Consider the following 57,671-nt stretch of genomic DNA (forward strand, 5'->3'; position numbering starts at 1 on the left):
TCTTTGTTACATGTTATATCCGGGTTCCCAAAAGTTTAAAACTTTTGAGCTATTTGTTTGGATTCCTGAAAATCTTTCAGGTCTCCTTAAGTTCACTCGTTATTCAGTTTTCAAGGTGCAAATATTGATTTGTTGTTGTCGTTCATTTTTTGAGAGCGACCTGTTTATCTTACAACAGATGCTTGTTTGTTGTCAAGCATTTTCTTTTGTACAATTGTCGTCCGTTTCAGTGGCGACTTGAATAATATATCACATGCAAGAGCTTAATTGCAAGCATTTTTTTAATCTTTTTTTCTATATGATAATATACTTTGTTATCACACATTTTTTATTTTACTTATTTAATCTCATCTCTAGATAAGCTACTCCCTGATACATTATCGTTGCAAAAATGGCAATAATAAATAAGCTGCCCATTACTAATGTGAAATTAAATACTTGAAATCCATAAATAATCAAATAACCCAGTCCTTGCTGAGAGACTAAGAACTCTCCAACGATAGATCCGATCCATGCTAATCCTACGTTTACCTTTAATGTTGATACTATGGTAGGAATGGAAGCCGGTAAAATGACCTTCAAAAATGTTTCACTTTTGCTAGCACCAAAAATCTGCACCACTTTTATATAATTTGAATCAATTTCCTTAAAACTATTTAAAACTACTAAAGTTGTAATGATAACGGTGATAGCAAGCGTCATTGCAATGATCGATAAGTACCCTGGTCCTAATCCTACAATAAAAAGTGGACCTAAAGCTATTTTGGGCATACTATTCAATACAACTAAAAAGGGATCTAGCACTTTTTCAAGAATTTTAGAGCTCCAAATTAAAATTGCTAACAAGGTGCCACATAAAGTTCCTAAAAAGAACCCTATCACTGTTTCAATTAATGTTGTACTTATATGAGGTAGTAAAGTTCCATCTATTAACTTCAAATATAATAGATTTAATATTTTACTAGGATAACTAAAAAGCAACACATCTACCCATTTTAATCGCCCGGCAACTTCCCATAAACTAAAAAATGATAACAAAATAAACATTTGTATGACTATAATCATCCGCTTTTCTTTTTTTTGTTTTATGGAAAAATTATTTTGAATCATATTTACAAGTGAACTTGGATCAGAATTCTTCTGTATCAAAGCGATCACCCTTTATCCCCTATATTTTCTAACTCATGCCAAATTTCATTAAATAACCTTCTAAAGTCTTCTTCTTCTCTAGTTTGAAAAGGTAGCATATTTCTAAGTACATCTGGTATTTTAATAATGTTGTGAACCCTTCCTGGTTTTCGATTTAAAATTACAACTCTATCACTCATCGCTACAGCTTCAGAAATATCATGTGTCACTAATACAGCGGTTTTATTATGCGTTTTTAAGGTTTCAAAAACTAAATCTTCTAGTTTTAATTTGGTTTGATAATCTAGAGCTGAGAATGGTTCGTCTAACAATAAGATATCTGGACGAGTTGCTAATGTTCTTACTAGTGCGACTCTTTGTCTCATTCCACCAGATAACTGATCAGGATATAAATGAAAGGTATCTGACAACCCCATTTCATTTAATAAATACATCGTATGAGATTTAGTTTCAGAGTTTAATTTTTTCATGATATCTAAACCAACTAGAGCATTGTTTAATATCGTCCTCCAAGGAAACAAATAATCATGTTGAAGCATGTAACCTACTCTATTTGAAGGACCTGATATTTTTTGATTAAAAATTGACACGCTGCCCTGAGAAGGTTTAATTAAACCTGCCAAAATGGATAAAATCGTTGTTTTCCCACAACCACTAGGACCCACAAAACTTACAAACTCCCCTGGTTCAATTGATAGGTCAATATTTTCAATTGCTAAAAGTGCCTGTTGTTCAGAAACATACACATGTGAGACATCAGTTAAATTTACAGCGTGTTTCATTCTTCTCATCCCTCTATTACTCTTGATTGTCAATTGCATTTTTAGCAAAAGAATTATTAACTAAAATTTGATGTGATGCTCTATCTTCAAGTTCCCCAGCTTCTATCATGACATCTAATAAGTTATTCCATTCATCTTCATCTACAATTGGATCTGTAGCATATGATCCTTGAACCCTATAACGATCAATGACTAATTCAATGATTTCCTCATCTATATCTTCAAAATATGGGGAGATTGCAGTTCTAATTTGTTCTATACTACTATTTTCCACCCACTTTTGAGCCCTATGAATTGCGTTCGTATATTTTTGTATTGCATCCTTGTTGTTTTTAATAAAACTATTCTTACTCATATAAACCGTATAAGGTAAATGTCCACTTTCGATACCAAAAGAAGCAACGACATATCCGATTCCTTCTTGTTCAAAAACGGTGGCAGTTGGTTCAAATAATTGAACAAAATCACCTGTTCCAGATGCAAATGCAGAAGCGATGTTAGCGAATTCAATGTTTTGAATTAACTCCATGTCATTGTGAGGATCTATACCTTGTTTCTTGAGGGTGAATTCTCCTGCCATTTGAGGCATACCACCTATGCGTTGCCCTAAAAATGTATTCCCTTTAAGTAATTCCCAATCAAAGGAAGTGATCTCTTTCCTAGAAACTAAAAAGCTCCCATCCGTTTGCGTTAACTGGGCAAAATTTATCACAGGGTCATCTGCACCTTGTTGATATACATATATCGAGGTTTCAGAACCTACAAGAGCAATGTCTATCCCACCAGCAAGCAGAGTTGTCATCGTTTTATCTCCACCCCATGTTGTTGCAAGTTCAACTTCAAGTCCTTCCTCTTCAAAAAAACCTTGTGAAAGTGCAACATATTGAGGCGCATAAAAAATAGACCTTGTCACTTCTCCAACTCGCAGAGTAGTTACTTCCTTATCTTCTTTACTACATGCAGTTAATATCGTTAAAAAAAACAACGAAAAAATAATCATAAAAACAATCAACTTTTTGCTCACAAAATCACCTTCCATCAACACTATAAAGCATCTTATGCACTCGCCCAGAAAAAGGTTAAAGGTAAAGAAAAAAATGTGATTTTAAATAGAGGATGTGTTATGATAGTTTTCATATCTAAAAAAGTCAGAATTTTTATTCTTTTAAATGGAATTATTTATATAAAGGAAAAGTTAGGAGGAGAGGAAATGAATCAATCCGTTTTATTTGATCTTGATGATACTTTAATTCACTGTAATAAGTACTATAAAGAAGTACTGGATACGTTTATCAAATTGCTTAATGAATGGTTTAGTGAACATGGCATAACAAATCAACAAATCAAAGCAAAACAATTAGAAATTGACATTCATTTGGTTGAAACTCATGGTTTCTCGGCAGAGCATTTCCCTCTATCATTAGTTAAAACCTATGAGTTTTTCAGTAAGCTTACTCTAAGAAAGTTGGACGAAACTAGAATGGGGTTACTTAAAGAATTGGGAGAAACCGTATATAGTCAAGATGTAGAAGCATATCCGAATATGTATGAAACATTAGAGAAGTTAAGAAAAAGTGGACATCACCTTCATCTATATACTGGTGGTGAAGACGCAATTCAATATAAAAAAATTAATCATTTAGGTTTAGAGGATTTTTTTGCAGATCGTATCTATATAACAAAACATAAAACAGTACATGCACTGAAAGAAATAGTAGACAAACAACAATTCAGCGTAAATGAAACTTGGATGATAGGTAATTCTTTAAGAACCGATGTTAAACCTAGTTTACAAATTGGGCTCAACACGATTCATATCCCTTGTGAAACTGAATGGAAATATAACATTGTTGAATTAAATATCAAGCCCAAAAATATATTCTACACATTAGATAGTTTAGATGAAGTTCCCGATTCCATCGATCAAGGAATCAAAAATAAATTGATTTAGGATAACTGTAAGATAATTCAAATAAAATATAAACTCACTTTTTCAATGTATCAAATTTCACTCTTTATATACTTTTTATAGTAATGACTTAATGTTATTAATGGAAATATATGATTGTAACTATGATAATAAATATATGATAAATCTGGAAATCCGGCACCAGTTGGATAATCCAGGTTTTTTTTGTTTACTACTATAAATTGAATCCCTCGTTTCATTTCTTTTGTAGGCTGATCCTCTATAGCAATTAAAGCGTCCATTACCCAAGCTGACTGAGTTGTTATACTAAAACTAAGTCTCACATACTTTTTCAAAATGTTACTTGAACACGATTCCCCCCATCCCCCATCATTATTTTGGATTGAATACAACCAACGTTTTGCCTTTTGTATGACTGGGTCTTCAACTTCTACTCCAACAGCTAATAATCCTGTTACAGCAGCCCAAGTACCATAAATGTAACAAATACCCCATTTTCCGTTCCATGATCCATCAGATTCTTGATTTCTTTTTAACCAATTTATGGCTGATTTTACTTGTGGATGATCTTTTTTTAATTTTGCATAATTCCCAAGTAACTCTAGAGTTCTTCCAGTTAAATCTGCACTGGAAGCGTCCAATGCCCCATCTTCCACATGATCAACCGGCAATATAGTAAATATTTTTTTATCTACATTTTTCTCAAATGCAGCCCATCCGCCGTCATCATTTTGCATAGAAAGAATCCAATTTAAACCACGATTCCAAGCTTGAAGAATTTTTTTATCATGTTTTGTTGTTTCATACATCGCTCTTAATACAGCAGTTGTATCATCAATGTCTGGATTTTTCGTATTTCCCTCAGTAAATCCCCAACCTCCAGATTTTCCATCTGGATTATGAATCGCCCAATCACTCTTTATACGTTGTTGTTGACCCTCTAAGTAATGGATTGAGCTTTTTATACTAGAATCTTCAAAAGCAACTCCTGCTTCTTGCAAGCTATAGGATATTAGCGCAGTATCCCAAATTTGAGAAGGTGAATTTTCCACATGTTTTAGACCATTGAAATCACATGTATATGTTTTTAATGAGTTAATTGCATTGTTTATCATTGAATGTGACTGATTATAACCAAGTGCTAAGAAGCTATAAATCATTAAACAAGTAGCACTCGTATAATTGTATAAAGTACCATCTGACTCTAATCTTTGTAACATAAACTTTTTAGTTTTTTTATAAGCTCTATTTTTAAGCAGACAAGAAATATTATATTGCTTTTTAACCTCTTCTTCGATGTAATTTCTAAAAGAGATGACGTCTTCGTGTTCAGTTGGAGACCTTTGTATATCAACGGAAGTCGAAGAAGGCATTAAATGAGATATATCTGGCGTATATTCCGTTTGTATAGAATAATTTAAATTACCTGCAATCATTATTGGTGCAAAATGTACTCTTGCATAACAGCTTAAATCAAAAAAATTCAATGGAAATTTTGTTGGAAGTAATATGAAAGTGATTGGGATTGGAAAAGGTTTTGGCCAAGGATATTGCCCATTTACTGCTAGTAATGCTTTAACCAGAAAATGAGTATTCCTCAATCCGCCCATAGAGAGGATTTGCTTTTCTGCTTTTTTCATATTTGGATCGGTTTTCTTAAAGTAACCTGAAAAAAGCAAAGCATTGTAAGCTGAAACAGAAGCAGTAATATTTCCTGGGGTTTCATCTTTATAATGCTTCCATGCTCCGTTACTTTCTTGTTTATCTACTATATATTCAGTCACTGCACGTATAAACTTTTCGTCTTGATGCTGGATTGCTCGCATGGTCATAATCATAAATGCATCAAACATCACACCATCTTGAAAACAGTAATGCCATGCGCCATTTGGAGATTGCTTTTCCTTTAAGCTTTCTGTACGACTTTTTATTTCTTGAATGATTTTACTTTCTGTAATCAAAGTTGATCATTCCTTTTTAAGTGGGTTAATAATATGTATTAATCCACTTAAAAAGCTATTCATTTCTTCACTAATTCATTTTAATAAATCTGGTTTATAACGTTTGGCTAACAAGCGATGTGCTTGTTCTATTTCGATATCTTGAACTAACAATTCCTCTACACTTTTCTGACCAATCACCAGTCTTTCACCAGAAGGGGAAATTAATGATGATGTACTTTTCTGATTTTCAATCGCATAATTAACACTCGCATAAAAAATATTATTTTCAAGACTCCTGCATGCCATGGCTTTATCAACAAATTCAGGATTGTGTTCGTTGCCAGTAAACCGAGGATGAAACACGATGCTCGCTCCACGCACAGCTGCCCACCTCACTGTTTCTGGATATCTCAGACCCTCATGACAAATGGAAATTCCAAATTTAACATGATTAATCTCAAATAGATGTCTTCCATCACCTGGGACATAACCAAAAAAATCTTCATCTGGATCAATTTGATTTTTTGTTTGATAACCTAAAACTTTACCTTTTTGATCTATTACAAATGCAACTAAATGAAGACCAAGATCGTCTTTCCATTCCATTGGTAATATGATGGATATTTTAAACTCTTTTGCTAACTCAGAAACTTCTTCTATAGCAGATGATTGAAATTCGTGGTCATATTCAGCAACTTCATACCCTACTCCTCGCAAACCAGGAATAATAGATTCTGGAAAACAAACAAGTTCACATTGATTAAGGTGTGCTTGTTTTATCATTTGTTTCACAATTTCTAATCCTTCAATTGCAGACTGGGGAAATCTTGTTTGAGCTAATCCGATTCTCATGGTATACCTCCTATTATTCACCTATAAAATTTAGTTTTCTATAGTAATGTATTATACTAGATTTACCAAAAATCTACATTGTTGAATTACAAAAGACATCAAATAATCAGATTCTATAAAATACTCGTGTTTTACAAAGCTATACTCATGGTATAGGATAATATATAAATGTCTAATCACCCCAAAAAATACTGATTATGTTTTTGTTCAATTAAATAAATATATCTTCTTAATTGGATACAAAGAAAGGAGCAGCACAAATGGGCTTAGTAAAAAAACTTCTCATTAAAAATGGTTTTCATGCATCCATTATCAACGCACCAGAATCATTCTCTCTGCCTGCTGATGAACTCCCATCAGATGTAGAGATTTCGAATCACCTTGATGGTGAATTTGATTTTATATTGTTATTTGCACACAATCAGAAGGAATTAAAAGAATATACACCAGAAATAATCTCTCAATTAAAGAAAGATGCTTTATTTTGGGTTGCTTATCCCAAAAAAAGCTCTAAGATTAATTCTGATATCACACGTGACACGGGTTGGGAAAGTTTAAAAGAATTAGGATACCAAGGTGTTTCCCTTATTTCTATAGATCAAACCTGGTCTGCTTTTAGATTACGGAATAAAGGGTAAGAAATTAAATCCTTAGAAATACGTGCTCTAGGTGTTTGTTTGATTGTAGCATCCCAATTATATTATTTAACGTCTTCCTATAAAACATTACCATTTTCTTTTCTATATACCGTACTTTCTAATTAACCAATAACAAGAAAAAAAGATCGACTCTATAGGTCGATCTATTTGACGTTCAAAAATAAATTGGATACTATTACTTTCTCACTTATTATCTTATAGTCCCTTATGCTAGTAAATCATCGCTTCTACCTTCCTAATAATGCTAGAACTATAATTATTGGAATAGCGGTTAAACAAAGGGCCACACCTATAGAGAGATAGAGCATTAATTTCCTTTTGTATGGGTCATCTTTAACATGTATATAACCACCAATCATAAATAATGGTACACCCAAAATACCAGGTAGAGCAAGAATCTCAATAATATCTATATAGATTGAGAATAATTCCAACTCTGATGTGAATCTGAAAACACCCGAAAAAAATGCGGAAGACGAAATTAAGAATAAACTTAATAGCATAGTTTTATTATATTTATGAGTATTTTTCAAACAAAAAATTACGATTCCTATAGCACTACCCCATGAAACAAGTAGATATATCGGTAAAGGCATACTATTAACTGGTATCATTCACACATCGCTCCTCATTAACCCAAAAATCTACGTTTAAGCCAACAACTACCTAGACCTATAATCGTTGCTGTTCCTACCCCTCCATTAATGACCAATAAGAAGGAAAAGAGACCGATCCAAATAGAAGATCTCTAAAATAGTTGATTGATTAGTCAATGATAATATCTCATTTATTATCATTATCCCAAAACTGATCACAACAAACCCATTAACGCTAGAACAATAATTATTGCAAGAACAAAGAAACCAAAAATCACCAATCCTGAGCCAAATATTACTAACTTCTTTCTGTACGGGTCATCCTTCGCTTGAATATAACTACCAATCAAAAGAAGTGGTGAACCCAATATTATCCCAAGTAGGGGAAGAATTTCAATGATACCTATATACTTTTGGAATAATTCCAACTCTGACGAGAGTCTGAACAGACCAGCAAAGAATGCGGAAAACGAAACTAATAATATACCTAGCAACATAAATTTATTGTATTTATGAATATTGCTCAAACAAAGAATTAATGATCCGGCAGCGCTACCCCATGCAATAAGTAAATATACAGGTAGGGAGAAACTATCAACTGGTATCATTTACACATCACCCCTATTTAACCAAAAAATCTACGTTTAAGACAACCAACACCTATGTTTGTAAACGTTTCTACTTCTACACCAAGACCATACTCTATAAGATCAGTTAAACTAGTAATGGAATGTAACTTGGGCTACTTAATTGAAAGTTATTCGTAATAGAAATCCCTTATTTCCTATCGTTGAGGATAACAAAGTATACTCGATTAAATTTCCTTTTTCTTCTCTAACATAAAATACTGAACTATATTCAATAAAGTGGAGTAGATCGAAGAATATTTTTTTCACTTCAGAAAGACAATTTTTTTTTAATTTAATATGACTTATTATTATATTTTCTTCTAAACTTATTAAAGATTCCTTTATATTAAGTTGTCTATTCAAGTAATCTTGAATTTCTGTAGTTAGACCAGTATCTATAGAACAATCCATTTGTTTGGCTAAATCGTATATAGTATTTTGATCCATTCTTTCAACCCTCTTTTCGAGACTTTATTATCTTTTTATGTAAGTAGTTTCCATGATGATCAATGGAATAGACTGTTTCTACAATTCCTTCATGATTTAATATAACTTTATTTCCTTTATGATCAGTAAATTCTAGATATTCACCACCTAAAATATCCTTTTTCATAATCCTGCTATTTTTATTATTCATTAATATTTTTCTAATTCTGTCTATAGTAAACCCTCGTTCTTCAGCACGTTTAGCCCCGTGGTATGTAAATGTAACATGAGTGGGATGCATTGGTAATATTTTTAGATAAATAATAGCTGCAATGATGAAAAGAACAATAAGGACTATTGATTGATCAATTATAAAAATATAAATTCCTGTCGAAACTAATATAGAATTGCCTAATCTCCAATTCCAAAGAAATTTTTTAAACAAAAAGACAAAGACACCATACCCAAAACTGATACATAAGAAAATCTCTCCTAAAGTTTTATATATCTCTGTAAGATATAAAGAAAAAATGAATAGTAAAACAACGCTTGATAAAACTAATAATTTATTTATAAGCTTCTTCATTCACTACACTCCATATTAACTATTACGATATATCAAATTACAGAATCGAATAAAATGTGATATTTCATTCACAAATAAGTAAACTTTGCATTAATTGCACGTTGCTCAATCTCATTAAATAGATCTTTCCCCCAAAGAAAATTAAATAGAACAATACGACTCTTTACATCATTATTACGTATAAGTTGAATTTCTTCTTTTCTTGATTTTATTTCTATAAATTGGGTGATTTCTTCCCATCTCCATTTCATTGTTGGCTCTTTAAATCTATTATCATAGTAGATGAAGTAATCTTCATTCAATTCTATTTTTTGTGCTTTTTTTAAAAATATATAAGTCATTAAAATAAAAATGAAAAGCAAAGAAAATGCTAAAATATATTCCCACCAAACAGTGGCACTAAATAATATGATTATGGAAATTATCAAAAATCCAAATAAGAAAAAATATACAGATTTCTTTGATTGGTAATAAATCTTCTTTTTCATGTAATTCATCCTTTTTATTACTGGGAAATTCGATATTATTTATTCATGTTATCTGATTAAGGTATCTTCTCATTAGGAAAAGTTTTTATGTATTAATAAAGAAAAGGAGAAATAACACCCCTTTTCTTACCAATCTCTCCATTCTTCTGTTATGTCTCCATCACATTCTAATCCAGCTATTCGAGCTCCTTTATCTATAAATTCATACAGTTCTTCTCTTTCCATTGTTTCAATAAAATAATCATATTCTTCATCTAAATCGTTTAATTTTAGTACTACTTTTTTGACACAATTCATTATTTCTTTTTCTTTTGAGTTGCTGTTTATTCGTTTTAAACAATCAATATAAGCATCTAAAGTTTCATTAACTGCATTTAAAATCTCTTCAGTAAAAATGTCGTCATCTTCATCCATTCTTTCTTTCCATATTAATGACGGTTTTGTTTTTAAAAATTGCTCCCATTGATCTTGCATAATAGTTACCTCACTCTCTGAAATAATTCCAATGATGATATGATCTTTAAAATTCCCACAAAAAATGAACTAGACGACAATAATAATATACCTAACAACATAGTTTTATTATATTTATGAGCATTTTTCAAAAAATAAGTTGATACTCCTATAGCACTACCCCATGCAACCAATAAATATAGAGGTAGAGGCATACTATCAAATAAGAAACTCATAGGTACATTGCTCCTTGGTTGACAACAATCCTAATATAATTGTTATAAATAGAAATTATCTTTAGTTGAAATTTTTGAAAAAAATTTGAATGTCAGTTATATCTAATTCGAGTTCGCAGTCAATCACTGTTTTTGCTATATGTAAAAACACATCTTCAACCTTTATATTAATACCGTTTTACTCTACAGGAAACGTAGAAAACTATACCACCAGCACTAATCACTAACTCTCGTTTTCCATTAATTAGTTGTGCACTAAATTCAAAAGTTAATTCTGTGTATACATTTCATGATACTACCGTGCCTTTCGAAAGGAAACGCCCAATTTAAGGAAAAGAGATCGACTATATTAATTTTATTATCTAGGATTTGTTAGACTATTATAAATATCATGTAAATACTCTTTATCTGGGTCGTTTAACTTTTCTTTAATACCTTCACGTGTATAAGTTAAGTTCAATTCCCCTTTTTCATCATTATCTTCAATTGCCCGAACACCATCTAAAGTTGCCAAAAAACCAAATATAGCCTCATCTATCGCTTCTTGTATAACTTCCTCTAAAATATTTTGATCATTAGCAGGTAATTGGTTATACCATTTTGATTGTAAGACATGTTTTTGTCTTGCTTTCTTCCGGGTGGTTTATTCAACTTTAAAATCACATCTTCAACCGCTGCATCTCTTACATACGTTTTAATTCGATCAATAAATAATTCGTTATTCACTCATATAACCTCTTTAAGTAAGAGTTAGGATACATCTGTTTATTTAACTCTAATTAACCCAATTATCAACTAAATATTGCTATCTTTCTCTTCCATGAATTCTAGAAAGAGATCTTGAAGTTCTCCTTCAATATCTTTTGAATCGAGAAGTAACTTAGGCTCTAAAGAACAATCTTTTAAAGATGCAAATCCATCAATTACACCTAGCATGTTTGAAATAGTATTCAATTATCCTCATTAAAATATCTTTGTTTTCCTCTGTTAGGTTATTAAAGAAATCAATTGCTGCTGTCCAGTATTCATAGTGGGATTCTTTAGTAACTCCATTCGTTGTTGCTGTATCTCTTCTACCTAAAGCATCATAGTTATAGGCTCTGTTGCCTACAGATAATAAACGATTCTTCTCAGTATTGAAATTATATTGTTTCGTTACTCCATTTTCAATAACTAGAGTACGGTTTCCTAATTCATCATATTGATACTCGATTGTATTAACAGAATACCAATAACAACAACCTATGAAAATCGTTTACTACAGCCATGCAGCATTCATATCATCCCATATCTTAACGATGTTTTACCATTTCATCGAAATCATAACGCAATTTATCAAGCTCTTCACCTGTATGTTCATTTCTTACTTCAATCACTTGACCTTCGTTATTATGAACAAAATTAATTAATATTATCTGGGTTTAAATTCTAAACAAAAGACCCGAATTTCAGACTTTTATAATGTCCAAAATTCGGGTTACATTTCACATGTTCACTCCTATGCGGCTAATTGTTTTTAGTGTAATTTTTGTAACACTTATCTATCAACTTCAACTATTTATGATTTAAACTTCTCACCTATTGTTCCATTAATTACTACTCCCATCATATATAAGAATAAGGAAAGTAATACAAAACTATAGTTTCCTCCTTGAGTAGTAAAAAACATAACATTCATTAAAATTGCAAAAAGTATTAATAATATAATATAAATCACTAGTATTTTTGTAGAGTTATTTCTATATCTCTCTTTTCTCTTTCTTATAATACTAAGAGTATAATTCACCTGAGGTAGGATAAAAACCGTTATAAAATGGAAAAGAGAATACTTTTGATCCAATGCATATTCAAAAAATAAATATCCACTCAAAAACCACAGGGGTCCAGTCATTAAATTTAATAAAAAAACTTTAAATAATAGTTTCAATTTCTACCCTCTTTTTTATTCAATTGTTGACAGTATAGGAATTGTTGTTGGTAGTATCATAAATTCTATAAGATCTTCTTTTATTTCACTAACTTTATTCCCAAATATATCTGCCACTCTTGAATTAAAGGAAATCTGAGCTAATGTATATTCTTGATTAGTCTGTATAGCATTAGCTACAATATGTGTTGACCATCCATAACGAGCATCTGAATTAGCAGCTCCTAAGCTTATAAGATGATTTATTCCTTCACCAAGCTTCTTATTCTGAGTCGAGCTTCTCACTTTCTTTGTAGCAATAAATACTGCAAAATATGCTAATGTAGCTCCAGCATATTTTACGTTTGGGTTCTGTTCTAATTGACGAATAGATTCATCTCGATTATTATAGGTGTCTAAAAAATCCTGCCATAATTCTTCACTTGGAGTCATCTGGCTATTACTAGTATACATTGAATCAAAATGTTTAATAATATTACCATTATCATCAATATCAACTGGAACCATCCCTGAATAATCTGCATACATCACTGGATTATTCGCAGCATAAGTATAAGCATTCAATGATAATACTGGATCTTTAGAAAGAAAACGGCCAATTTCAGGATCATAATAACGTGCTTTTAAATAATACTTATCGATATCAGACTCGTAATAATATCCAGTATATCTGAATGGGTTAAGATTAGCTACTTCGTTATCGATTAATGATGTTACATTTCCAAAAGCATCATATTCATATTGTGCTACTGTATTTCCATTTTCATCCGTCATGCGTATGACATTTCCGTGTTTATCATAATGATACCAATACTGTTCATTTTGATAACTCATAAAGATGGGTGCATCTCCTCCACCATAAGTGAAACGGTATACTTTTCCATCGCTTTGCGTTACATATGAAATACGACCTCCATCATAATGGAATTCTTTAGTAATCCCATTGTTTGTTGCTGTATCTCTTCTACCCAACGCATCATAAGTATATTGAGCTATCGTAGTAGTACCTTGTTTTACTTCTTGTAACATTTGATCGTCACCCCATACGTACGTATAGGTTCCATCATCAATGATATTTCCGTTAGCATCATAGTTATAAGCTCTGTTGCCTACAGATAATAAACGATTCTTTTCAGTATTGTAATTGTATTGTTTTGTTACTCCATTTTCAATAACTAGAGTACGGTTTCCTAATTCATCATATTGATACTCGATGGTTGTATCATCAGAATATTCCTCTAATAATAACTGACCCATGGAATCATAAGTGTACTCTATCCATGCAGCATTCATATCGTCCCATATCTTAACGACATTACCATTTGCATCGAAATCATAACGGAATTTATCTAGAACTTCACCTGCATGTTCATTTCTTATTTCAGTAACTTGACCTTCGTTATTATGAACGAAATACATTCCTGTATCATTACTATTATACGTTTTTACTAATTGATTTCCTTCATTAAATAAATACCAAGCATTTCGATTTGTTGAAACATCATGGAATTGTTTTAATTGACCAGAACTATCATAAGTGTATTCATTGTTCCAAGTTGTAGCTCCATAAGTGACTGCTACATTTGTACGTTGTCCTAAATCATTATAGGTATTTGTAATATAGTTACTTCCATTTGGTTCAATTAACTTTGTTAACCGATTCATAACATCAAATTCAGCTGAAAATCGAGATGAATCTGTACCAAAACCAACTAAATTATGATTAACATCATACTCATAGTTAAATTGCTTAGACGAATTTCCGCTAGCATTGTTAAAAGATAAATCCGTTAACCTTCCTGCATTGTCATAACCCATTTGGGTAGATTGACCACTTGGAAGAAATATTTTTGCTAAACGGGCTGAAGTATCATAATTGTAAGTCAATGCATTTTGAGAAGTTGTTCCATTTATAGTTACATCTTCTTCCATTCTTGCAAGCTGATTTAACTCATTATATTGGAAAGACAACCATGTGTTAAAATTCGGATCTGTAATGGATGTTATATTCCCATTGTTATCATATTGATAAGAAATTGATTTTTCAACAATATTGTTATTAAGCGCTCCTTGATACGAGAAATTCTGTATTGTTTTCTGATCGTTCATATTATATTCAAAAGAAGTTCTGTTTCCTAATGCATCTGTAATGTCCAAAATATTACCCGTTGTTGATTCTGGAGTCATGCTTACCTGATTTCCATTAGGAGAAGTGACTTTGTTTACATAATTACCTGAATTATCATATTGTACTTGTGTTCTAAACTCGCCCTCTTGCAATCTAATATTATCAAAATAAGCTACTCCACTACCTGCTCGCATTTGTACTCCTACAGCAAGTTTCTCAGTACCTCTAGGTAAGTTAGAAGAATCTACAGTTAAGGAAACTCTTTTCCAATCTGTTGAGTCTGTTATTTCATTTGAAGCAACTTGTCCTATCCAAGTTCCTGATTGATCATAAGCATGTACAAGTAATACGGCAGAAGAACTTACATCTACGGTTTTAATGTAACCAACTGCAGTATAAGTTTTGCTTGAATCAAATGGTACTAATTCACCTGTTCTCGTTGCACTTTCCCAACTTGTAGGATTAACCATTTTTAATGAGTGACTTCCTGTATACACATTTCCGTTTGAAGTATTTAGATCTACCCATTGTCCTGTTAAATTGCCATTTCCAGATGAACGATACCAACCATCAGGCCAGCCACTATTGTCATAATCATATTCAAATGATGAATTATCTACATAATTATATTTAGATATCGTTGAAGAAGGCACATCCACTACTGTGAATTTCACATCATCGAACCAAGCTTTAGCATCCATTGGCATATGATTAAATGTTGGAATTACAGCAACATATTCAAAATCTTTTTCAGCTTCGATGACCCTTGAAATTTCCTGCCAATCTAGCTTATTTCTATCAAATGTAACCCCTAACCAATTATAAGTTCCATCTGTATATTTAAACTCTAGTTGTAATCCCCAAAATCCACCAGTAGATGGAACATTCTCAGGTTTACTATATCCAGATAAATTAAATTTCGTTCCTTTTGGTCCAGATAAATATAGAGTTTGTTTAACATATTTGTAATCGTTTGGAGTGCCTGATATTTTTTCAGAAGCAACCCCATGAATTTTTTCAGAGTAATCGATATTAATTCCTTCAGTGTCTACGCTAGGATACCATTCATCAGCTAAAGAAGTTTGATCGATGTCGTTATCAAAACTTTGATTCGTTACTAAAATATTACCTGAACGTCCAGAACCTGTTTCAAACATTAAATTGTCAAACCAAGCTTCCCCTGTTCCTTGAATGCCCACTTGAATTGTTGCTTTAAATGCATCATTAGGAGCGACGATCCCAGTAGATTTCCGTTGCCAATCTGTTCCCCATGAGCCTGCTTTACTAACAGATAAGTTAGACACATCAGAAATTTTTGTACCATCACTTCGATACCATGAAACTAACATCTCTGTTGATGTATTGCCTCCTAATTTCATGCTGGCACTTAAGCTGTAGGTCATTTCTGGTGTGACTTCCATTGAATATTCCATTTGACCATATAATCCACTTGTACTGTTGGATTTCATATGAAGTGATTGGTAACCGTCATCTTGTTGATCCGTACTAATTTCGAAAGCTTCACCACTTTGTAAACTTCTTGTAGTATCCCAACCTTGTGGCGTACTGCCGTATTCAAGCCCACTATTATATACCAAGTTATTGGCTAAGCTCATTGCTTCTGAGACGCTAACCATATTTCCATTATTCTCATAATCCATCATCACAGTTTTTCCTGTTGGATCAGTAATGTCCGTAGGGTTATTATTGTTATCGTAACTAATACCTTCAACATTATTTAACGGATCCTTTGTGGAAATTACATTGTTATCGATATCATAGTTTTGATTAATCGTATTCCCATCAGGTGTAGTTATGTTTAATGGTAACCCATTATTTCCATAAGTGATTTTGGTCGTTTGATCATTTGGTCTTATAATTTCATACAAAAAGTTTTTTGCATCCCACTTATAAACTGTTGTAGCAGTATCTGTATCATTTAATTTAACATCCTCCTGTACAACATGACCATTATCATTCGAATGATATACGGTTCTTTCTCCATTCATACCTTCCACTGTTACTAAACGAGGAGAAACACTTGTATCGTAAGTGTATGTGTTTGTAATGGATGCTCCATTTAGTGTTCTGGTTACATCCATGATGCGATCATACTCATCATAATTATAACTTGTTACATTGCCTTCAGCATCTGTTACTGACGCTAATAAAGAAGTTCCTGGTTTATACGTGTAAGAGCTAGTAATAGTTTCAGAACCATCTGTAACCGTAACAGATTCTAATAAATGTGAACTATTGTATGCATATTGAGCCCTTCTGCCTTTAGGATCAATTACATAATCAACTTTTCCATCTCCAACTTTAAAATGAACAGTTGTTACTCTACCTGAGGCATCGGTGATACGTAATTCATTTGCATTTTTGTCTTCTGTAAAGGTTGTTACATTCCCCTTTGCATCTTCTATTTGGAGAAGATCTCCTGTAAATCTACTAAAATAATAAGTGGTTTGATCCGTAGTAGTTAGTAAAAAGTCATCTGAAATTGGATCTACACTTAATGACGCGGTTGTACCTGCTGGTGGTGAATATTCAGTCACATCCGTTCTTTCATATACCTTACGTACACCCGTTCTATCCTGCACCGTTACAGAACCGTATAAATCCCACACTCTCATATCTAATACAGAATGCCAATTGGAGCCAAATAATGAAGTAGGGACTCTTGAGTCTTCACGACTATTATAAGTTCTGCCTACAACTACATCAAAACCAAGTCCTGATGTTGCTAAATCTATTGCAGATAAAGATAAATTTCCTTTATACGGCATGACACCATCACCCGTATAGGTCCAATAATGATTCACACCTACTGGATCTATAATATATTCAATGGTCATATTTGGATGATAAGGTGCATCACTATGATTACTTGAAGTAAAACCTACTGCTTCTGCAGAATCCGGATTCGTAACCAATGCAATACCATTATTTGCTTCATATCCTTCATACCAATCTTTTAAAAAGCTAGTTAAATCAAAATTTGACCAGCCTGAGGAAGAAACATCAAATGATTGAACTACTGAACCTTTTTGAGGTCGATTGTTCCAATCTACACCACCTTCATGCCACCACTCACTAATGGAATATACATCCACTGTTGTTGAGGTTGTTTTTGGCAAATAATTATATAATGAACCTTCTGCTTGAATGACTTTTGCTCCGTCAGGTAATGAAGGTAGCGCAAAACGAATGTAAGCTTCCGCTGTTCCTCCTTCAAATGATCCTGCATATACATGATCGTAATACTTATAGTTTGTTGTTGGTGTTGCACTATTTACATACGTATCATCAAATGGTTTATAGGAGACATCAATTGTTGGATCTATAACGATAGGAAATTTTCTCTTATTGTCTTGAATCCAACTCGGATCAGCCTCAATATTAAGGAAGACTTTGCCATCTTCTTCACGAATTTCCTGAGTTACAGCATCAGAGTAATCTTTGTTTTTCTTAGCATCAAACATAAATGGCTTTGGTATGATAAATGCAAATTCAGATGTATCTGCATATTGAAATTCTATTGAACCATCTTCCAATGCTGTATAGTTAAGATTATCTAATAATAACTCAAATGAATAAGAGGTAGGAGCATCACTAGAATGTAAAATGATTTCTTCTTTTAACTTGTCAGATTCAACATAATATAGGAAATCTGTATTTTTATAAATTTGTTGATATGAAATCTTATTATCTAAAAATTCACCGACACTAGACTTTGCATTAACTGGATACATTTCAATCCTAGCATTTTTTATTTCTAATTGAGTTATCGGCTCATCATCTACATTTGTTAATGGCTCAGTTACTTCTACTGGCTCTTCAACCACTGGAGCCTCTACTGGTTCAGTTACTTCTACTGACTCTTCAGTTGTTGGCTCTTCTACTGGCTCAGTTACTTCTACTGGCTCTTCAACCACTGGAGCCTCTACTGGTTCGGTTACTTCTACTGGCTCTTCAACCACTGGAGCCTCTACTGGTTCAGTTACTTCTACTGACTCTTCAACCACTGGAGCCTCTACTGGTTCGGTTACTTCTACTGGTTCTTCAGCCACTGAAGCCTCTACTGGCTCAGTTACTTCTACTGGTTCTTCAGTTGCTGGCTCCTCTACTGGTTCTTCAGTTGTTGGCTCATCTACTCGCTCAGTTACTTCTACTGGTTCAGTTACATCTACTGGTTCTTCAACCACTGGAACCTCTGTTACTTCTTCTATCAAAGTTGATCCAATCGTTTCAGTGAATTGAACTTCAAATCTATTAGCTTTGTTTTTAAAATCTAGTTCTTTTTTGGGTTTATCTTTTTTTGGTTTATCCTTTTCAGAATTATGTACCAAATTATTATCAATTTCTTTCCACTGTTTAGTTTCTTTATCTTGATAAAAAATACTTTCTTGACTTACTTCTGCAACAAACGTACCATCATCCTTAATAAAATGTTTAGTGTTTGTTGTTCGCCATTCAGGTATCTCTACAATAGAACCTTTTGGTAATTTGTCAGGAAATTTTAATTTATCTTTTTTTTCTGCTATTGGTAATGGTTTGTCTTTTTCTATCTTTGTAGCATTTGCAGTAGGTACCAATAACGAAAAAATGAGTAAAAAACTTAACATTACATTAATAAATCGAAAACTTCTTTTTTTTAACATGAATAATAAATTCCTCCCAGATGATATTCTTAGATATTTTCCTAGTAATTCTTATGTAATACCCCCCCCTATCTGTCCACTCTCCTTCTACAATATTAATTAAACATTAAAATAACATTAAGAAAACACTAAGATAACGTTAAATATAAAATGAGGCGGAATTTAAATCAAGTAAATATTATTGGTTTTGAAGGGATAATTTACATATTTTTTAACACTTTTTTAAGATAAAAAAAATATTACTCTGATTCTGTAGATTATTATATCTTCAAAATAGAATAACCAAGTGTAATAAAATACACTTGGTTATTGAAAAAAAATGATGAAACCTAAAATCATATACTATTTGCAAACTATCAGATTTTTATTAAGCCAATTCCTTATAATGAGAGGTATCTCCATGCAAACGAATAAAAGCCTCATCCCTCTCAATTTCTACCATACTAAGACTAGTTTGATGAATATGTGGAGAATCCCAAAAATCCATCAATTCTTTCTTCTCAAAGTAAGACATAATGGTTTTTAATGTAAGGCCATGTGTTACAATTAAAATCGTTTTCCCTTTGTGTTTTAATAAAATATCCTTTACAAACGGGATTACCCGATTATGCAAATCCTGAAAAGTTTCTCCCCCCATCGATTCATATAAATGGGGTGTTTTCCAAAATGCATGGTGCTGTTCAGGATATTTTTGTTCAAGTTCACTAATGATCTGCCCTTCCCATTCTCCCATGTTTATTTCTTTTAATACATCTGATGGAATGATCTCTATTTCTCTTTGATTCCTGACAAGCTTGGCTGTTTCCCTCGTTCTTCCACTTGAACTAGTATAAATAATATCAATCGCTGTTTCGTTCAATGACTCTCCTAACCACTCTGCTTGTTGAATCCCTAACGAAGTTAATGGAGAATCTTTGTGACCCTGCATTCTTTTTTCTAAATTCCACTCGGTTTGTCCGTGTCTAGTAATATACAGTTTTGTAGTTGTCAAGTGATTTCCTCCTAATTGTACTTGTTTCTATAATTTATATTAGTCTATCATATATCATTTAACAATTACCTTTCTCTTTGATTTTCTCATGTACTTTTTCTAACTGCTTAAACAAAAAAAAAAAGGTATTGGTGTAAATCACCAATACCCGTTTTCTATTTTGTTAGTTTAATATTCTTTTGTTATCGTAATACGTTTTATATCATTATCGTAATAAATTTCACTATCTAAATTTTCTACAATAAATCTTAGTGGTACAAAAGATTTTCCATCAATAATGATTACGTTTGTTTCCAGTTGAACAGTTTCACCATCTACCAACACTTCATTGTTTTCAATTGCAAAAACAAGCTCTTTACCCGTTATGTTGTCAACAATGTTAATCTGTTTAGTATCTCCATCCCATTTCACATTAGCATCCAATTCATTAGAAACATAACGCAATGGTGCATAAGTTACTCCATTTTCTACAAATGGCTCATCAAAAAGATGCGCTAACTCTTTATCATCCTGAGGATACAATAAAACTTCCATTTGATTCAGTTCCATTAAACTTAACAATTGATATAATGAAGATGTTTTATCCATTTCTTTAAATAAAAACGCAGGAGAAGAAGCATTTTCTATATCCATAATGTTTATTGCATTCGTAGTATCAATTTCATCGATTTCTACATCTCCATCTATATTCCACATTTCATTTTCACCGTGAAATTTAAATCCTTTAATTGCAGAAAACTCTTCCAATTCAGGTTGAATAACTAATTCCATTGCTTGTTTACGAATGTTTAAATCTTTATCTACGAATAAATCCAATGTTAAATAATTTTCTTCGCTGAAAATAGCATCTATTGTTGGATCATTATTAAATTCCTCAAGCATCACATCTAATTCTTCTACAAAAGGTTTAACTTCTGTGATTAATGTTGTATAAACGAACTCAATAGCTAGATCTCTATTTAACATCAATTGCATACTAGGATCCAATAGGTCTTCTTCTGTCATTACAGATTCCATGATTGGTATATATAAGTCATACAATTCTGCAATTAATTGCTTTAGTTTCTCTTCATCTTCAAACATATTTTGAATCGTTTCTACCAATAAAGGTAGCAATTCACTGCCATTGATTTTAATGTGAACTTTCTTTAAATCAACATCTTGCCCATTGATTTCCTCTTCTACACTATCAACAGTAACAGTTGAAGGGTTCGGTGCGTTACTGATTATAAAATCAGCAATAAGTTTTTGTAAGTCTATGCTCGTTTGTTGAAAATCTTCAAGATCAGATATCGATTCAAATGATTCATTAGAAATTTCTTCTAGTGAATCTAATCCTAAATGAATTGGTTTTTCAATACCATCGATTAAAAATGTGTAATTAAGTTCACTATAATGTTGATTCAAAACTAATTCAAAAGGAATGTCTTCCAATACAGGTAACTGTAAAGATCCTTTCATTGATTGTTTAAATGCATCTTCAGATTTAATATCATCGATTACTAATTTCACATTGTTTACATATTCTAAAATTTTTGCCTCATCTTCTGATAGTTCTACACTTTCATCAACAATAAATTCGAAAGAATATTCCCCAGAACCTTCATATGTAGATACATCAAACTGTGATATAAGTGCTTTGTTTATGTCTACTCCTCCAACAGATTGACAACCAGTAAGTATGATTCCCATAAACAGAACAAATACCCCTGCAAATGAAAAGACTTTATTTCTTTTCACAACAAATCCTCTCCCTTTTTTCTTTTTTAAAATAAGCTCATTACTATTAAACGTAATTCTATGAAAAAAGTTTCATTTTTAAAAAGTAAAATTGTGTAAATTCTATGAATTATTTGAGAACATAGGCAGAAATTAAAGCACCTGTATTGATAATTGCTTTCATGTGAGTACGTTCCATACTATGGGATGCATGTACACCAGGACCAATTAATGCAGCTCGTATGTCATTCCCTCCGTTTAAAGCTGCAGATGCATCTGAACCATACTGTGGATAGATGTCTACTACATAATCTATTTCCTCTTCTTTAGCTAATTCGATTAACCTACTAGTCATATCATAGTCATATGGACCTGAAGAATCTTTAGCGCAAATGGAAACATCTAATTCTGAGCAAGATAAATCGTCTCCAATAGCCCCCATGTCAATCGCAATGAATTCTTCAATATCTTGAGGGATGAAGGCTGCTCCATGTCCTACTTCCTCATATGTAGTAATAAAGATTTTGATTGTTTTTTCCGGTTGAATATTTTCTCTATTCATCAATTCCATAAATCCAAACAAAGCGGCTACACTTGCTTTATCATCCAAATGTCTAGATTTTATAAATCCATTTTCAAATAATTTTGGTCTAGCATCAAAAGAGATAAAATCCCCGACACGAATCCCTAATTCTTCTACATCTGATTTAGAATGTACGATCTCATCAATACGAACTTCCATATTTTTATCTTCACGTTTCATATCTCTTGCATCTTTATATACATGAACAGATGGATGTGTCGTTAGAATCGTTCCTTCATATACACGTCCATCTCGTGTATGGATTTTACAATACTCACCTTCAATTGCATTCAACATATACCCACCGATAAGTGTTAGCTTTAAAGTTCCTTCCCCAGTAATAGAACGTACCATGGCACCTAAAGTATCTACATGAGCAGATAAACCAAGACACTGATCTGTAGCACCTTGAATCGTAATTAAACCATTCCCTTTATTCGTTTTTTCAAATGAGAACCCAAGTTTTAAAACTTCCTCCTCTACTTTCTTCATAATATCATGACAAAATCCACTTGGACTTGGAGTAGATAATAACTTCATCAGTATGTCTTCTACATATTTTTGATCGATTTTTGACCTAAACATAACTTCACCACTTTAACCTTTATTTTTTTGTGTTCTATATTGAAATATGAAGGAAAAGATACAAACTGTCAAGATGGAATAAACATCCATCAAACATTTAAATGTTAAGGCTTTATTTAATAAATTCAGCATATATATTATTCTTCAATTTTAAAAATAGTGTTACAATAACTTCATATAAAATGTGTGGTTTTTTGTTTGTAGAGTTATATTTTTTTAAAGAAAGGTATTTGATTTCATGAGATATGAAGAACAAATTAATTTAGAGTTACAACAATGGATACTTCAATTGCAAAAAAAACCTGGAATCTTAGAAAAAAGTTCTAGAGGTTTATCAAAAAAAATAAATCAAAAAATCCCCAAAAAAGCACATGATACCATAACTGCAGCAATAAAAGGTATGATACAATCCATTATTTATGGTGTTGACATTACTCCTAAGGGAAAAGTCCTAGCTACTGAATTACCTCTACAAATCAAGGATCAAAAAGCAAAAGAATGGATTAAAAAATATAAAAAAATAGGAGCGATTGAAGGTGCAGGAACAGGAGCTGGAGGTATTTTTTTAGGATTGGTTGATTTCCCAGCACTTTTATCTATAAAAATGAAGCTTCTATTTGAATTAGCTCATATTTATGGATTTAATACAAAGTATTTTCACGAAAGATTATACATCCTGAATATTTTTCAATTAGCTTTTTCTGGCTATGATCACCGATTAAAAACATTAAGCAGCATTCATAACTGGGATTCAACAGCGAAAACTTTAAATGACCCTGACAGCATTGATTGGGAGAAGTTCCAACAGGAGTATCGGGATTCTTTGGATTTTAGAAAAATGTTGCAAATGCTTCCTGGTATTGGTGCTGTAGTAGGAGCATGGGCTAATTTTGGACTTATACAGGAGCTTGGTGATACAGCGATGAATTGTTATCGATTGCGAATATTAAAAAGCGAGGTATAATGGAAAATCCCACAAAATGATTCCGCAACAAGAACCATTTTGTGGGTTTATCATTTATATTAATTCTTTTAATCCAACACTGCTTTCATGTGTTCTTCTGTTATGGACCAATGGGATGCATTCCAGTAAGGTTCTCGATTTTTTACATAAATCACTTGTGGAGATTCATGCTTAACATTTAAATCTTCAGCAATCTGATTAGATACAGGTCTTGATTCGATGACCTTCACCATTAAATATTCCACTTCTTCATTTGGTTTAGTTGTTAAGTATTTTTCAAACTCACTCAAACCATTTGAGCTTACAGGGCAAGTCGTACTATGTTTTAAAATTACAAAGGGATTTTCTCTAGATCCATCAAAATAACTTTTCCATTCCTCTAAAGTAGTAATTTCTTTCCATTCTTTCATGATAACACCTCATCTTTTATTATCTTTATATCGTTATTTGTTCGTTAATTCACCAAGCCTTATCATACCACAACCTCATTTTAGTAACCTAATCACGACTCACTGCTTTTTTCGCACTTAAAGATGCAAATGTTATCGTAATGGAACAAATCAATACAATCACTAACGCTGCATACAGCAACGGCTCAGCTTCCCACCCTTCAATTAATACCGAGCGCATACCATCAAAAATGTATGTAGTGGGATTTATTTTTGAAACAAACTTTAACCAATCTGCTTCAATAAGTTCATAAGGAACAAATGTTGTACTTAAAAAAACTAGTGGGAAAAAGACAAAGGTTCCTGCTTGCGAAGCCTGAGCATCCTTCGTTTTCAAAGCAAAAGCCACAGAATATCCTGCAAACGCTAGTCCAAACCCAGCAGCTAATAAAATAACAACGATCGCTCCTCCAAACCCAGCTGCTATTTCTAATCCCATCCATAAACCTACCAATAGAATTAATACCGTTTGAATAAATAGTTGAATCATCCCAGCTATTATTGGACCTAATACGATGGCTATTCTTGAGGTTGGAGTTAAAAGTAGCCTTGAAAAATATCCATTTTCTAAATCTCGTACTAATGATTGTCCTGCTCCTCCAGACCCACCTATTGCTCCACTTACAATGGATACGGGTAAAATAAAAGCAAGATAACTAGCTCCATCAAAGGCAGGAATATTGGAAATTCCACTTAGACCCGCTTGGTACACGACTAAAAAAAATAAACTAATGATGATATTAGGTATGAATATAAATGGATTTCGGAATATAGCAATTGTACTTCGTTTTGTCATTAAATATGTATCAACAATAAAAGTAGAGGTTGGATTCATTTAGACACCACCCCTTCCTGTCTCTTTCCCTTCTCTTCTAGATGATCCCCTGTCACCTGTAAAAAAACATCATCGAGAGTCGGCGGCGCTAAATTCAAACTTATAGGAGGAATGCCTTCTCCGTCTAATTTCCGAACCATTTCTGGTAGACAATCTGCACCGTTATCTACATAAAGAGTTAGTTCTTCATTAGTCAGTCTAAAATCTTTCATCCATGGAGTTAGTACATCTTTTGCTTTTTCTGCATCCTCTATTTGATGAAAAGTTAAATCAATTACATCCATACCTACCGTTTTTTTCAATTGTTGTGAAGTTCCTGAAGCAACAATTTCACCCTTGTTAATGATAGAGATTCTATCGGCTAATTGATCAGCTTCTTCTAAATACTGTGTTGTTAAAAAAATAGTAGTTCCAAACTCTCGATTCAAAGTTCGTATTTCATCCCAAATCGCATTTCTGTTATATGGATCTAAACCCGTTGTTGGCTCATCTAAAAATAGGATTTCAGGTCGATGAACAAGACACAGTGACAAATCTAATCGTCTACGCATACCTCCAGAGTATTTTCCAACTTTACGATCAGCATCATCTGTTAAGTTTATTAATTCTAATAATTCTTGAGCACGTTTTTTTGCATCTGACTTTGAGAAGCCAAACAATCTTGCTTGCAAGTGTAATAATTCCCTTCCAGTAAGGGAAGGATCTATTCCAGTTTCTTGTAAGGCAACACCTATTTTTCTTCGAATGGAAAATGGGTCTTTCTCTACGTCGAATCCTGATACAACTGCACTGCCAGAAGTTGGATTAAGTAAGGTTGTGAGCACTTGTATCGTTGTTGATTTTCCTGCACCATTAGGTCCTAAAAATGCAAAGAACTCCCCTTCCCTAACCTCAAAGGATATGTCTTGAATTGCTTTCACATCTCCTTTAAAGGTCTTCACTAAATTTTGAACAACGATAGCATGATCAGACAAATGATAACCTCCTTATGGTTTCCCATTTATAGGTATACTTTATTATCATTGTAGAGTATTTCCATCTGAATTCATACTATATATTTTTAAAGAGATTGCATTAAAAATCCAAACCTAATTGCATGTTCTATTTCATCCGAATACCCAAGTAAAAAAACATCTCTTACTGTCAAATTCTGTGTCAAGAGATAAGCATCTCGATAATCTTCATATGCTTCTAATTCATCCCTATAAGCCATTTCTAAGCCTTCCTTGTAAGATTCAAATTGAACTGGTTCTATAGTGTATTTTGGAATTTGACCCGTTAATTTTGTATATAAGGCTGTAAATTTTTTTAAGTGTTTTTTTTCATCCTCTAAAGCATGAAGTATGTCAGCTTTATGCTTTAGATCTGGGGCTACTTTAGCTAATCTAGTATAAAAATCTATCGCAGTTGCTTCACCTATAATAGCTGCATAAATTGCTGTAAATACTTGCTTGCATAATCCTTGTTCAGGAATTTGTATCGGTTCTTCTATCATTTGTTGAGTATTACGAACAAATTGACTGTTTGAGGGATGTTGATTAGATTGTGAATATACTAAAGGATGTGACATTGTAAACTGATATGGATTGATATATTGATTATTATAAATAACACCGTGTGTATATGAAGGTCTATACAGAGCTTCTCTATAACTTTTTTGGAACTTGCGATTTACATTTGGGTTCATCATAAATCCCCCTTTCATATCATTAATATGTATCCTATTCTCATGAGAAAAATTTGTGATGTTATATGTAGATGTAATTGCAAAAAATATTTAAACTTAAAATAAAAGGACACCAAACAGATTCAATGTCTGGCGCCCCTATACATTTAAGGTTAAATTAGATTTAAGCTATGCTCTAAGATTAATACAATTGTGGCAATATCTTAATCTTACTGATCTACATCTCCTCTGATATGAATAGAACCATGACTAGTATGCAAAATTGCGTCACCTTCAACATGAAAGTTTGTACTGAAAGAATGGACCATTACCGTATTTTTAGGAACATCTATCAGTTTATCCCCAGTAACAATCCTTACATCATCCCCTAAAGCTTGTATAGAGACACATCTATCAGTCCTATATCTGCTCATATTTCTCCTCCTTTTTTTAACTTGATATATAAACCAGTGGTCAATAAATATGTCTCTAGGTACACTGCTGTTGATAGAGAAATGGGCAACCTTGTCTTACTTTTGATCTTCCTCTCCTCTGAGATGAATAGAACCAAAAAAAGTGTGCAATACCGCGTCACCTTCAACATGAAAATTTGTACTGAAAGGATGTGACATGACAGTATTTTTGGGAACCTCTATAACCTTATCCCCAGTAACAATCCTTACATCATCCCCTAAAGCTTGTATATAAGCACATCTATCAGTTTTATTTCTGCTCATATTTCATCTCCTTTCTATAACTTTAATTAATCTTGATCTTCTCCTCCTCTAAGATGAATAGAACCATGATAAGTATGCAATACTGCGTCACCTTCAACATGAAAGTTTGTATTGAAAGGATGTGCCATTACCGTATTTTTGGCAACAGATATAAATTTGTCTCCTGTAACAATCCTTACATCATCCCCCAAAGCATGTATATAAGCAACTCTATCAATTTTACTACTATGCATTTTCTCCCTCCTTTTTATCATTTGAACAGAGATAACCTTAATCATCATTTAAAATATATTCAACATCTTTAGAGGTATTCAACTTTTTCATCATATTAAGTAAAAGACTCCATGAATTTTAATAACAGATTGGTCTCAAAATGATGATGAGATGAATCGCATTTCAATTGGCTAACTTCACAAAAAACAAACACCTGTATTTAACAGGTGTTTGTTTACTAATCATGATTGAGGCTAATTGATTATAGTTTATTTTTGAAATGGCCACCAATTTGCTTTTCCAAAAAGTTTAACCATGACGGGTACGAAAAATGGTAAAAATATGACAGAATATAAAGCTAATCCAGTTACAACTACCGTAGCAATTTCAACAAGTGATAATACACCCGATGGATACATGGCTGCAAATGTTCCGATAAGAATAATTGCTGCAGATATAATCACGGTACCCATATTTTTCATAGCTAACAAAATGGCTTCAGTAGCTGATTTATCACGGTATTCGTTGAAACGATCCATTAAAAAGATACTGTAATCGACACCCAGTGCCATTAACATCACAAAGCCAAAGAATGGAATGGCCCAGTTTAGTCCGGCATAACCTAAAACATTTGTAAAAATGAATTCGGTTAATGCCATTGAAGTAAAATAACAAAGAATTAGTGAAATCACTAAATATATAGGCATTACAATTGAACGAAGTAATAATATTAGAATAATTGAAATACCAATCAACATAATAATCATTGTTCTATTATAATCTTCATCTGAAATTCCTTTTAAGTCCGCATTGATTGATGTTACACCTGTTATTCCAAATCGATCATTTTCCAAATCAGTGCCTTTTACAGACTCAATCACGATGCTTTCAATTTCTTCAATCGCATTCATAGCATCTTTAGAATATGGGTTGTCTGTTAAAATGACATCAAAGATAGCAGTTGTTCGATCATTTTTTAAATACGTATCAAATACTTGTTGGAATTCAGGTTCTTCGATGACTTCTGGAGGTAGATAAAAACCAGAGTTTTCTTTATTCGAATCTGAAGAAAGCTGACCTAAATAATCTTGAGCCACTTCCAACCCTTCAGATACTTGAGTTAAACCATCAGCACTGACTGACATTCCTTCTTGAAGTGAGTCTAATTGACCTATTAGTTCATCATATCCACCTTTTACTTCACCTTGACCACTTGCTATTTGAGAAATACCTTGCTCCATTCCTGGAATTCCCTGAATAACTTGTTGTTGTCCATTTGCAGCAGCATCAAAACCAATTTGAAGGCCTTTGATTCCTTCGCTGATTTGTAATAATCCACTATGAAGTGCTTGCTGCCCTGTATTAATCTCTTCAAATCCGCTATTTGCTTCCACCATTCCATTTTTAACTGTAAGCAGCTCTGAATTTAAAACCTGTAACCCTTGTGTTAACTCCAAAACACCTTGTTGTACTTGTGATACTGTGCCTTGAATGGTTAAGAAATCAGGATCACTAGCCAGTTGTGGATAATTTTCTACTAAGTTACTGAAAGGTGTATCTAATCCAGATAATGCAGTTTGAATTTCATTTAAAGTTGTTCCTATCTGAGTATAGGATTCATGAATTTGTCCTAAACCTGATCCTACAGAAGTATAACCTGCTAATAATTCTTCGCTAGCAACAATTAATGTTTCTAAATTTTGATTAGCCTCATCAAGTCCAGTTTTTAATTCAGACGATCCAATTGAGCCCTCTCTCAATCCTTTTTCTATCTTCGACAAACCACCCTTTAGTTCTGAAACACCTGTTTTTAAATCCAAAGTACCAGAAACCAATTCATCTATGCCTGATGAAGCTTGCTCAAGTTCAGGTTTTGATTCAAGAAGTCCCTGACTTGCTTCTAATAGTCCGTCTCTTATCTCGATAATCCCTTTATTTCCCTCTTGCAAACCTTCGTCAAGTGCTTCAACCTGTGAAGCAACATAAAAATCTTCAATTTCTTCACCTAAAGGTCTAGTAGCACTCCTTACTTTATCAACGCTGTCTAGCTTAGCAACTTCTCTACTTATTTCCTCAATTATATTTAAATATTTCACCTTATCTAGTTCTTCATCGTGCTCAATAACAATTTTTGCAGGCATAGAATCTCCAGGTCCAAAACTATCCGCTATAATTTCAAACCCTTTTACAGAATCATAAGCATCCCCAATCTCATCTAATGAATTAAAAGAGAGATCCCCATCATAAGAAATATACAATGGAACAACAATTATGATGACAAGACCTAAAGCTACTAAAGGACGGGCTAAGGAAAACTTTCCTATAGACTCCCATAATTTGCTTTGTTTATGTTCAATCTTTCCTCTGACTGGCCAGAATAATTTTTTTCCTAAAACAGCCATAAAAAATGGAACAATCGTTATTAATGCCAACATTAAAATAGCTATACCGATGGCAACAGCTGAAGCAGATTGATACAAACTAAAAGTAGAAAAACCAATAGCTGAAAATCCGATCAATACAGCCAATGCACTGAATATAACCGTTTTACCTGCAGTTTTATAGGTTTGAATGATTGCACTTTTAATATCATCATATTTTGAAAGTTCTTCCTTAAAACGACTGAGCAATAATATGCAATAATCCGTTCCAATTCCAAATAATATTGCAACTAAAAAGATTTGCGTAAAAGTAGAAAAAGGAAAATCAAACCAATCGACTAAGAATCCAACAATAGATTGACTGACTATAAAAGTAATACCTACTGTTACAAGTGGTATAATCGGAGCAACCACTGATCTAAAAACTACAAACAGAATGAGTAAAATAAATACGACTGTAATAATTTCCGTTTTTCTTAAACCTTCCTGCGAGCTGATAATTACATCTTCATTTATAAATTCTGCACCTGTAAAATAGTTATGAACCGAAATGGGTCCAATTGCTGATATTAACTCATCTCTAACCTCAGAAACCTCTCTATCGTTTTGATCAACAGACAAAGATGCGATCATCGTTTTATTATCCTCAGAAATTAATTCATCAGACATTTCTGGAGTATTAATATGTGATATAAGTTCCGTTATTCCTAGTGAAGATTTGTTATTATCTAAATTCCCAATTGCTTCTTCAATTTGTTTTATATCATCATCTGTTAAACCATCAGGATTATGAAATACTAAAGCACTGGAAATACTATTTTCGTTTTTATTGTTAACTAAGATTTCATCTGCAATCGATGATGAATATCCTTCTGGTACAGTTATTTGACCTTTTTCACGTACTAACTCTCCCATGTTAGGAGCGGTAAATAGTAATGAAATAATGACTGCGATCCATAATAATAAAATAAACCATCTACCTTTTATGATTGTGTTCATTTATATATCCCTTTCAATTTGGTCTGTAAGCACTCTTGCAATTTTTTCGTACATAGTTATAAACTGCTCTATTTCTTTTTCCTCAAAATGATGTAGAAATGATCCTATAAATTGATGAACCTTTTCTTGTCCTTTTTCTAATACAATTTTCCCTTGTTCAGTAATTTTGATTAAAATGACCCTGCGATCCTTATCACTAGGAATTCTAGTTGCAAAGCCTTTTGAAACTAATCGATCCACCATGGCTGTAATTGCACTTCGATTTACATCACACAATTCTGCTAGTTCTGAGGAGGGACAAGGTCCAAAAAATTTTAAAAATCGCAGGGTAGAAAACTGATCCTTCGTTAGTTCAATCTCTAATTGCTCTTCCATCATCGAGTTTATTTTCCTTGATGCGACTACATATACTTCTTCATATCGTTCGATCAAAGAATTTAACTTTTTTTTATCCATCTCACCATCCCTTTGTCATTTATATAATAGTTCATGTGATGAACTATATGTCACATGAACTATCTTACCTAAATCATTATTGTTCTGTCAATTATTTATTATGTGTAAAATATGACAAAATTATTGCTTTTGAAAAAGTAAACTTTTTATAAATTCATAAATAAACATGACTTCGTCAGTGAATGTCGAAGTCATGTTTATTTTTTAAAGCAAATATAGAGTTGCTCTTCTATTTTTTTAATATGCATTCACCACTATGTGAATCAATAAAAGCTAATTCTCCCGAAAGAGCTGGAAATACGGGCTTGTACACTAATTGATAATAATGTTCATCCTTTTTAATTTCTCTTTCCCATTGTAGTTCAACATCAAATTCTAACTCTACGATCTCTTTTGCTTGTAAACTTGTTATCGTTGGTAACTTATTTACTGAAATTACTTGTTCCGGATCAAGATCAGGACCCATGTAATGATCAACAGTGCCCGTAGATTGATTGACAGATAATTCAACATTTCCAGAACGTATGGGTATCCCTTCATGAGTCATTTTAAAATGGAACATAAAACCATGTTTACTATTTTCATTTTTTGATAACAAGGTTCCAAAGTACTCACTCGCTTGGGGATACAACTTGAACAAAAATTGTAAAGCAATTTCATAACAATGATCTTTATTTAATTTCAAGGAGCCCTTTTTGTTCATAAAAGAAAAGATATTTTTTATTTTCCCTGTTTTTTTGTCTTTTATAATTTTAATCGTATTTTCATTTCGTTTTTGAAAAAAACTTGATATGTCATGACCTGAAACAACAGGTGTATCCTTTTCCATTCGCCATACGGTACCAAGAGTTGAACCTAAATCTACTTCTCTTATTTTTTTAAAAGCACTGTAATCTAGTCCTATCAGTTCTTCAATACCCGATTCTCTTTCAACTGGAATAGATAAGTTTACAAGATCAAGATTTGACCCGCTCAAGTTTTCATCATAATCCTGATTGACCTCTTGTATTTTAGGGTCTGCAGGCAAACTAAATATATTAAATTGAGGTTCAAACACCAAGTGTGGGAGATGATCTCCATTTTCATATTTATCATGACTAAGATTTGTAATTAACAAATTCATTTTCAAATCATTTAAATAAATTTCTTTCGCATTTTCCTTTATTATCATCCCACTTGGTTTAATAATATTCTCGGCTATTCCATAGTAATGAAATTTAACGATATCTCCTTTATTAGTTATATCAACATAAAACCCTGAATATGGTAGAGCAATTTGTAATTCTTTCTGAATAAAGGTAAACCTTAGCAGATAATCACTTTTCTTTATAATTTCATTCAATTCAAATAAATGAATAACTTCTGGATAATGATCTTTGGCAAAATCTAGTGCGATCTTCTTTAATTGTTCTTTTTCCATTTGAACTCTATGATCTATTCTATTATTCATTTCTCTTGAGATAGAAATCAAAGAACCCTTATCATCTAACTCGATACTTATGCAATCATTCACTTTACTATTTCTCCAAGAAAAAAATGCCCTCTCTTTACCATTCTTCTCACTATAGTCTTCAACTTCAAGCTCATAATTGTTAGTAATCTCTGCAACTTGAACAGCTTTAATTTTCAATTCTTGTTTATTCATATCCATTTTCCTTTCTATTAAATATTTAGATACTATTTCCAATTATGATATATTAATTCTACTTGAAGTCATTCTAAATAATAGAGCTTTGAAAAAGTTAAACATGAAAAAAGCTAGAGATAAAGCTCATCCCTAGCATATGTACAAGAAAATAATATTATGTTATTTTAATGCAATTTTCTATATCAATGATTATTTAGCTCTTGGCGCATTTTCAAATTTCCCTGCGTGAGCTCCGTTACAAAATGGTGCATTCGCTGTTAAACCGCATCTGCAAAGTGCTCCTTTTTTCTCAAACGTATTTCCTTCTGCATCAACAACTTCAATTGTACCTTCTACCAATAAAGGACCATTGTCTAAAACTTTTACTTTAACATCTGACATTCTAACTCCTCCTTTCAACTGAATATTTAAGTTAATTATCTTGATATCGAGATAATTATACAATACTAACTTACTTTAGTCCACTAACTTTTAAAAATAAGGTCTATTTTGTTTTTTCACTATTTTTTATGTAAGGTTATCTTATATTATGAATAAATATGTACAAAATATACAATAAATCTTATAAATGCGTTTTCAAAAATCCTGTTTTTAAACACTCTCTATAAAAGTTTGTAATAAATAACGGTTGAATGTAATTCTCCTCCAGCAGATTTTGCATAGTTAGGAATCCGTCCAGACTCTAAAAACCCCAAGGAAATATAGAGTTGATTAGAAGAATCTCCCTCACGTGTATCCAATACAATTAATGAGATTTGGTTTTCTTTAGCAACCTCTTCAGCCATTTTCATAAGTTGTCTTCCCACACCATTTTTTCTAAATTCAGAATGAACCATTAGTTTGCATATTTCAGCTCGATGGTTTCCATTTTCTTTTGTACAACATACAACTTGAACAGTACCTATTACTTTCCCACCCGATTTTGCTATTAATAAAATGATATTAGATTGTAATACTTCTTGCCAATACTCTACTGACTCTTCTTTTTTTAATGGGGATAAAAATCCAATGGATGCACCATGATTCACAACGTCAACTAAAAGTTCTGACAAATCATCAAATTCACCAGTGATATTATCCATTTTTTCAATTTGTATTTCATTTGATATCACCATAACAATCACTCTCTCCTATAATAATTTAACGAAATAAATAGCCAACTCTAATCGACAGCAACATTTAAGATCATTATACTCTAAAACATGTATTTAGGATGAATTGAACAAAAACTCCAGTTGATGATAAAAAAAAGTTGTCTCAAAAAAGAATTCTTCATTCTTTTTGAGACAACCCAAACATTTATTAAACAGATAATTCTGTATTACTTACTGTTCCATTTTTCATTTTTTTGTATTTATAGATGAAATAAATCAGCGTTAACACACTGAATATACTAATGAAGCTAAGTTGTACAATTGCAGCTTCCTGCCATATCACTGAATAATTAACCCCACCTGAAATAATTTCTTTAAACCCAGTAACTGAATAAGTCATAGGCAACCAAGTACTTATTGTTTGTAGTGAACTTGGAATTAATTCTAATGGGAATGTTCCAGCACTTGTGGTTAATTGTAATATTAATAAAACAATAGCTACAAATCGACCAGCATCATGTAATACCGTAACTAAAAATTGTATAAGTGACATGTAAGTCAAACTTGTTAATATACTATACATATAAAATAAAGGTATACTCTGCACTTCCACATTCAAACCATATATTAGAACGGATACAGCTACGATTGCTTGTAAAATGACTATAAATGATACAAGAACCGTTTTGCTAAAGTACCAACTAAAACCTGAAGATGGTGATAAAGCTGGTTCACGAATAGGGATAACAATTGTAAGTAATAAACACCCAACAAACAATCCTAGGGATAAGAAATAAGGTGTAAATCCAGTCCCATAATTCGGAACTTCAGTATACTTTTCCTCTACAATTTGAATTGGACTTGCAAACATTTGATACAAGCTTTCAGTTCCCTGTATTTTAGAAGTTTCAGTTGCGGCTTCATTTAATTTCGTGGATAGTTCACCACTACCACCAACGAGTGAATTCACACCATCTTCGAGTTGCACTGATCCATCCGCTAATAGAAAACTGTTATCTGAAAATTGATTGATTCCGCTGGACATTTCAGTTAATCCACTATCTAATTTTCCACTACCTTCAACTAAGAGCAACACCCCTGCATCTAATTGCTCCACACCATTTTTTGCTTCTGTTAGTTTTTCAGATACAAGATTCATGCCACCAACTAATTCTTCCTGTCCATTTACTAATTTATCAACTTCTTCTGTAATTAACTTTTGCCCTTCCGAGGATTTCTTTATCCCAAGAGCTAACTCTTCACTTGATTGTAATAACATCTGTATAGATGGATCCTTTGCTAGCTGTGGATTCAAATCTACAACCTGCTGCAACCCTTGCGCTAAGCTAGTTGCTCCCTCCGATAATTGAATTGCAGCCTTAGAGGACTCATCTAAAACTTCCTCTAATGCTTTCGTACCTGTTAAGGATTGATTTAATCCAATTGTAAGATCCTTCTGTCCTTGTTCAAGTTGAGTCATTCCATTATTGAAGGAGGTAGTATTATCTTTTAATTCGTTTAACCCACCCCTTAACTCTTTGGAGCCAACCACTAAACTTGTCATGCCAGTTTTCAAGTCTATGGTTGCATTCGCTAAATCAGATAAATTCATATTAACTTCTGATACACCGTCAGAAATTTCTAAACTTCCGTCTGTGATAGAGGTTGCTCCATCTGCGGCTGTATTTAAACCATCTGACAGATCAACAATATTTTCATAAACAGTCTCAGCATAGGCTTCCGTTAACTTATTAGAGAGCTCTGTCTGAATGCTCTCAATTGCTGTCTTCCCTATTTGAGAAGATAAAAAGTTATAACTTTCGTTCGGTACAAAGATTAACTCAGCTTGCATCGGTTCATCTTCCACAATGGTTGTTGCCTTTGACGAAAAATCACTAGGGATTTTTACCGCCATATATAACTCATTATTCCCTAATCTTTGCTCAGCCTCTTCCTCACTAATAAATTCCCATTTAAAAGAATCATTTTCTCTAAGTTCATCAATAAAGTCTTCACCGATATTTATTTCTTCTCCATTTAACTCAGAACCCTCGTCTAAATTTACTACGGCAACTGGCAGTTGATCCATTTTTGAATAAGGATCCCAAAAGGTCCAAAGAAACATAAAACTATACAATAATGGGATAAATAGTACTGCCAAAACGGGAATCAATACTTTTTTATTTTTTAAAATTGATAAAAATTCATTCTTTGTTGATTTTGTCATTCTCCAATCCACCCCTGTTGATCGTTTTGACCGAAACGTTCATTTAGTCATTTCTTTGCAAAAAAAAATCTTTTTTTTTTATAAATAAATTTTTATGCTCGAAAGGTTGCAAATATACATTTTGTTCATTCTGTTTTTTTAATTTTGCAAACCTTCAACTAAATATAACTGAAACAACTTTGATATTTCTTCATTTGTTAACGGCTCGTGTCTCTTTTCCCAATCAGATATAAACGTAACATACAATTTTAAAATCACGAAAGCGGTAATTTCAGGATCACATTCCTTCATTTCACCATTTTCCACAGCACGTTCTACTTGCTTTTTAATGAAAGCTAACATCACGTTTTCCATCTTTTTCATAGCTTCCTTAGCAGCAGGTGTGCCCATTTCTCTAATTTCAAAAGATAGCTTTATCGTAAGTTCGTGAGATCTCCGAAAATCTAACATATTGTACAAAACGGTATGCAGGTTTTCAAAAAATGAAATATCTGACCTTATTGATTTTTGCGCAACAATGCTCATTTCATCTATTAATTGTGTTAGAATTTCATTAAATAATTCCTCTTTATTTGTAAATAAAGTATAAATAGTTCCTTTAGCTACACCAGCAATTTTTGCGATTTGATCCATCGTTGTCGCTTTATATCCAAATACTGAAAATGATTTGCTTGCAGCATCCAAAATCTGCTTCTTTTTTTCTATACTCACTTTCAATCACCGCCTATGAAAAAAATAAATAAATGACTATTTTTTGATTTCGGTCAATTTTACATGAAATAACTTTACTACGATTTTTAATGAAAAGCAAGCATTGTTTTATTTCACCCGAAAAAGGCCATGCCAACTAGTCCTGACAATACAATGATTAATAATGGATGTTTTTGGTGGTGTATTAATAAATAAAGTGCCATCACAAATATAAACAAATTAACAACTAGATCCCATGAGAAGTTCGAGAAGAACGTTGTATTTGTTGCCATAATCAAAGCTGCAAATATAATTAAAGCTGTGATCACTGGTCTAAGACCATAAAATATCGATTTCACAATCTCATGATGAAACACTTTGTATAACAAGGATGCGATCAAAATCATGATCATTAAGGATGGAAGTAACATGCCCAAGGTTGCGACTATTGCTCCCCATATATCTAAAACACTATAACCAATATAAGTTGCTGTATTAATCGCAATTGGACCTGGAGACATGCCTGCTATTGCAATGGCTTTTACAAATTGAGCCTCATTCATCCATTCATGAATGGAAACTTCATGTTCTATGACAGGAATCATGGCATATCCTCCGCCAAACGAAACAAATCCAATCTTCATAAACGTCCAAAATAAATCCCACATCGTTAAATCCCGTCTCCCATGTAATAATCTGTATATTTGTATTGTTCATTGGATTTTTGATCGATTGTTACATTTTTAATAAATCCTAGATGAGTTTTCACTTTCATAATCAATATGCCTGCAAATCCTCCTGCAACAATAACGATCATCGGAGGAACTTTTAAATAAATGAGCAAAAATAAAGTGATTATTAATGTAAAAAAAGTGCTTTTATCATAGATTGATGTTTTTGCCATTTTATAAGCTGCATAGGATACCAAGGCTATAATTGCAATTTGAATGCCCTTAAATGCTGCATTTACCTTTTCATTGTCATTAAAATAAGAAAAAAACAACCCTAATACAAATATAATTAAAAACGTTGGGAGAGTCATGCCCACGACCGCTGCTATCGACCCTCTGATGCCATATAATCGGTAACCTATAAAGGTTGCTGCATTTATCCCTATGCCACCAGGAGCTGAGCCAGATATGGATAACACATCACTCATTTCTGATTCATTCAACCATTTTCTGTTGCCTACTATTTCTCTTTCTATCGCTGGGATCATAGCATAACCACCGCCAAAAGTGATCGGACTAATTTTTAGAAAAGAAAGTAAAATGTCTATGACAAGTCTAGCACCTTTTTGATTGTGTTTTTCTTGCATATGCCTGTCCCCTTAGAGTATCGTTGATTTCCATTATACATTTAATCTAACATAAATGTGAAGAACTCCATAAAAAATGAGTACAAGAACAAATACTATGTATGAAAAAACCGTTCATGTTATACATGAACAGTTTTTTTGGCTAAAGCTTCTTTTGCTAATATATACATTGAGCAGCTCCATCCCAATGGAGTATTCGGATTGGGGGTCCGTGTGCCTGAATAATATAACTCTGGAATCACTCCCGGTTCAATCATAATCTCCTCTGTTTTTTGTACATATTCAATCGCTTTTTCAATATGTCCTAATTCCAGATGACATAATGCTAACCAGGGTAATCCAAAACACCATTCGGCTTCAGAACCTTTGTAAAACCCTCTTGGTTTCTCACGGCCATGTTTTTGTTCAAGTGTACTATAGTAACTATCTCCTGCATATCGGATAACACCGTTTTCACGAAGTAGAGACTCTTCCACCTTTGACACGATGACCTCCCCCATCAAACCATTTATGATTCGATATGGATATACAAGACTTAATTGGGCTAGATCGATTGCTTTATCAGCACTTTCACGTGGGTAAAGCTCAAATAAAGACTTAAAACCATTTTCTATCAATTTAGATGGGATATCCACAATTTTATCAATTGACTTTAATCCTGCTAAACATGCACCTAATGAGGAAGCATGAATTTCTCGCCATTCCTCCCACATCCCGTTATCTGGATCATGCCAATACTCAACATTTTCTAAATAATAAACTAACTTTTGTAATATTTCCAAATCCTTCTGATCACGTATCATTCCCTTGTCATGCTGGATACCTAATCCAATTCCAAACAAAAAGGCTCCAATCATGTCATGCTGAACGTGTCCCCATGCTTCGTCATGTATTTCTTTAACCTCATCAGCACTGTAACGAGCGTGAATGTATTCCCAGACCCATTTTGGTTTGTTTTCTAATAAAATGTCTATTTTCCATTCGTATTCTTTGAATAAATCCAATATGCGAAAATACGTTTTTTCATACCATTCATTATCTTTATTTACAAAAGGGAGTGAGATATACACGTTATCGCGAATCCATACATATTTATAAAAATTTGATGGACTCGCGATATATAAACCGTGAGGCTGACGAAGTTTGTCTAACACCTGATAACTTTCCTGCAACATCACGGATTCCTCCTCTTTCAAAAGGGTAATACATACTATGCATCCCTACTGAGAAGGTGATTGAATCCCAAATTTAGAGTCATATGTCATGGGTGGCATTCACCTAACATAAGCATAAAAACCTATAATTTAAGTTAACCATCCTATGATACTACCACCGATTGCAGAAACGACGACCACCATCCAAGGAGGAAGTTTCCATAACATTAATAAACTAAAGGTTATAATCACTAATACAAAATCATAAACATTATTCACTGAGCTAGTCCAAACAGGATCATATAACGCTGCTAATAAAATACCTACAACAGCTGCATTGATACCCAATATTGCAGACTGAAAGTGTTGTTTTTGACGAATCACATTCCAAAAAGGAATAACACCAATCACAAGTAAAAAAGAGGGTAGAAAAATAGCGATTACAGCAATTAAAGCAATGAACATAGCGTTCATACTCGTATCCATCACTGCACCCAAGTAAGCTGAAAATGTAAATAAAGGACCAGGAACTGCTTGCGTTGCTCCATATCCAGCTATAAACTGGTCATTTGTAACCCAACCTGGATTGACAACTTCACTTTGTAACAAAGGTAACACAACATGTCCACCACCAAATACTAAAGAACCTACACGATAAAAGCTATCAAATAATGATAATAAAAATGTAGGGTAAATCACTGTTAATATGGGCAGTAATATAAGCAACCCAGCAAAAATAACAAGTGAAATGACAGCAGTAGATTTACGTACAGGGATATGGATGTTAGTTGATGGACTTTGTCCAGCCTTCGAGAGGAAAAACCATCCAATAAACCCTGCTAAAACAATAACCATTACTTGAGTAAACACAAAAGAAAAAATAAGTGAAACAATGGCTGCTACGATAGCAATCGTACCTTTCATTCGATCCGCTGCATGAGATTTCATCATTCCCCACACTGCTTGAGCTACGATTGCAACTGCAACTAATTTCAATCCGTGTAACCAGCCTTGATTTGCTAAATCAAATCCGCCCACTGCATAAGCAAAAATAATTAACGCAATAACAGAAGGCATTGTAAATCCAATCCAAGCTGCAATCGAACCTAAAACCCCCGCACGTAATAATCCGATTCCTATCCCTACCTGACTACTTGCGGGACCAGGTAGAAATTGACACAATGCAACTAAATCTACGTATGTTTTTTCATCTAACCACTTTAGCCGTTTCACATAAGTTTCACGAAAATATCCTAAATGTGCTATAGGACCTCCAAATGAAGTGAGTCCTAATTTCAACGCTGTCCAAAACACTTCAAATATAGATCCTCTTTTGATTTCTTCTGTTGAAGTAGACATCTATTACCTCCCATAATCTGATGTAAAGAGTTTAGTATTTTATAAGAGCAATATCTTTATTGTATCCGTTCATATGTAATAAAATAATAGTCGTAAGGATTTTTTTCATCCTTTATCCCCTTAACTTTATTTGTTTGTTCCCATATCTTTTCATCAATTTCAGGAAAGTAAGAATCTCCATCAAAAACATGTTCAATTTGGGTGACATATAACTTATTGACATAGGGCAGTAAAAGCTTATAAATTTCAGAACCTCCAATGACAAAGTTCTCTTCATCATTACACTGGCCTAATGCATCTTCTATCGTATTTACAACGATACATCCTTCTGCTTTGTAGTTTTTATTTTGAGTTAATATAATATTTTTGCGTTTTGGGAGTGGTCTTCCGATTGATTCATATGTTTTTCTACCCATTAACACGGGATGCTGTAATGTTGTTTTTTTGAAGAACGCTAAGTCACCTGGCAAATACCAAGGAAGTTTATTATCCTTGCCTATTAATCGATTTTGATCCATAGCAAAAATAATCGATAGATTTTTTTTCATCTCATTTGACTTCATCATCTTTAACCTCCTTTATATTTTTAAAAGTTCTAGTTAAATAGCTACTTCTCCTTTAATATGTGGATGCGGATCATAGTTCGTAATTTCAAAGTCCTCAAACTTATATTCAAATATAGATGCTGGCTTACGTTTAATGATTAACCGAGGTAATTCTCTAGGTTCACGAGTCATTTGCAGTTTCGCTTGTTCTAAGTGATTGGAGTATAAATGTACATCTCCACCCGTAAATATTAACTCTCCTACTTCCAAATCGCATTGTTGTGCAACCATATAAGTTAAGAGTGCATAACTAGTAATGTTAAAAGGCAAACCTAAAAATGTATCTACCGAACGTTGCTGCCACATACATGATAATTTACCATCTGCTACATAGAATTGAAAAGCATAGTGACATGGTGGCAGTTTCATATTGTTTATTTCCCCCACATTCCATGCATTTACAATCAAACGTCTGGAATCAGGATTTTCTTTAATTTGATTCACGACTTGTTCTATCTGATCTACAAACTTACCATCCTTCGTTTCCCATTTTCTCCATTGAGAACCGTAAACAGGACCTAAATCTCCGTTCTCATCCGCCCATTCATCCCAAATAGACACACCATTATCCTTTAAATATTGAATATTCGTATCTCCTTTTAAAAACCACAATAATTCATGGATGATTGAACGTGTATGACATTTTTTTGTTGTTAATAGAGGAAAACCCGCTTGTAAATCAAAACGTAACTGTCTGCCAAATACGGAGATAGTGCCTGTACCTGTACGATCCTCTTTTTGTATCCCATTTTCCAAAATATCTTCTAGTAAGTCTAAATATTGACGCATAATATGTACCCTCCGAAATTTATTTCACCTTATTTATTTTCAATGATATCACCGAAAAAATCAATAAAAAGATGAAGCAAATAAATAACTATTGTGGATAACGGATCATTCAATAGAATGGAATATATTGCTAAACTTCATTGATTATAATATTTTAGACAAAAAAAAGAGTAGAATAATTGCAATAACTTCTACTTCGTCTACTTTTACTAGTTTTATACTACATAAATACTATAATTTAGATCATTTTTACTATATAATCCATAATCTGCATATGTTATGGTAATATATACATCATTCAAAATATAAATGATTGAATGTAAAGGGAATGGGAGATAAGACTAGTTATTAAGAAGGGAGGATTAGCGGTTTATTAGTCGTTGGTCACAGAAGAGTTAGTTATAATAAAAATAGGAAACGTTTTCAAATATATAAAAATGAAAAAAAGATTAAACTTTTCCTTTTAAAAAAATAAGTATTTTACTTTGAATTTTATTAATGATATTGCTAGTGTTACTTAGATTCATGTTTGAACAATACATAAATGAAATTAGAATCAAAACTAATTCTCTTTTAATTTTTTAATACGTGTTTTAATCTACTATTTGTGTTGTTTGATATGTTTTATGTAATACGAGTCAAAAAATTTAAAGTTTATGCAATTGATTTTATATTGATTAAAACAATCAATCACATTATTAATAGGCCACCTTAAAATTATTATGAGCATTTATAGTAATTCTACAAGAGTTGAAAAAATCCTTTTATTTGAAAAAAAATTTAATTTTTTTAACATGGTAGACATTTTAATATGACTCGGAGGAGAAAATATGTTAAAGAAAATGATTACAATAACTATGATGTTAACTTTAGTATTATCATCTATAGTTACAGGAAGTATCGTAACTGCAGCAGCAAATTATACTGCTGATTTAATAACATTAAATACAAGCTCATCTCAAATCACATTTACTTCTAATGTAAATACAAGCTGGGCTGACGTTCATTACAAAGTAAATTCAGGTATACAGCAAAACTTCAGAATGAATCGAAGTGGGAGTACTTTTTCGCATACCATGAACAATCTAAGAGCAGGCGATGAAATAAGCTATTATTTTACTTACAATAATGGAACACCAGCTTATAATACTTCTTGGTTTTTTGATACACATGTTGAAGTGACAGAACCAACTCCAGAACCTGAGCCTACACCAGAACCAACTCCAGAGCCAGAACCGACTCCGGTACCAAACTCGGATGTAGAGCCATTAGTTGTTGATGACTTTAACCGATGGTTTCAGTGGTACAGAAGTAAAAATGATTTAGGTCAAAACATTGTCAAAAATGGTGGAATTTATAATTTAGAGGGAAATACAAACCTATACTTCTTTTTTAACGGAGGTAATGCTGGACAATCTTTTGATCAATATATTAATCAAGATATCTCAGCATACGATACGTTAGAGTTAGTATTAAAAGGTGGATCAGGTGGGGAGCAGAATTTCATTAATTTAGTCTTAAATGATGGTTCAAATTCTTCTCTATCTTTATCTAATTATGGACAACTAACGACAAACTATAGCACAATACAAATCCCATTAGCAGATTTTAATGCTAATCTTTCCAATGTTAAGTTTATACGTTTTGAAGGCGTAGGGAATGCAAAAATCGTTCGTATTGATCAAATGGTTCTAAAATCTACAGGTGTTTCACCAACGGAGCCGGTTGATCCAGAACCGGAACCAACAGATCCAGTTGAACCAGAGCCGACAGAACCAACGGATCCAGTTGAACCAGAACCAACTCCAGAACCGGAGCCGACAGAACCAACAGAGCCAGTTGAACCAGAACCAACTCCAGAACCAGAGCCGACAGAACCAACTGAAGACCGATATGAAATCCAGGGCATTGCAGTTGGCGACTCTTTAGATCAAATTCTTGAAAACTTGGGATCACCACAGCGGGAAGATGTAAGCAAGTATGGTTTTACATGGTATATTTATAACGAATCCTATGAAAACTTCTTAATGGTTGGTGTAGAAAATGATAATGTAGTTGCCTTATATACGAATGCAACGAACTGGGCAACACCAAATAGTTTAGAATATGGAGATAACAAGACAAAAGTAGATGAAATTTATGGTGACCCGATAGAGTTTTATTTGAAAGGTAATACGAGATTTTTTATAAGTGAATCTCCTAATGAAGTAGCAACGTATTTAGATGAAGAGCTTTATCTTACGTTCTTCTATGATATACATGATCAGCAAAAAATAGCAGGGGTATTTTATATAAATAAGGATACAGAAAACCAACTACGCAGCTATTATGGCAACTTGTCTTTAAATTTAACTGAATCTTATGCCAGACAAATATTTGATCTAGCAAATGTAGAAAGGGTAAAAAGAGGTTTAGAACCATTTATCCACGATGAAATAGTATCAAGGGCTGCTTTTAATCACAGTAAAGATATGGCAGAAAGAAACTATTTTAACCATTTTAGTCCTGAAGGGGAAGGTCCAGTTGATCGTTTGAGAAATGCAGGGATTTTATCCTTTTCTTGGGTTTCTGAAAATATAGCGGCTACGTATAATGCCATATATGCAAATGCGGGTTGGATGAACTCAGCAGGTCATCGTACTAGTATTTTGGGTAATATAGAAAGGTTAGGTACTGGTGTATACTATAATTTGGATACTCAATATAAAGTTTTTTATACCCAAAACTTTTACACTCCTAGGTAATTTATATTTAAGTTAAGCTAACATTCAACTCTTAACGTATATTTTTAATTCAATTTTATTTAAAATCTAGTAAAATATGAAATCCACCCTATTGAATATGCTTCAATCAGGGTGGATTATTATTATCCTTTATTGATATTTTTTAAGTACTTTGATTTGATATGAGATATTATTGTTCTGGTAAGTAATACGCAGATAAATTCATAGAAAAGTCAGTAACCCTTTGATTTGCATCAATAAACGATTCGAAATTTTCACCTTGAACTGACTTAAGCATTTCTAAATCCAATTGTGTTAATAGTTCATTTAGATTAGCACTTTCTAACTGTGAATCATTCTGTTCAGCACTTACAGATTCTCCGTTTAACTGAAATTCAATAGATTGAACCAAATAAAATCTTGTTTCATTTTGAATTTGAGTTAAAAAATTGATAAATTGAAGAAAAGTACCTGTTAAATTTAAAGAGATATCAATTTCATATAAATTAGGTATGACGTCTTGGATTTCAAGCTCATCTTGAACCGTTTGTCCTTCAGCTTCAGATCCCATAAAAATTAATTCCATATAACTCAGCACATCTGAAGAGTCCTTTATTAGATCGGATTGATCATCTGTAAACCCAATATTAGAAATTGATACTCCTGTAGACTGCTCTAACGATTCTAAAGTACTAATGATTTCATCTGTATGATCCGTACTAGGTATTTCATCAGTAGGCTGTTTTGTTACTTCCGGTTCTTCAACTGACAAATCTGATTTTGATTCATTAATTGCCATTTGTGTCATTTCTATATTTTGTTGAAGTTTTGATTTTTCATTTATTTTTTCTTCAAGTGACTGCATGTTTTTTTGAAAGTAGAAAAAATAGTAACTTGCCAACAATAAATAAAAAATAGTGATACCAATGATCCATTTCGTTTTATTCTGATATAGTTCCTTCATCGGCATTCACCACCTCAATTTTTTTCATTTCAATCACGTATTGAATTAAATAACTCTTACCGTTTTCTTCTGTTCCTGATTTTTCTTTAGTTTGTCCATTTTTAGATATCACTTCTAGATGAGCCCTATGAGTAAAAGGTAAGTTTCTAATATCAACCAAATAATCCGCAGCATCAGATAAACTTTTCATTTCACTTGAAATATATAACTCATCCGGGAAATAAAAACTCAATCCTGTAATTTGACCATCCTTAGGTAACCTAGTTGTTATTGTTGTTATGAATTCAGCAGTGTCCATTCGAATGTAATGTAATACTTCTACAATATCATCTATGTTAATTTTTTCTTTGTCCAGCTTCATTTCATTTAACTCCGATAAAACCGTCTCCAACTGATTCTGCTCAGACAATACGTCCTCAACATTTCTACTTTCCTGCGATAACTTGTCTTGCGTTTTTAAATCCTGATAGATTAATAAAAAAGTTAATAAAAACCAACAAATAATCGTACAGATAATGAAAATAGGAACTAAATTTCTCTCTCTATCTTTTTTAGGTAATAGATTAATATCTATCATTTGCTAACCATCCCTTTTAAAGCTAATCCATATGGAAGTGAAAAATCAATTTCATTGTTTAATAGAGATTCTGTAAGATCAATTTTATCTATGGAAATTTCATCAAAGAACGTTTTTAGATAGGTAATCAACTGATCTTTGTTTGGGTATGACCCAATTAACAGTACATCTAATATTTTTTCCGCGCCCTCATGAATATGATTTTCAAAAAACTGAAGCATTCTATAAATCTCTGTTTGAATTTCGCCCCATTTCCATTCATGGTCAGCATCTTGTTCAATATCTTTAAATAAATCTAGTATTATAATTTCTCTAGAAAACTCAGGTGCTCCCTGGTGAAATAGAAAAATTTCAACTTTATCATTTGTCAGATAAACTAACATCAAGTTTTGAGGAACATCTTTTTTTACGCTCTTTGCCATTCGATATAAAGATAAAGCTGATAAATCTACTGACTTCACCCTTAAACCTGCTTTTTGAAATAACGTGACATAAGACTCTACAAGTGTTAAAGGTGCTGCGACTACCAAGACTTGTTTTTGATCTTCTTTTTTCTGATCTAAAATAACATAATCATAAATTGGGTTATCAAACGGAAGCTGAATCGACGTTTCAATTTCCAATTGAATCATTTGTTTTAAAACCTTCCCTTTTGCAGAAGGCATCTCCATGCTGCGGATATAGGCTTGTGATGAAGGAATAGAAATGTGTATAAATTTCCCTATTAACTTTTCTTGTTTCATCCATGGCTTTAATTGTGCAAGCAACAAATCAGGGTTTACAATCTCATCATCGGAAATTAACCCTTCTTCAATAGGTAGAAAACCTATTTTTATTATTTTTTTTGCTTTTAACTGAACATAACGAATTCCCTCTGAGGTAATTGTCATCCCAGTATTCACAGATGTAAAAGGAAGTAACGATACCATTGTATAATTTCATCTCCATATCCATACATAATGAGTGTGCCTAAAGCCAAATAAGGACCGAAAGGAATGGGTTGTTTTCTTTGCACCTTTTTTAATATGATGAGTGTAAATCCAACGATCATTCCAATTACACTTGCTACAAATAAAGCGAGTAAAATTCGATCAAATCCAATTATAAATCCATAGAGTGCAAATAATTTCACATCTCCCATTCCCATCCCACCACGACTAATGATGGCTAATAGGAGCAATATCCCCCCGCCAACAAAAAAACCAAGAACATAATACCAAATCGACTGTGAAGGGAACAGAATTCTAGCAATGAAAAGAAATGGCAAGAAAAACAATAAAACTTTATTCGGAATGATCATATATTTTAAATCAGAAATTGTAATAATAACAGATAAACAAACAAGTAATAGACCTATTATTAATTCTCCAGTAAAACCTGTGATGGAATAAACCCATACAAATAAGAATCCAGTTAGCAGTTCACCAAACATATAAATCGGAGAAACTTTCTCACCGCAATGTCTGCAATTCCCCTTGGTGAACAAATAACTGAATACGGGTATTAAATCCCAAACCCCCAGTCGATGCTGACAATGGGGGCAATGGGATGGTGGTTTGATGATAGATTGTTTGTTAGGTACTCGTAATCCGACTACGTTAAAAAACGAGCCAAGTACGAGACCTAGGATGAAAAGATACATGTAGATGAATGTTGTCATTAATTCATTGCTCCAATAGTTAAATTAGTCATATATTATGGAGTAACTATATCTGTATTATAATTATAGGTATATAATAACACTGCAGTAGGGGTAGTATTATCAAATACTGTTACAGTTCCAGCTGTGAAATCAACAACTGTTGTATCTCCAATTTGGTTTTCTGATCCAGGATCTTTCCCAATATTATCTATATAATCCGCCATTTCAGCAAGTGTAACAGTCGTAGCATTAGACTCTTCTCCAATTAAATATAATCTCCCCGCCTCATAAATTTGATGAGCTAAAGCTGCTCTACCATCCTCTTCTACACCCTCGATAAGTCCGCTGATGGAAGGGACTGCAATCGCAGCTATAATTCCTAATACAACAATAACCGCTAGTAGCTCAATTAAAGTTAACCCTTTTTCTTGTTTAAACATGTTTTGAATTCTTTGTGTCATCATAAAACACTCCTAATTTAAATGAATTTTTAATTCTATACCTAAAAGTTTTCATAAATCGAAAACATAGGAAGTAAAACCGCGGCAATTACGCCTCCAACTACAACTGTTAAAAATACAATTAATAATGGTTCTATTAAAGCTTTTAAACGATCAACCATATTCTCTACATCTTTTTCATAAAAATCTGCTACTTTACTTAACATATCATCCAAAGAACCTGTTTCTTCACCAATAGCTATCATTTGGGTTACTAGAGGAGGAAAAACCCAAGATTTTTTTAAGGGTTCAGATAAAGGCATTCCTTTTCTCAGTGATTCCTGAGATTGAAGTAATACTTTCCCTATCACTTTGTTATCTATGATTCTTTCTACTATAGAAAGAGATTGTAAAACAGGAACAGAACTAGCATATAAAGAAGATAACGTTCTCGTCATTTGAGCAATGGCACTTTTTTGATTTAAAACACCAAATATAGGCATTTTTAATTTTATATAATCTAGTAAATGACTCCCAAAGGAAGTTCTCTTAAACCACTGAAAACCTACAATAAGCAAGATCACTCCCAATATCCAAAAATACCAATCCTGTTGCATACTTTCGCTTAACGAAATGACGATCCTAGTGATCAAGGGAAGTTCAGCCCCAAGATCTTCAAGCACACTAACAAAACGAGGTACTACAAAGTTCAGTAAATAAATGACAACAATAATGGATATAACCCCTACTATCATCGGGTACATCATGGCAGATTTTACTTTTTCTTTCGTATAATGAGCTTTTTCAAAAAAAGTCGCTAGTCGATCTAATGTATCATCCATATTCCCTGCTTCCTCACCTGCACGAATCATATTAATGAATATTGGTGGGAAAATCTTTTTAAACTCGGATGCAGATTGTGAAAGTGAATTCCCTTTTAACATGGAATTTGCAACTTCAGCTAATGCTTTTTTTAACGGTTTACTTTCCGTTTGTTCACTGAGAATGCGAACCGATTCTACTATGGATACTCCAGCTCGAGTTAGAGCAGAAAACTGCCTGCAAAAAATAATAAAGTGCGTATTTTTCACAGGATTACCAATGTAAATTTCCTTAGTTAAAATTGAAGGGTTATGATCATTTAAAGAATAAATGATCCACTTGCGTTTTTTCAGTTCCAACATCGCAGCAGCTTTGTCAACCGCATTTAATATTCCTTTTTGCCTTTTCCCATGAATATCCTTACATTTATACACGTATTGAGGCATCTGTTCCAGTTCCCTCCGTGTAATAGTTTTTTGCAATTCTTTCATGAACTAAATTTCTAGCAATGAGATGTTTCAAATTCATTTCCATCGTATGCATACCCAGCATCGAGTTTGTCTGCATTACACTTTTAATCTGATGAATCTTTTCACTGCGTATTAGATTTGCAACTGCATGAGTGTTTAATAAAACTTCTGTCGCACAAACTCTACCTTTTCCACTTTTATGAGGTAATAATCGTTGTGAAACAACCCCTTTCAGAACTAAAGAAAGTTGTATGCGAATCTGTGTTTGCTGTTTGCTTGGAAAAGAATCGATGATCCGGTCAATCGTTTGAATTGCATCAATCGTATGTAAAGTAGCTAATACCAAATGCCCTGTTTCTGCCGCAGTAATCGCAGTACTTATCGTTTCGGGATCACGCATTTCACCAACTAACAAAACGTCTGGATCTTGTCTCAATGCAGCACGTAGTCCAGAGGCAAAATTCATCGTATCTGTACCAATTTCCCTTTGATCAATCATACATTTTTCATGTGCGTATAAATATTCAATTGGATCTTCCAAAGTTATGATATGTTTTCTGTCTGAATGATTTATGTAGTCTATCATTGCCGCTAGAGTAGTTGATTTCCCGCTTCCTGTAGGTCCAGTCACTAGAATTAGTCCGTGATTTTTTTTAGCAAATTGTGTTAATACGGAGGGTAATTCCAACTCCTCTAAACTAGGTATTGTAGTTGGAACTATTCTTGCTGCAATACTTATGGAATTTCTCTGTTTAAATACATTCACCCTAAAACGTGAAGATCCAGGTACACTTATCGATAAATCAATCTCTCCTTTCTGTTTAAAAAGATCGTATTGATCATCAGATAATATACTTCTTGCATAATCCTCCGTTTGTTCAGGTTTTAGAGGTAAAGTCTCAAGTGGTTTTAGAACTCCGTCCACTCTGATCATTGGTGGCGACCTTACAGAAAAATGGAGATCAGATGCTCCTGCTTCAAATGCAGCCTTCAATAGTTTATGAAATTCTAATTCCTTATCCCTCAAGTCACTTTCTCCCTTCTATTTCGCTTTTATTCATTAGAAACTTCCTTGATGACTTCTTGAAGTGTACTGATTCCTTGAAATGCTTTTTGTAACCCATCTTCAAAAATTGATTTCATCCCATGGGTTAAGGCATATGTTTTAAAATCTTCTATAGATGCGTTGTTTAATATTAAACTTCTCATTGTATCATCTACCAATAAAACTTCATGAATCCCAATTCTACCTTTATATCCCGTTTGATTACAGACCCCACAGCCTTTGCCTTTAAATAAAGTGTTCACATTAAAACCATGTTCACTTAAATAGATTTTTTCTTGCTCTGACGGTTGAACTTCTAGTTTACATTGAGAACAAATTTGTCTTACCAATCGTTGTGAAACAACACCGATAAGCGAAGAAGCAATTAAATAGGGCTCCACCCCCATTTCCCTTAATCGAATAATTGTACTAAGAGCACTGTTTGTATGTATTGTTGAAAATACTAAATGACCTGTTAAAGAAGCACGAATGGAAATTTCAGTTGTTTCAACATCTCGAATTTCACCAACCATTACAATATTGGGATCTTGCCTTAAAATCGAACGCAATCCTTTTGCAAATGATAATCCAGTTTGTGCACTCACTTGTACCTGATTCACACCCTCAAGTTGGTATTCTACCGGGTCTTCAATCGTAATAATGTTAGTTTCTTCTTTATTTAAATGATGTAAAGCTGAATATAGTGTAGTTGTTTTACCACTACCTGTAGGACCTGTAACTAATATCATGCCATGAGGTTTTTGCAGCATATTTCTAAAGTTGAATAAATTATCTTCGTTGAGGTCTAGATGATGAATTTCTTTTATACTGCTGCTTAAATCTAAGATTCGAAGAACAACTTTCTCACCATAAATCGTTGGTAAGGTTGACACTCGAATATCTACTTTTTTAAAGTCTACATTTATTTTGATACGGCCATCCTGAGGCATTCTACGTTCAGCAATGTTTAGGTCAGCCATAATTTTTAATCTAGCAATTAAAATACCTTGTACATTTTTAGGTAAAGTTCTTTCTGTATGTAAAATTCCATCCACACGATACCGAATCAAAACTCTATTTTCCATAGGATCAACATGAATATCACTCACTCTTAACTGAACGGCTTGTTCGATCATTTCATTTACTAATCGAACTACTGGAGAATCTTTATCTGTAATTTCATTTTCATCAATTTCTTCTCCGACAGCTTCGACGTCCTGTAGGATCTGATTCATTGAATCATGTAAACCGTATAAGCTCGCAATGGCACTTTGAAGCTCATCTTTCGTAATTAAAGCGGGTTCAATTGTAAATCCAGTTAATAGTCTTAAATCCTCTATAGAGAAGAAATCTAGTGGATCAACCATCGCAACTAATAATTTCTTCCCAATTTTTCGAATAGGAATAGCTTGATACTTTTTGGCTGTCTGTTCAGTAATGATATTCACTGTATTTACATCGATTTGATATGTAGACAAAGTCACATGAGGTATACCTAATTGGAACTCCAGCACTTGAATCAACTGCTGTTCCGTTATGATCCCTTGTTGTATTAATAAATCTCCTAATTTAAGGTTTGATTTCTTTTGTTCTGTTAAAGATTGTTTTAGCTGTTCATTTGTAATCAGTCCAGAATCTACTAACAGATCTCCTAATCTCTTTTTAGTGACTGCCATACAGGTTCCTTCTTCCTAGATGAAATGTTATGATCTACTATATTATTTATTACTTACAAAAAATAATCAACTGGAAAATTAAAACTTGCATTTTTTTCAATTAAATAGGTTAATTTAACTAATTTTTGTTGAAAAACAAGGAAGAAAGTCCTATATTGGAAATAGTATAACATATTAATGTTGCCTAGTGCATAAATTTTACAAAAATTGTTACTATTTTTCTCGAAATTATATATTCTACAGAAACGTATAGAATATTTGTACCTTTTTATGTATGATGTGAATATCAATTAGGACATTTTTGAAAAACCTTATTATATTCATGAAGATTGTTAGAAGAAATGAGGAGATTATATGTTATATAAACATAAAATAAATTTAAAAAGTGAAAAAGGCATTACTCTTGTAGAAATCATTGCTTCAATCGCAATTCTATCCATTCTACTCATTACTTTTGTAACCCTCTCACAGTTTTACTTGAAAACAGATATTAAACAGGATACTAAAACTAATGCACTTCAAGTAGCGGAAGAAGTATTAAATGAACTAAGAAATAATAATGCACTAGACAAAACAGGCACTAGAAATTATAACAATACAAGTTTTGAATATGAAGTAATTGAAAAAAAGATAGACTTCACTATAGAAGAAGATAAAAAGATAGACTTGAGTGTAAATAACCCAAGCGTTAGTGATTCTGAGGTTTATTTATATACCTTTTTATACAAAAATACAGAAACTTATTTAGCAAGTGTCACTGTTTCTTGGGGGGAATAAAGTTGGGGAATAATGAAAAAGGGTTCACTTTAATTGAAATGTTAGCTGCGATCGCACTAATATCTATTATAGCAACTTTAGGAATCATGTTTTACACCTCTAGTCATTTATTTTGGGAACGTTCTGTTGAAAATTATAGCAATGATGCAGATGCTGAATTAACGATGGCTGCCATTTCAAAATATGTAACAGATACTGTGAAAGTCTTTTATGTCAAAAATGATGATAAAAACATTTCTGAAATTCGTATTAAAACAGGTGAAGGTTCAAATGATATTGTTTATTTATATAAGTCATTTTACTTAGAGCACGATACTAAAACTTTAACATTATATGATATAGATTTATCTGAAGAGGATGACTTCGTAAATTTAAATGACCTAAGTTATAAAAATGGACTTGTCCTAGCTAGTAAAGTTGAAAATATAGAATTAAAAACACTTCAACAAGAAGTGGCATCTGGTACTTTATTTGAAAATGGAGATTTAATTGAGTTTATTTTTGAATTTTCTCATACAACAAAGAGAACTATGATTAAATTATTTGATGTTTAAAAACACAATATTTTCCTAGCAAAAAAGAGCCTTCATTTTGAAGACTCTTTTATTTATTCGTTTAATCCACTCTATTTAAGACAAATTTCTTGTAGAGGTTATCATCTAAATACGTGTACCAGTAGGTTCGATAATCTTCATTCCTATTATTTTTATAAGGTACAATGTAAAATTGCAGTAAAGAAATCTGATCCTGTTGAGAATAATTATATTCATATCTTCCATTTTTTTCATCCATCTGTATGTTTATAACATCATTATGTTCGTCATAATAAACCACTTCAACTCTATCATAATTATTTCTTTGAGGAATGAACCAAAGTAATGCTTCATCCTTATCACTATTAAGCTCCATTCCAAAAACAGGTACTGTGATCTCACTTGTTTTGTAACTATCATCATTAACTTTAAATTCAAAGTGATATTTCAAGCTATCTATACCCTCTTCAAAATATAGCGTATTTTCATACCTTCCTGTATCAGAATCGTAATTCAACATTACATCTTGATTAATCCCTTCCCCATTTTGAGCATTATAAGTAATTGTGACTTCATCAAATGTATTTGAATCAGGTGTGAACCAGACAAATGCTTCTTTATCACTATTAAAGGCTACTCCAAAAGGAGTATACCATATAGATTCAGACTGAGAACCAGTTGGAGGAACTAATGATTGAGTAAGAGTTTGAGTAATTATTCTATACTGTAAAGCTCCAATATTTCTTCTGTTTTGTGGAATTTTACCAGTTTTTATATCAGAACAATCTTGCTCCGAAGAGTTTCTACATAAATCTACACCCGTTCCACCTTTTTTATCCCCATCAGATCGAAGATCATCTTTGTCGGTAATATAATTATAAATCACATATGTATAATTTTCTGAATTTGTATCATACCATACGCTTGCTTGTTTTAAATTTTTTGAATTACCTAAAACATAACTAATTCCTATGTTCTCATTTTCTTTTACATTGTAATTCAAATTGGGATTAAAATTCCCATTGTCACCACCACTCCCTCCACCTGGGAATGGATTATTATTTGAAATTTCATATGATATTGATTTTATTTGCTGATTTCCATCATTCCCCACTCGAGATTTTACAACAATCGTATAATTATCGTTTTCATTATCGGGTTCTTTTAGTTCCATGTAATAATACACTTTAGTTTCATCTGGTAGCGTGATTTCAATTTCATCACCTTCGCTCATACCTGGAAAATCTTTCAAATCTTCTATACTTCCTATATTATTCTGTACATTTTCAACATAACCAACAAACATTTCCATTGCACTAACTGAAGATAGAGTTACGAGTTTTAAATCTTCATTTTCCTCAATTATCGTTTGTGACGATACACTCATACTTAACAAAACTGGAGCAGATATCATCAACACAGCGGAAATTACTAACACATAAATGATTACCGATCCTTTTTCGTTTTTATAAACCTTCATAACTTTGATCACCACTTTTTCATTTTCAAATGTCATGACTGATCCAAGATGTATTATGTATTCTGTTCGGGTGCTTATGAAAACTATAAATTCATTTCCATAAGGATATATAACCATTTTATAATCCACTTTTATGCCATTCGGTAATCAGTGTTGAATTATCGCAACCAGAATATGTATGTATTCAATCTAAGAAACTATCTATAACATTTTGATTCTCATTCACATATGTAACGAAAAACTCCATTGAACTCAATGAAGAAAACGTTACTTTTTACCTATACTATTAGTAAAATTCTACCGTATAATCAGTCATTTTACAATATATTCTGTTTTAATATTTTCACATCACTTTCCGCAGGAGTCCAATCCAATCTGCAACCAACTGAATAGAATACTTTAGATATAGAAATTAAATTTGTGCACGTATTCATGAACTTGGATAAATACCAATATAAAAATTAACGATTCCTTCCATTAATAAGGTCATTATTTCAATTCAATTACAATCTAACCCTTATATTGAATAAAACAATGTATTGTATAGTTTAGTTCGACTCCCTTGTGATATCCTAATCATTAGGGAGTTTTTTTTGTATCCCTTTTGAAGGAGAGGTGGAAATTATGAAAAAAAAACAGGCAATCGTAACAGGAGCTTCCAGTGGTTTTGGATTAATGACTGTATTAGAATTAGCGCAATCAGATTATCATGTCATTGCAACGATGCGTAACCTAGAAAAATCTAAATTATTAGAAAACGAATTAACGAAATTAAAACTAACCCAAAACGTTGATATTATAAAATTAGATGTAACCTCCACTGAGGATGTAAATGAATTTAAACATAAATTAGAAGACTACAATAACATTCAAGTTCTAGTGAATAATGCAGGTTTCGCTCAAGGTGGTTTTACTGAGGACGTATCCATTGAAAAATATAGAAAACAATTTGAAACGAATGTTTTAGGGGTTATTGCCGTTTCCCAAGCTGTCATTCCAAGAATGAGAAAGCAAAGATCTGGACGCATTATTAATTTGAGTAGTGTATCAGGTTTAATTGGATTTCCTTCTCTATCTGCATATGTAGCATCAAAACATGCTTTAGAAGGGTTTAGTGAATCACTTCGATTAGAATTAAAACCTTTTGGCATTGACGTCATTTTAATAGAACCTGGATCTTATGCTACGAATATTTGGAACAGCAGTATATCAGAGGTTAAATCTTTAAAAAACAATTCAACCTACGACGTATTTATGGAAAAAATCCAAACAAGGTTAAAAAATGAAGAAAAAAACTTAGGCAATCCAATAGAGGTTGCTAAACTTATCACTTTTGCAGCTAAGACAGCTAAGCCAAAACTGCGTTACGCTGTAGGTAAAGGAGTTAAACTAAATCATCTCGTAAAAAGAATGCTTCCTTGGCGCATGTGGGAAAAAATAGTTTTAAAGTTGTTATACAAATAATGAAATAAACTACATAACTCTAGCAATTGCAAATCTAGTACAAGATTTACACACCCTCATTTCATAGATATCTAAGTCTATTATTGCTTTACTTATACGTTTTAATCGTTCAATCTAGTAAAGCGTCAGTGTATAACGATTTAATTTT

54 protein-coding genes are annotated in these 57,671 nt (G+C 32.7%); 7 read left to right on the forward strand and 47 right to left on the reverse strand.

Going from position 1 to position 57,671, the window contains the following annotated elements; all coding sequences use genetic code 11:
• Window positions 1–333: 333 nt before the first annotated feature.
• The 3 genes from EPK97_RS11375 to EPK97_RS11385 are packed head-to-tail and all read right to left on the reverse strand — an operon-like array spanning window position 334 to window position 2,931.
• Entirely contained in the window at window positions 334–1,110 is a 777-nt protein-coding gene (locus tag EPK97_RS11375) for an ABC transporter permease (RefSeq protein ID WP_162037046.1), read from the reverse strand.
• Between the two features lie 44 nt (window positions 1,111–1,154).
• Window positions 1,155–1,931: an ABC transporter ATP-binding protein gene (locus tag EPK97_RS11380; protein ID WP_162036751.1), complete on the reverse strand. Its 777-nt coding sequence runs from the start codon at window positions 1,929–1,931 to the stop codon at window positions 1,155–1,157.
• Window positions 1,932–1,947: 16 nt separating this feature from the next.
• Window positions 1,948–2,931, reverse strand: a complete 984-nt coding sequence (locus EPK97_RS11385) for an ABC transporter substrate-binding protein (RefSeq protein ID WP_162037047.1) — start codon at window positions 2,929–2,931, stop codon at window positions 1,948–1,950.
• A gap of 210 nt (window positions 2,932–3,141) precedes the next feature.
• Here EPK97_RS11385 and EPK97_RS11390 point away from each other — a divergent pair, with 210 nt between their 5' ends.
• Window positions 3,142–3,882: an HAD family hydrolase gene (locus tag EPK97_RS11390; protein WP_162036752.1), complete on the forward strand. Its 741-nt coding sequence runs from the start codon at window positions 3,142–3,144 to the stop codon at window positions 3,880–3,882.
• Between the two features lie 50 nt (window positions 3,883–3,932).
• Here EPK97_RS11390 and EPK97_RS11395 read toward each other — a convergent pair whose 3' ends face one another.
• The gene (locus EPK97_RS11395; RefSeq protein WP_162036753.1) at window positions 3,933–5,822 is read right to left on the reverse strand and encodes a terpene cyclase/mutase family protein; all 1,890 of its coding nucleotides are present in this window, start codon (window positions 5,820–5,822) and stop codon (window positions 3,933–3,935) included.
• Between the two features lie 75 nt (window positions 5,823–5,897).
• Entirely contained in the window at window positions 5,898–6,656 is a 759-nt protein-coding gene (locus tag EPK97_RS11400; RefSeq protein WP_162036754.1) for a carbon-nitrogen hydrolase family protein, read from the reverse strand.
• Between the two features lie 260 nt (window positions 6,657–6,916).
• Here EPK97_RS11400 and EPK97_RS11405 point away from each other — a divergent pair, with 260 nt between their 5' ends.
• Window positions 6,917–7,294: a hypothetical protein gene (locus tag EPK97_RS11405; protein ID WP_162036755.1), complete on the forward strand. Its 378-nt coding sequence runs from the start codon at window positions 6,917–6,919 to the stop codon at window positions 7,292–7,294.
• A gap of 248 nt (window positions 7,295–7,542) precedes the next feature.
• Here EPK97_RS11405 and EPK97_RS11410 read toward each other — a convergent pair whose 3' ends face one another.
• The 13 genes from EPK97_RS11410 to EPK97_RS11475 all read right to left on the reverse strand — a co-directional run bounded on the left by EPK97_RS11410 (window position 7,543) and on the right by EPK97_RS11475 (window position 23,326).
• Window positions 7,543–7,929 (reverse strand): hypothetical protein, encoded by a 387-nt coding sequence (locus EPK97_RS11410; RefSeq protein ID WP_162036756.1) that lies wholly within the window; start codon window positions 7,927–7,929, stop codon window positions 7,543–7,545.
• Between the two features lie 197 nt (window positions 7,930–8,126).
• Window positions 8,127–8,519: a hypothetical protein gene (locus tag EPK97_RS11415; protein ID WP_162036757.1), complete on the reverse strand. Its 393-nt coding sequence runs from the start codon at window positions 8,517–8,519 to the stop codon at window positions 8,127–8,129.
• A 138-nt stretch (window positions 8,520–8,657) separates the two neighbouring features.
• The gene (locus EPK97_RS11420) at window positions 8,658–8,987 is read right to left on the reverse strand and encodes a hypothetical protein (RefSeq protein ID WP_162036758.1); all 330 of its coding nucleotides are present in this window, start codon (window positions 8,985–8,987) and stop codon (window positions 8,658–8,660) included.
• 4 nt (window positions 8,988–8,991) lie between these two features.
• Complete coding sequence (locus EPK97_RS11425; protein ID WP_162036759.1) at window positions 8,992–9,552, reverse strand: hypothetical protein; 561 nt, start codon at window positions 9,550–9,552, stop codon at window positions 8,992–8,994.
• Window positions 9,553–9,620: 68 nt separating this feature from the next.
• Entirely contained in the window at window positions 9,621–10,040 is a 420-nt protein-coding gene (locus EPK97_RS11430; protein ID WP_162036760.1) for a hypothetical protein, read from the reverse strand.
• A 126-nt stretch (window positions 10,041–10,166) separates the two neighbouring features.
• Complete coding sequence (locus EPK97_RS11435; RefSeq protein WP_162036761.1) at window positions 10,167–10,514, reverse strand: hypothetical protein; 348 nt, start codon at window positions 10,512–10,514, stop codon at window positions 10,167–10,169.
• 573 nt (window positions 10,515–11,087) lie between these two features.
• The gene (locus tag EPK97_RS11440; protein ID WP_162036762.1) at window positions 11,088–11,243 is read right to left on the reverse strand and encodes a hypothetical protein; all 156 of its coding nucleotides are present in this window, start codon (window positions 11,241–11,243) and stop codon (window positions 11,088–11,090) included.
• Window positions 11,244–11,287: 44 nt separating this feature from the next.
• Window positions 11,288–11,455: a hypothetical protein gene (locus tag EPK97_RS11445; RefSeq protein ID WP_162036763.1), complete on the reverse strand. Its 168-nt coding sequence runs from the start codon at window positions 11,453–11,455 to the stop codon at window positions 11,288–11,290.
• An 832-nt stretch (window positions 11,456–12,287) separates the two neighbouring features.
• Window positions 12,288–12,656 (reverse strand): hypothetical protein, encoded by a 369-nt coding sequence (locus tag EPK97_RS11455; protein WP_162036764.1) that lies wholly within the window; start codon window positions 12,654–12,656, stop codon window positions 12,288–12,290.
• Window positions 12,657–12,671: 15 nt separating this feature from the next.
• A complete protein-coding gene (locus EPK97_RS11460) occupies window positions 12,672–19,448 on the reverse strand; it encodes a DNRLRE domain-containing protein (RefSeq protein ID WP_162036765.1) in 6,777 nt (2,258 codons plus the stop codon).
• Between the two features lie 367 nt (window positions 19,449–19,815).
• Window positions 19,816–20,439, reverse strand: coding sequence for a histidine phosphatase family protein (locus EPK97_RS11465; protein ID WP_162036766.1), 624 nt, complete (start codon window positions 20,437–20,439; stop codon window positions 19,816–19,818).
• Between the two features lie 168 nt (window positions 20,440–20,607).
• Window positions 20,608–22,179, reverse strand: a complete 1,572-nt coding sequence (locus tag EPK97_RS22415; RefSeq protein ID WP_162036767.1) for a stalk domain-containing protein — start codon at window positions 22,177–22,179, stop codon at window positions 20,608–20,610.
• 109 nt (window positions 22,180–22,288) lie between these two features.
• On the reverse strand, window positions 22,289–23,326 hold the full coding sequence (locus tag EPK97_RS11475; protein WP_162036768.1) for a M42 family metallopeptidase: 1,038 nt from the start codon (window positions 23,324–23,326) through the stop codon (window positions 22,289–22,291).
• 238 nt (window positions 23,327–23,564) lie between these two features.
• Here EPK97_RS11475 and EPK97_RS11480 point away from each other — a divergent pair, with 238 nt between their 5' ends.
• Window positions 23,565–24,290 carry an EcsC family protein gene (locus EPK97_RS11480; RefSeq protein WP_162036769.1) on the forward strand — a complete coding sequence of 242 codons (726 nt, stop codon included), beginning with the start codon at window positions 23,565–23,567 and terminating at the stop codon, window positions 24,288–24,290.
• Window positions 24,291–24,358: 68 nt separating this feature from the next.
• On the opposite strand, the gene ytxJ is transcribed toward EPK97_RS11480, so the two are convergent.
• From ytxJ to thyA, 20 genes are all read right to left on the reverse strand, one after another.
• Window positions 24,359–24,700: a bacillithiol system redox-active protein YtxJ gene (gene ytxJ, locus EPK97_RS11485; protein ID WP_162036770.1), complete on the reverse strand. Its 342-nt coding sequence runs from the start codon at window positions 24,698–24,700 to the stop codon at window positions 24,359–24,361.
• Window positions 24,701–24,788: 88 nt separating this feature from the next.
• Window positions 24,789–25,574 (reverse strand): ABC transporter permease, encoded by a 786-nt coding sequence (locus EPK97_RS11490; RefSeq protein WP_162036771.1) that lies wholly within the window; start codon window positions 25,572–25,574, stop codon window positions 24,789–24,791.
• Complete coding sequence (locus EPK97_RS11495; protein WP_170295519.1) at window positions 25,571–26,548, reverse strand: ATP-binding cassette domain-containing protein; 978 nt, start codon at window positions 26,546–26,548, stop codon at window positions 25,571–25,573. Before EPK97_RS11495 ends, EPK97_RS11490 begins: the two co-directional genes overlap by 4 nt.
• 86 nt (window positions 26,549–26,634) lie before the next feature.
• A complete protein-coding gene (locus EPK97_RS11500) occupies window positions 26,635–27,261 on the reverse strand; it encodes a ferritin-like domain-containing protein (protein WP_240903792.1) in 627 nt (208 codons plus the stop codon).
• Window positions 27,262–27,470: 209 nt separating this feature from the next.
• Window positions 27,471–27,674 carry a hypothetical protein gene (locus tag EPK97_RS11505; RefSeq protein WP_162036772.1) on the reverse strand — a complete coding sequence of 68 codons (204 nt, stop codon included), beginning with the start codon at window positions 27,672–27,674 and terminating at the stop codon, window positions 27,471–27,473.
• Between the two features lie 96 nt (window positions 27,675–27,770).
• Window positions 27,771–27,977 (reverse strand): hypothetical protein, encoded by a 207-nt coding sequence (locus tag EPK97_RS11510; protein ID WP_162036773.1) that lies wholly within the window; start codon window positions 27,975–27,977, stop codon window positions 27,771–27,773.
• A 26-nt stretch (window positions 27,978–28,003) separates the two neighbouring features.
• Window positions 28,004–28,210 (reverse strand): hypothetical protein, encoded by a 207-nt coding sequence (locus EPK97_RS11515; protein WP_162036774.1) that lies wholly within the window; start codon window positions 28,208–28,210, stop codon window positions 28,004–28,006.
• A gap of 249 nt (window positions 28,211–28,459) precedes the next feature.
• Window positions 28,460–31,570: an MMPL family transporter gene (locus EPK97_RS11520; RefSeq protein WP_162036775.1), complete on the reverse strand. Its 3,111-nt coding sequence runs from the start codon at window positions 31,568–31,570 to the stop codon at window positions 28,460–28,462.
• On the reverse strand, window positions 31,571–32,026 hold the full coding sequence (locus EPK97_RS11525; protein ID WP_162036776.1) for a MarR family winged helix-turn-helix transcriptional regulator: 456 nt from the start codon (window positions 32,024–32,026) through the stop codon (window positions 31,571–31,573).
• A gap of 229 nt (window positions 32,027–32,255) precedes the next feature.
• Window positions 32,256–33,671 (reverse strand): YcdB/YcdC domain-containing protein, encoded by a 1,416-nt coding sequence (locus tag EPK97_RS11530; RefSeq protein WP_162036777.1) that lies wholly within the window; start codon window positions 33,669–33,671, stop codon window positions 32,256–32,258.
• A 192-nt stretch (window positions 33,672–33,863) separates the two neighbouring features.
• Window positions 33,864–34,055: a CDGSH iron-sulfur domain-containing protein gene (locus EPK97_RS11535; protein WP_162036778.1), complete on the reverse strand. Its 192-nt coding sequence runs from the start codon at window positions 34,053–34,055 to the stop codon at window positions 33,864–33,866.
• A 221-nt stretch (window positions 34,056–34,276) separates the two neighbouring features.
• Entirely contained in the window at window positions 34,277–34,789 is a 513-nt protein-coding gene (locus tag EPK97_RS11540) for a GNAT family N-acetyltransferase (RefSeq protein WP_162036779.1), read from the reverse strand.
• A gap of 187 nt (window positions 34,790–34,976) precedes the next feature.
• Complete coding sequence (locus tag EPK97_RS11545; protein WP_162036780.1) at window positions 34,977–36,995, reverse strand: YhgE/Pip family protein; 2,019 nt, start codon at window positions 36,993–36,995, stop codon at window positions 34,977–34,979.
• 138 nt (window positions 36,996–37,133) lie between these two features.
• Window positions 37,134–37,706, reverse strand: coding sequence for a TetR family transcriptional regulator (locus EPK97_RS11550; protein ID WP_162036781.1), 573 nt, complete (start codon window positions 37,704–37,706; stop codon window positions 37,134–37,136).
• Window positions 37,707–37,819: 113 nt separating this feature from the next.
• Window positions 37,820–38,353 (reverse strand): chromate transporter, encoded by a 534-nt coding sequence (locus EPK97_RS11555; protein ID WP_162036782.1) that lies wholly within the window; start codon window positions 38,351–38,353, stop codon window positions 37,820–37,822.
• A gap of 2 nt (window positions 38,354–38,355) precedes the next feature.
• Window positions 38,356–39,003: a chromate transporter gene (locus EPK97_RS11560; RefSeq protein ID WP_162036783.1), complete on the reverse strand. Its 648-nt coding sequence runs from the start codon at window positions 39,001–39,003 to the stop codon at window positions 38,356–38,358.
• A gap of 119 nt (window positions 39,004–39,122) precedes the next feature.
• Complete coding sequence (locus EPK97_RS11565) at window positions 39,123–40,178, reverse strand: glycoside hydrolase family 15 protein (protein WP_170295520.1); 1,056 nt, start codon at window positions 40,176–40,178, stop codon at window positions 39,123–39,125.
• Between the two features lie 129 nt (window positions 40,179–40,307).
• Window positions 40,308–41,516, reverse strand: a complete 1,209-nt coding sequence (gene chrA, locus EPK97_RS11570) for a chromate efflux transporter (RefSeq protein ID WP_162036785.1) — start codon at window positions 41,514–41,516, stop codon at window positions 40,308–40,310.
• Window positions 41,517–41,572: 56 nt separating this feature from the next.
• Window positions 41,573–42,064, reverse strand: coding sequence for a dihydrofolate reductase (locus EPK97_RS11575; RefSeq protein ID WP_162037050.1), 492 nt, complete (start codon window positions 42,062–42,064; stop codon window positions 41,573–41,575).
• Window positions 42,065–42,115: 51 nt separating this feature from the next.
• Window positions 42,116–42,910: a thymidylate synthase gene (thyA, locus tag EPK97_RS11580; protein ID WP_162036786.1), complete on the reverse strand. Its 795-nt coding sequence runs from the start codon at window positions 42,908–42,910 to the stop codon at window positions 42,116–42,118.
• Between the two features lie 830 nt (window positions 42,911–43,740).
• Here thyA and EPK97_RS11585 point away from each other — a divergent pair.
• Window positions 43,741–45,654: a CAP domain-containing protein gene (locus EPK97_RS11585; RefSeq protein WP_162036787.1), complete on the forward strand. Its 1,914-nt coding sequence runs from the start codon at window positions 43,741–43,743 to the stop codon at window positions 45,652–45,654.
• Window positions 45,655–45,823: 169 nt separating this feature from the next.
• On the opposite strand, the gene EPK97_RS11590 is transcribed toward EPK97_RS11585, so the two are convergent.
• From EPK97_RS11590 to EPK97_RS11625, 8 genes are read right to left on the reverse strand one after another with little or no spacing between them, the layout of a single operon-like run.
• Complete coding sequence (locus EPK97_RS11590; protein ID WP_162036788.1) at window positions 45,824–46,597, reverse strand: hypothetical protein; 774 nt, start codon at window positions 46,595–46,597, stop codon at window positions 45,824–45,826.
• Window positions 46,575–47,174 (reverse strand): hypothetical protein, encoded by a 600-nt coding sequence (locus tag EPK97_RS11595; protein WP_162036789.1) that lies wholly within the window; start codon window positions 47,172–47,174, stop codon window positions 46,575–46,577. Before EPK97_RS11595 ends, EPK97_RS11590 begins: the two co-directional genes overlap by 23 nt.
• On the reverse strand, window positions 47,171–48,103 hold the full coding sequence (pilM, locus tag EPK97_RS11600; protein WP_162036790.1) for a type IV pilus biogenesis protein PilM: 933 nt from the start codon (window positions 48,101–48,103) through the stop codon (window positions 47,171–47,173). The genes EPK97_RS11595 and pilM overlap by 4 nt, the downstream gene beginning before the upstream one ends.
• Window positions 48,073–48,834: a prepilin peptidase gene (locus tag EPK97_RS11605; protein ID WP_162036791.1), complete on the reverse strand. Its 762-nt coding sequence runs from the start codon at window positions 48,832–48,834 to the stop codon at window positions 48,073–48,075. The genes pilM and EPK97_RS11605 overlap by 31 nt, the downstream gene beginning before the upstream one ends.
• A gap of 35 nt (window positions 48,835–48,869) precedes the next feature.
• The gene (locus EPK97_RS11610; RefSeq protein ID WP_162036792.1) at window positions 48,870–49,277 is read right to left on the reverse strand and encodes a prepilin-type N-terminal cleavage/methylation domain-containing protein; all 408 of its coding nucleotides are present in this window, start codon (window positions 49,275–49,277) and stop codon (window positions 48,870–48,872) included.
• 41 nt (window positions 49,278–49,318) lie between these two features.
• Entirely contained in the window at window positions 49,319–50,524 is a 1,206-nt protein-coding gene (locus EPK97_RS11615) for a type II secretion system F family protein (RefSeq protein WP_162036793.1), read from the reverse strand.
• Window positions 50,505–51,575 (reverse strand): type IV pilus twitching motility protein PilT, encoded by a 1,071-nt coding sequence (locus EPK97_RS11620; protein ID WP_162036794.1) that lies wholly within the window; start codon window positions 51,573–51,575, stop codon window positions 50,505–50,507. Before EPK97_RS11620 ends, EPK97_RS11615 begins: the two co-directional genes overlap by 20 nt.
• Before the next feature lie 26 nt (window positions 51,576–51,601).
• The gene (locus tag EPK97_RS11625) at window positions 51,602–53,269 is read right to left on the reverse strand and encodes a GspE/PulE family protein (protein ID WP_162036795.1); all 1,668 of its coding nucleotides are present in this window, start codon (window positions 53,267–53,269) and stop codon (window positions 51,602–51,604) included.
• Between the two features lie 354 nt (window positions 53,270–53,623).
• On the opposite strand from EPK97_RS11625, the gene EPK97_RS11630 reads away from it, so the two are divergent.
• Together EPK97_RS11630 and EPK97_RS11635 are read left to right on the forward strand one after the other, a co-directional pair.
• The gene (locus EPK97_RS11630) at window positions 53,624–54,046 is read left to right on the forward strand and encodes a prepilin-type N-terminal cleavage/methylation domain-containing protein (protein ID WP_162036796.1); all 423 of its coding nucleotides are present in this window, start codon (window positions 53,624–53,626) and stop codon (window positions 54,044–54,046) included.
• 2 nt (window positions 54,047–54,048) lie between these two features.
• A complete protein-coding gene (locus tag EPK97_RS11635; protein ID WP_162036797.1) occupies window positions 54,049–54,600 on the forward strand; it encodes a prepilin-type N-terminal cleavage/methylation domain-containing protein in 552 nt (183 codons plus the stop codon).
• A 61-nt stretch (window positions 54,601–54,661) separates the two neighbouring features.
• Here EPK97_RS11635 and EPK97_RS11640 read toward each other — a convergent pair whose 3' ends face one another.
• Window positions 54,662–56,059 carry a hypothetical protein gene (locus EPK97_RS11640; protein WP_162036798.1) on the reverse strand — a complete coding sequence of 466 codons (1,398 nt, stop codon included), beginning with the start codon at window positions 56,057–56,059 and terminating at the stop codon, window positions 54,662–54,664.
• A 624-nt stretch (window positions 56,060–56,683) separates the two neighbouring features.
• On the opposite strand from EPK97_RS11640, the gene EPK97_RS11645 reads away from it, so the two are divergent.
• A complete protein-coding gene (locus tag EPK97_RS11645; RefSeq protein ID WP_162036799.1) occupies window positions 56,684–57,523 on the forward strand; it encodes an SDR family oxidoreductase in 840 nt (279 codons plus the stop codon).
• The last annotated feature ends 148 nt before the right edge of the window (window positions 57,524–57,671 follow it).

This window comes from Chengkuizengella sediminis (assembly GCF_010078385.1).
GTDB classification, from domain to species: domain Bacteria; phylum Bacillota; class Bacilli; order Paenibacillales; family KCTC-33759; genus Chengkuizengella; species Chengkuizengella sediminis.

Bases quoted from the DNA above. Each gene is read 5' to 3' on its own strand.
- EPK97_RS11430 (WP_162036760.1), bottom strand. From the start codon at position 10,040: ATGAAAAAGAAGATTTATTACCAATCAAAGAAATCTGTATATTTTTTC.
- EPK97_RS11410 (WP_162036756.1), bottom strand. From the start codon at position 7,929: ATGATACCAGTTAATAGTATGCCTTTACCGATATATCTACTTGTTTCA.
- EPK97_RS11375 (WP_162037046.1), bottom strand. From the start codon at position 1,110: ATGATTCAAAATAATTTTTCCATAAAACAAAAAAAAGAAAAGCGGATG.
- EPK97_RS11400 (WP_162036754.1), bottom strand. From the start codon at position 6,656: ATGAGAATCGGATTAGCTCAAACAAGATTTCCCCAGTCTGCAATTGAA.
- EPK97_RS11475 (WP_162036768.1), bottom strand. From the start codon at position 23,326: ATGTTTAGGTCAAAAATCGATCAAAAATATGTAGAAGACATACTGATG.
- EPK97_RS11515 (WP_162036774.1), bottom strand. From the start codon at position 28,210: ATGCATAGTAGTAAAATTGATAGAGTTGCTTATATACATGCTTTGGGG.
- EPK97_RS11380 (WP_162036751.1), bottom strand. From the start codon at position 1,931: ATGAAACACGCTGTAAATTTAACTGATGTCTCACATGTGTATGTTTCT.
- EPK97_RS11510 (WP_162036773.1), bottom strand. From the start codon at position 27,977: ATGAGCAGAAATAAAACTGATAGATGTGCTTATATACAAGCTTTAGGG.
- EPK97_RS11610 (WP_162036792.1), bottom strand. From the start codon at position 49,277: ATGACACAAAGAATTCAAAACATGTTTAAACAAGAAAAAGGGTTAACT.
- chrA (WP_162036785.1), bottom strand. From the start codon at position 41,516: ATGTCTACTTCAACAGAAGAAATCAAAAGAGGATCTATATTTGAAGTG.
- EPK97_RS11385 (WP_162037047.1), bottom strand. From the start codon at position 2,931: ATGATTATTTTTTCGTTGTTTTTTTTAACGATATTAACTGCATGTAGT.
- EPK97_RS11560 (WP_162036783.1), bottom strand. From the start codon at position 39,003: ATGCAAGAAAAACACAATCAAAAAGGTGCTAGACTTGTCATAGACATT.
- EPK97_RS11425 (WP_162036759.1), bottom strand. From the start codon at position 9,552: ATGAAGAAGCTTATAAATAAATTATTAGTTTTATCAAGCGTTGTTTTA.
- EPK97_RS11625 (WP_162036795.1), bottom strand. From the start codon at position 53,269: ATGGCAGTCACTAAAAAGAGATTAGGAGATCTGTTAGTAGATTCTGGA.
- EPK97_RS11585 (WP_162036787.1), top strand. From the start codon at position 43,741: ATGTTAAAGAAAATGATTACAATAACTATGATGTTAACTTTAGTATTA.
- EPK97_RS11520 (WP_162036775.1), bottom strand. From the start codon at position 31,570: ATGAACACAATCATAAAAGGTAGATGGTTTATTTTATTATTATGGATC.
- EPK97_RS11525 (WP_162036776.1), bottom strand. From the start codon at position 32,026: ATGGATAAAAAAAAGTTAAATTCTTTGATCGAACGATATGAAGAAGTA.
- EPK97_RS11630 (WP_162036796.1), top strand. From the start codon at position 53,624: ATGTTATATAAACATAAAATAAATTTAAAAAGTGAAAAAGGCATTACT.
- EPK97_RS11555 (WP_162036782.1), bottom strand. From the start codon at position 38,353: ATGTGGGATTTATTTTGGACGTTTATGAAGATTGGATTTGTTTCGTTT.
- EPK97_RS11565 (WP_170295520.1), bottom strand. From the start codon at position 40,178: ATGTTGCAGGAAAGTTATCAGGTGTTAGACAAACTTCGTCAGCCTCAC.
- EPK97_RS11540 (WP_162036779.1), bottom strand. From the start codon at position 34,789: ATGGTGATATCAAATGAAATACAAATTGAAAAAATGGATAATATCACT.
- EPK97_RS11420 (WP_162036758.1), bottom strand. From the start codon at position 8,987: ATGGATCAAAATACTATATACGATTTAGCCAAACAAATGGATTGTTCT.
- EPK97_RS11640 (WP_162036798.1), bottom strand. From the start codon at position 56,059: ATGAAGGTTTATAAAAACGAAAAAGGATCGGTAATCATTTATGTGTTA.
- EPK97_RS11435 (WP_162036761.1), bottom strand. From the start codon at position 10,514: ATGCAAGATCAATGGGAGCAATTTTTAAAAACAAAACCGTCATTAATA.
- pilM (WP_162036790.1), bottom strand. From the start codon at position 48,103: ATGGTATCGTTACTTCCTTTTACATCTGTGAATACTGGGATGACAATT.
- EPK97_RS11615 (WP_162036793.1), bottom strand. From the start codon at position 50,524: ATGCCTCAATACGTGTATAAATGTAAGGATATTCATGGGAAAAGGCAA.
- EPK97_RS11390 (WP_162036752.1), top strand. From the start codon at position 3,142: ATGAATCAATCCGTTTTATTTGATCTTGATGATACTTTAATTCACTGT.
- EPK97_RS11605 (WP_162036791.1), bottom strand. From the start codon at position 48,834: ATGACAACATTCATCTACATGTATCTTTTCATCCTAGGTCTCGTACTT.
- EPK97_RS11505 (WP_162036772.1), bottom strand. From the start codon at position 27,674: ATGAGCAGATATAGGACTGATAGATGTGTCTCTATACAAGCTTTAGGG.
- EPK97_RS11490 (WP_162036771.1), bottom strand. From the start codon at position 25,574: ATGAATCCAACCTCTACTTTTATTGTTGATACATATTTAATGACAAAA.
- EPK97_RS11405 (WP_162036755.1), top strand. From the start codon at position 6,917: ATGGGCTTAGTAAAAAAACTTCTCATTAAAAATGGTTTTCATGCATCC.
- EPK97_RS11530 (WP_162036777.1), bottom strand. From the start codon at position 33,671: ATGAATAAACAAGAATTGAAAATTAAAGCTGTTCAAGTTGCAGAGATT.
- EPK97_RS11575 (WP_162037050.1), bottom strand. From the start codon at position 42,064: ATGAAAAAAAATCTATCGATTATTTTTGCTATGGATCAAAATCGATTA.
- EPK97_RS11645 (WP_162036799.1), top strand. From the start codon at position 56,684: ATGAAAAAAAAACAGGCAATCGTAACAGGAGCTTCCAGTGGTTTTGGA.
- EPK97_RS11415 (WP_162036757.1), bottom strand. From the start codon at position 8,519: ATGATACCAGTTGATAGTTTCTCCCTACCTGTATATTTACTTATTGCA.
- thyA (WP_162036786.1), bottom strand. From the start codon at position 42,910: ATGCGTCAATATTTAGACTTACTAGAAGATATTTTGGAAAATGGGATA.
- EPK97_RS11480 (WP_162036769.1), top strand. From the start codon at position 23,565: ATGAGATATGAAGAACAAATTAATTTAGAGTTACAACAATGGATACTT.
- EPK97_RS11460 (WP_162036765.1), bottom strand. From the start codon at position 19,448: ATGTTAAAAAAAAGAAGTTTTCGATTTATTAATGTAATGTTAAGTTTT.
- EPK97_RS11500 (WP_240903792.1), bottom strand. From the start codon at position 27,261: ATGAACCCAAATGTAAATCGCAAGTTCCAAAAAAGTTATAGAGAAGCT.
- EPK97_RS11545 (WP_162036780.1), bottom strand. From the start codon at position 36,995: ATGACAAAATCAACAAAGAATGAATTTTTATCAATTTTAAAAAATAAA.
- EPK97_RS11590 (WP_162036788.1), bottom strand. From the start codon at position 46,597: ATGAAGGAACTATATCAGAATAAAACGAAATGGATCATTGGTATCACT.
- EPK97_RS11535 (WP_162036778.1), bottom strand. From the start codon at position 34,055: ATGTCAGATGTTAAAGTAAAAGTTTTAGACAATGGTCCTTTATTGGTA.
- ytxJ (WP_162036770.1), bottom strand. From the start codon at position 24,700: ATGAAAGAATGGAAAGAAATTACTACTTTAGAGGAATGGAAAAGTTAT.
- EPK97_RS11595 (WP_162036789.1), bottom strand. From the start codon at position 47,174: ATGATAGATATTAATCTATTACCTAAAAAAGATAGAGAGAGAAATTTA.